General features: G+C 64.1%; 53 protein-coding genes (2 of these 53 only partly in view). 19 read left to right on the top strand and 34 right to left on the bottom strand.

What is annotated here, in order from left to right; all coding sequences use genetic code 11:
• The 3 genes in view from lgt to pgeF are tightly spaced (each overlapping or abutting the next) and all read left to right on the top strand, a layout consistent with a single transcriptional unit that may run on beyond the window.
• On the top strand, positions 1 to 239 hold the 3' end of the coding sequence (gene lgt, locus FNJ84_RS05940; RefSeq protein WP_143792093.1) for a prolipoprotein diacylglyceryl transferase. 598 nt of this gene lie to the left of the window's left edge; 239 of the gene's 837 nt are visible here — the last part of the coding sequence; the start codon falls outside the window, past its left edge; its stop codon occupies positions 237 to 239.
• Positions 236 to 1,294, top strand: a complete 1,059-nt coding sequence (locus FNJ84_RS05945; protein WP_143792094.1) for a class I SAM-dependent methyltransferase — start codon at positions 236 to 238, stop codon at positions 1,292 to 1,294. Before lgt ends, FNJ84_RS05945 begins: the two co-directional genes overlap by 4 nt.
• The gene (gene pgeF / locus FNJ84_RS05950; RefSeq protein ID WP_143792233.1) at positions 1,287 to 2,042 is read left to right on the top strand and encodes a peptidoglycan editing factor PgeF; all 756 of its coding nucleotides are present in this window, start codon (positions 1,287 to 1,289) and stop codon (positions 2,040 to 2,042) included. The genes FNJ84_RS05945 and pgeF overlap by 8 nt, the downstream gene beginning before the upstream one ends.
• Here pgeF and FNJ84_RS05955 read toward each other — a convergent pair.
• Positions 2,039 to 2,605, bottom strand: a complete 567-nt coding sequence (locus FNJ84_RS05955) for a sugar O-acetyltransferase (RefSeq protein ID WP_143792095.1) — start codon at positions 2,603 to 2,605, stop codon at positions 2,039 to 2,041. The two genes, pgeF and FNJ84_RS05955, sit on opposite strands and share 4 nt — an antisense overlap.
• Before the next feature lie 60 nt (positions 2,606 to 2,665).
• Complete coding sequence (locus FNJ84_RS05960; RefSeq protein ID WP_143792096.1) at positions 2,666 to 3,166, bottom strand: Lrp/AsnC family transcriptional regulator; 501 nt, start codon at positions 3,164 to 3,166, stop codon at positions 2,666 to 2,668.
• A gap of 136 nt (positions 3,167 to 3,302) precedes the next feature.
• Here FNJ84_RS05960 and trxB point away from each other — a divergent pair, with 136 nt between their 5' ends.
• Positions 3,303 to 4,301: a thioredoxin-disulfide reductase gene (gene trxB / locus FNJ84_RS05965; RefSeq protein ID WP_143792097.1), complete on the top strand. Its 999-nt coding sequence runs from the start codon at positions 3,303 to 3,305 to the stop codon at positions 4,299 to 4,301.
• A gap of 324 nt (positions 4,302 to 4,625) precedes the next feature.
• Entirely contained in the window at positions 4,626 to 4,814 is a 189-nt protein-coding gene (locus tag FNJ84_RS05970; RefSeq protein ID WP_143792098.1) for a hypothetical protein, read from the top strand.
• Between the two features lie 330 nt (positions 4,815 to 5,144).
• On the opposite strand, the gene FNJ84_RS05975 is transcribed toward FNJ84_RS05970, so the two are convergent.
• The 3 genes from FNJ84_RS05975 to groES form a co-directional block, all read right to left on the bottom strand.
• The gene (locus FNJ84_RS05975; protein WP_143792099.1) at positions 5,145 to 6,104 is read right to left on the bottom strand and encodes a cation transporter; all 960 of its coding nucleotides are present in this window, start codon (positions 6,102 to 6,104) and stop codon (positions 5,145 to 5,147) included.
• A gap of 176 nt (positions 6,105 to 6,280) precedes the next feature.
• On the bottom strand, positions 6,281 to 7,927 hold the full coding sequence (gene groL / locus FNJ84_RS05980; RefSeq protein ID WP_143792100.1) for a chaperonin GroEL: 1,647 nt from the start codon (positions 7,925 to 7,927) through the stop codon (positions 6,281 to 6,283).
• A 57-nt stretch (positions 7,928 to 7,984) separates the two neighbouring features.
• Positions 7,985 to 8,272, bottom strand: coding sequence for a co-chaperone GroES (gene groES / locus FNJ84_RS05985; protein WP_143792101.1), 288 nt, complete (start codon positions 8,270 to 8,272; stop codon positions 7,985 to 7,987).
• Between the two features lie 194 nt (positions 8,273 to 8,466).
• Between groES and FNJ84_RS05990 the strand changes: the two genes are divergently transcribed.
• A complete protein-coding gene (locus tag FNJ84_RS05990; protein ID WP_143792102.1) occupies positions 8,467 to 9,816 on the top strand; it encodes a glycosyltransferase family 4 protein in 1,350 nt (449 codons plus the stop codon).
• Between the two features lie 65 nt (positions 9,817 to 9,881).
• Positions 9,882 to 10,898, top strand: a complete 1,017-nt coding sequence (locus tag FNJ84_RS05995; RefSeq protein WP_143792103.1) for a TraB/GumN family protein — start codon at positions 9,882 to 9,884, stop codon at positions 10,896 to 10,898.
• Between the two features lie 8 nt (positions 10,899 to 10,906).
• On the opposite strand, the gene FNJ84_RS06000 is transcribed toward FNJ84_RS05995, so the two are convergent.
• From FNJ84_RS06000 to FNJ84_RS06010, 3 genes are all read right to left on the bottom strand, one after another.
• A complete protein-coding gene (locus FNJ84_RS06000) occupies positions 10,907 to 11,209 on the bottom strand; it encodes a hypothetical protein (RefSeq protein ID WP_143792104.1) in 303 nt (100 codons plus the stop codon).
• Between the two features lie 228 nt (positions 11,210 to 11,437).
• Entirely contained in the window at positions 11,438 to 13,405 is a 1,968-nt protein-coding gene (locus FNJ84_RS06005; protein WP_143792105.1) for a monovalent cation:proton antiporter-2 (CPA2) family protein, read from the bottom strand.
• Complete coding sequence (locus tag FNJ84_RS06010; protein ID WP_185968438.1) at positions 13,405 to 16,383, bottom strand: hypothetical protein; 2,979 nt, start codon at positions 16,381 to 16,383, stop codon at positions 13,405 to 13,407. Before FNJ84_RS06010 ends, FNJ84_RS06005 begins: the two co-directional genes overlap by 1 nt.
• 208 nt (positions 16,384 to 16,591) lie before the next feature.
• On the opposite strand from FNJ84_RS06010, the gene FNJ84_RS06015 reads away from it, so the two are divergent.
• Positions 16,592 to 17,524 carry an SIMPL domain-containing protein gene (locus tag FNJ84_RS06015; RefSeq protein WP_143792107.1) on the top strand — a complete coding sequence of 311 codons (933 nt, stop codon included), beginning with the start codon at positions 16,592 to 16,594 and terminating at the stop codon, positions 17,522 to 17,524.
• Positions 17,525 to 17,590: 66 nt separating this feature from the next.
• Here the strand turns inward: FNJ84_RS06015 and FNJ84_RS06020 are convergent, their stop codons facing one another.
• The 3 genes from FNJ84_RS06020 to dksA all read right to left on the bottom strand — a co-directional run bounded on the left by FNJ84_RS06020 (position 17,591) and on the right by dksA (position 20,718).
• Entirely contained in the window at positions 17,591 to 18,877 is a 1,287-nt protein-coding gene (locus FNJ84_RS06020) for an O-acetylhomoserine aminocarboxypropyltransferase/cysteine synthase family protein (RefSeq protein ID WP_143792108.1), read from the bottom strand.
• A gap of 102 nt (positions 18,878 to 18,979) precedes the next feature.
• Positions 18,980 to 20,206 carry an FAD-dependent oxidoreductase gene (locus tag FNJ84_RS06025; RefSeq protein WP_255471064.1) on the bottom strand — a complete coding sequence of 409 codons (1,227 nt, stop codon included), beginning with the start codon at positions 20,204 to 20,206 and terminating at the stop codon, positions 18,980 to 18,982.
• A gap of 89 nt (positions 20,207 to 20,295) precedes the next feature.
• Entirely contained in the window at positions 20,296 to 20,718 is a 423-nt protein-coding gene (dksA, locus tag FNJ84_RS06030) for an RNA polymerase-binding protein DksA (protein ID WP_143792109.1), read from the bottom strand.
• 186 nt (positions 20,719 to 20,904) lie between these two features.
• On the opposite strand from dksA, the gene FNJ84_RS06035 reads away from it, so the two are divergent.
• The 3 genes from FNJ84_RS06035 (at position 20,905) to FNJ84_RS06045 (ending at position 23,301) form a co-directional block, all read left to right on the top strand.
• Positions 20,905 to 21,747 carry a MoxR family ATPase gene (locus tag FNJ84_RS06035; protein WP_143792110.1) on the top strand — a complete coding sequence of 281 codons (843 nt, stop codon included), beginning with the start codon at positions 20,905 to 20,907 and terminating at the stop codon, positions 21,745 to 21,747.
• Positions 21,748 to 21,901: 154 nt separating this feature from the next.
• Complete coding sequence (locus FNJ84_RS06040; protein WP_185968439.1) at positions 21,902 to 22,786, top strand: HNH endonuclease; 885 nt, start codon at positions 21,902 to 21,904, stop codon at positions 22,784 to 22,786.
• Between the two features lie 62 nt (positions 22,787 to 22,848).
• The gene (locus tag FNJ84_RS06045) at positions 22,849 to 23,301 is read left to right on the top strand and encodes a GNAT family N-acetyltransferase (RefSeq protein WP_143792112.1); all 453 of its coding nucleotides are present in this window, start codon (positions 22,849 to 22,851) and stop codon (positions 23,299 to 23,301) included.
• Here the strand turns inward: FNJ84_RS06045 and glmM are convergent.
• From glmM to FNJ84_RS06080, 7 genes are all read right to left on the bottom strand, one after another.
• The gene (glmM, locus tag FNJ84_RS06050; protein ID WP_143792113.1) at positions 23,298 to 24,641 is read right to left on the bottom strand and encodes a phosphoglucosamine mutase; all 1,344 of its coding nucleotides are present in this window, start codon (positions 24,639 to 24,641) and stop codon (positions 23,298 to 23,300) included. The two genes, FNJ84_RS06045 and glmM, sit on opposite strands and share 4 nt — an antisense overlap.
• On the bottom strand, positions 24,638 to 25,627 hold the full coding sequence (gene folP / locus FNJ84_RS06055; protein WP_143792114.1) for a dihydropteroate synthase: 990 nt from the start codon (positions 25,625 to 25,627) through the stop codon (positions 24,638 to 24,640). Before folP ends, glmM begins: the two co-directional genes overlap by 4 nt.
• The gene (locus FNJ84_RS06060) at positions 25,624 to 26,409 is read right to left on the bottom strand and encodes a dihydroneopterin aldolase (RefSeq protein ID WP_143792115.1); all 786 of its coding nucleotides are present in this window, start codon (positions 26,407 to 26,409) and stop codon (positions 25,624 to 25,626) included. The genes folP and FNJ84_RS06060 overlap by 4 nt, the downstream gene beginning before the upstream one ends.
• Before the next feature lie 132 nt (positions 26,410 to 26,541).
• Positions 26,542 to 27,177, bottom strand: coding sequence for a cell wall hydrolase (locus FNJ84_RS06065; protein ID WP_255471065.1), 636 nt, complete (start codon positions 27,175 to 27,177; stop codon positions 26,542 to 26,544).
• A 244-nt stretch (positions 27,178 to 27,421) separates the two neighbouring features.
• Entirely contained in the window at positions 27,422 to 30,010 is a 2,589-nt protein-coding gene (locus FNJ84_RS06070) for a putative PEP-binding protein (protein ID WP_143792116.1), read from the bottom strand.
• A gap of 186 nt (positions 30,011 to 30,196) precedes the next feature.
• The gene (locus tag FNJ84_RS06075) at positions 30,197 to 30,799 is read right to left on the bottom strand and encodes a peptidylprolyl isomerase (protein WP_143792117.1); all 603 of its coding nucleotides are present in this window, start codon (positions 30,797 to 30,799) and stop codon (positions 30,197 to 30,199) included.
• Positions 30,792 to 31,298: a peptidylprolyl isomerase gene (locus tag FNJ84_RS06080; RefSeq protein ID WP_143792118.1), complete on the bottom strand. Its 507-nt coding sequence runs from the start codon at positions 31,296 to 31,298 to the stop codon at positions 30,792 to 30,794. Before FNJ84_RS06080 ends, FNJ84_RS06075 begins: the two co-directional genes overlap by 8 nt.
• 171 nt (positions 31,299 to 31,469) lie before the next feature.
• On the opposite strand from FNJ84_RS06080, the gene pgk reads away from it, so the two are divergent.
• Entirely contained in the window at positions 31,470 to 32,672 is a 1,203-nt protein-coding gene (pgk, locus tag FNJ84_RS06085) for a phosphoglycerate kinase (protein ID WP_143792119.1), read from the top strand.
• Between the two features lie 142 nt (positions 32,673 to 32,814).
• On the opposite strand, the gene FNJ84_RS06090 is transcribed toward pgk, so the two are convergent.
• Positions 32,815 to 33,402, bottom strand: coding sequence for a hypothetical protein (locus FNJ84_RS06090; protein WP_143792120.1), 588 nt, complete (start codon positions 33,400 to 33,402; stop codon positions 32,815 to 32,817).
• A gap of 187 nt (positions 33,403 to 33,589) precedes the next feature.
• Between FNJ84_RS06090 and FNJ84_RS06095 the strand changes: the two genes are divergently transcribed.
• Both FNJ84_RS06095 and FNJ84_RS06100 read left to right on the top strand, forming a co-directional pair.
• Positions 33,590 to 34,516, top strand: coding sequence for a class I fructose-bisphosphate aldolase (locus FNJ84_RS06095; protein WP_143792121.1), 927 nt, complete (start codon positions 33,590 to 33,592; stop codon positions 34,514 to 34,516).
• Positions 34,517 to 34,709: 193 nt separating this feature from the next.
• Positions 34,710 to 36,734 carry an ASKHA domain-containing protein gene (locus FNJ84_RS06100; protein WP_143792122.1) on the top strand — a complete coding sequence of 675 codons (2,025 nt, stop codon included), beginning with the start codon at positions 34,710 to 34,712 and terminating at the stop codon, positions 36,732 to 36,734.
• Here FNJ84_RS06100 and FNJ84_RS06105 read toward each other — a convergent pair.
• The 13 genes from FNJ84_RS06105 to sucC form a co-directional block, all read right to left on the bottom strand.
• A complete protein-coding gene (locus FNJ84_RS06105; protein ID WP_185968440.1) occupies positions 36,731 to 37,255 on the bottom strand; it encodes a lytic transglycosylase domain-containing protein in 525 nt (174 codons plus the stop codon). The genes FNJ84_RS06100 and FNJ84_RS06105 overlap by 4 nt on opposite strands.
• Positions 37,248 to 38,636, bottom strand: a complete 1,389-nt coding sequence (gene lpdA, locus FNJ84_RS06110; protein ID WP_143792123.1) for a dihydrolipoyl dehydrogenase — start codon at positions 38,634 to 38,636, stop codon at positions 37,248 to 37,250. Before lpdA ends, FNJ84_RS06105 begins: the two co-directional genes overlap by 8 nt.
• An 85-nt stretch (positions 38,637 to 38,721) precedes the next feature.
• On the bottom strand, positions 38,722 to 39,111 hold the full coding sequence (locus FNJ84_RS06115; RefSeq protein ID WP_143792124.1) for an MAPEG family protein: 390 nt from the start codon (positions 39,109 to 39,111) through the stop codon (positions 38,722 to 38,724).
• A gap of 3 nt (positions 39,112 to 39,114) precedes the next feature.
• Positions 39,115 to 39,369 (bottom strand): hypothetical protein, encoded by a 255-nt coding sequence (locus tag FNJ84_RS06120; protein WP_143792125.1) that lies wholly within the window; start codon positions 39,367 to 39,369, stop codon positions 39,115 to 39,117.
• Positions 39,370 to 39,372: 3 nt separating this feature from the next.
• Entirely contained in the window at positions 39,373 to 39,786 is a 414-nt protein-coding gene (locus tag FNJ84_RS06125) for an EVE domain-containing protein (RefSeq protein ID WP_143792237.1), read from the bottom strand.
• A 238-nt stretch (positions 39,787 to 40,024) separates the two neighbouring features.
• On the bottom strand, positions 40,025 to 40,486 hold the full coding sequence (locus FNJ84_RS06130; RefSeq protein ID WP_143792126.1) for a hypothetical protein: 462 nt from the start codon (positions 40,484 to 40,486) through the stop codon (positions 40,025 to 40,027).
• Between the two features lie 2 nt (positions 40,487 to 40,488).
• Entirely contained in the window at positions 40,489 to 42,090 is a 1,602-nt protein-coding gene (gene odhB / locus FNJ84_RS06135) for a 2-oxoglutarate dehydrogenase complex dihydrolipoyllysine-residue succinyltransferase (RefSeq protein ID WP_143792127.1), read from the bottom strand.
• A 4-nt stretch (positions 42,091 to 42,094) separates the two neighbouring features.
• Entirely contained in the window at positions 42,095 to 45,079 is a 2,985-nt protein-coding gene (locus FNJ84_RS06140; protein ID WP_143792128.1) for a 2-oxoglutarate dehydrogenase E1 component, read from the bottom strand.
• Between the two features lie 49 nt (positions 45,080 to 45,128).
• Positions 45,129 to 45,707 (bottom strand): hypothetical protein, encoded by a 579-nt coding sequence (locus tag FNJ84_RS06145; RefSeq protein WP_143792129.1) that lies wholly within the window; start codon positions 45,705 to 45,707, stop codon positions 45,129 to 45,131.
• 7 nt (positions 45,708 to 45,714) lie between these two features.
• The gene (locus FNJ84_RS06150) at positions 45,715 to 46,086 is read right to left on the bottom strand and encodes a hypothetical protein (protein ID WP_143792130.1); all 372 of its coding nucleotides are present in this window, start codon (positions 46,084 to 46,086) and stop codon (positions 45,715 to 45,717) included.
• Between the two features lie 167 nt (positions 46,087 to 46,253).
• On the bottom strand, positions 46,254 to 47,138 hold the full coding sequence (gene sucD, locus FNJ84_RS06155) for a succinate--CoA ligase subunit alpha (protein ID WP_143792131.1): 885 nt from the start codon (positions 47,136 to 47,138) through the stop codon (positions 46,254 to 46,256).
• A 32-nt stretch (positions 47,139 to 47,170) separates the two neighbouring features.
• Positions 47,171 to 47,731 carry a hypothetical protein gene (locus FNJ84_RS06160; RefSeq protein ID WP_185968441.1) on the bottom strand — a complete coding sequence of 187 codons (561 nt, stop codon included), beginning with the start codon at positions 47,729 to 47,731 and terminating at the stop codon, positions 47,171 to 47,173.
• Positions 47,728 to 48,921 (bottom strand): ADP-forming succinate--CoA ligase subunit beta, encoded by a 1,194-nt coding sequence (sucC, locus tag FNJ84_RS06165; protein ID WP_143792133.1) that lies wholly within the window; start codon positions 48,919 to 48,921, stop codon positions 47,728 to 47,730. Before sucC ends, FNJ84_RS06160 begins: the two co-directional genes overlap by 4 nt.
• A 286-nt stretch (positions 48,922 to 49,207) precedes the next feature.
• On the opposite strand from sucC, the gene FNJ84_RS06170 reads away from it, so the two are divergent.
• Positions 49,208 to 51,685: a calcium-binding protein gene (locus FNJ84_RS06170; protein WP_143792134.1), complete on the top strand. Its 2,478-nt coding sequence runs from the start codon at positions 49,208 to 49,210 to the stop codon at positions 51,683 to 51,685.
• A 67-nt stretch (positions 51,686 to 51,752) separates the two neighbouring features.
• Here the strand turns inward: FNJ84_RS06170 and FNJ84_RS06175 are convergent, their stop codons facing one another.
• Complete coding sequence (locus FNJ84_RS06175; RefSeq protein WP_143792135.1) at positions 51,753 to 52,964, bottom strand: hypothetical protein; 1,212 nt, start codon at positions 52,962 to 52,964, stop codon at positions 51,753 to 51,755.
• A gap of 76 nt (positions 52,965 to 53,040) precedes the next feature.
• Positions 53,041 to 54,003 carry a malate dehydrogenase gene (mdh, locus tag FNJ84_RS06180; RefSeq protein ID WP_143792136.1) on the bottom strand — a complete coding sequence of 321 codons (963 nt, stop codon included), beginning with the start codon at positions 54,001 to 54,003 and terminating at the stop codon, positions 53,041 to 53,043.
• A 150-nt stretch (positions 54,004 to 54,153) separates the two neighbouring features.
• On the opposite strand from mdh, the gene FNJ84_RS06185 reads away from it, so the two are divergent.
• The 4 genes from FNJ84_RS06185 to FNJ84_RS06200 form a co-directional block, all read left to right on the top strand.
• Positions 54,154 to 54,912 (top strand): sulfite exporter TauE/SafE family protein, encoded by a 759-nt coding sequence (locus FNJ84_RS06185; RefSeq protein WP_185968442.1) that lies wholly within the window; start codon positions 54,154 to 54,156, stop codon positions 54,910 to 54,912.
• A gap of 3 nt (positions 54,913 to 54,915) precedes the next feature.
• Positions 54,916 to 55,341 carry a DUF3667 domain-containing protein gene (locus tag FNJ84_RS06190; RefSeq protein WP_143792137.1) on the top strand — a complete coding sequence of 142 codons (426 nt, stop codon included), beginning with the start codon at positions 54,916 to 54,918 and terminating at the stop codon, positions 55,339 to 55,341.
• A gap of 24 nt (positions 55,342 to 55,365) precedes the next feature.
• A complete protein-coding gene (locus tag FNJ84_RS06195; protein ID WP_143792138.1) occupies positions 55,366 to 55,635 on the top strand; it encodes a hypothetical protein in 270 nt (89 codons plus the stop codon).
• An 83-nt stretch (positions 55,636 to 55,718) separates the two neighbouring features.
• Positions 55,719 to 55,891, top strand: the start of a protein-coding gene (locus FNJ84_RS06200; RefSeq protein ID WP_143792139.1) for a CoA ester lyase. Its footprint extends 670 nt past the window's final position; only the first 173 of its 843 coding nucleotides appear in the window; its start codon is at positions 55,719 to 55,721; its stop codon lies off the right edge, out of view.

Consider the following 55,891-nt stretch of genomic DNA (forward strand, 5'->3'; position numbering starts at 1 on the left):
TCCGTGCAGGCGGTCTGGCGCGGCCTGGTCTGGCATTCGGCGTGTTTCTGCTGGGCTATGGCCTGTCGCGCATGTTCGTCGAACTGTTCCGCGTGGCCGATGCGCAGTTCATCACGCCCGACAACCCGCTTGGTCATGTGATCGGCGGGCCGGTCTGGGGGTTGTCGATGGGGCAGTTGCTGTCGCTGCCGATGGTTCTGCTGGGGCTGTTCTTCATTTTGCGCGCCCGCCGCGGATGACGCCGCTGGCTGATATTCTTGCGGCCCGCATTCGCGGCGGCGGGCCGATCTCGCTGGCGGAATATATGGAAGTCTGCCTGCTGCATCCGGCCCATGGCTATTATGCGACGCGCGATCCGTTCGGTGCGGCAGGCGATTTCACCACGGCGCCCGAAATCAGCCAGATGTTCGGCGAGCTTTGCGGTCTGGCGTTGGCGCAGGCCTGGCTGGATCAGGGGGCGCCTGCGCCCTTTACACTGGCCGAGCCGGGGCCGGGGCGGGGCACGCTGATGGCCGATATGCTGCGCGCGATTCGGGTCGCACCCCGGATGGCGGATGCCGCCGAGGTCACACTGATCGAGGCATCGCCGCATCTGCGGGCCTTGCAGCGGGATCGCTTGGGCCAGGTCCGGCATGTCGAGACCATCGAGGAATTGTCGCACAGGCCATTGTTCCTGATGGCAAACGAATTCTTCGACGCCTTGCCCATCCGTCAGTTTCAGCGCGTCTCGGATGGCTGGGCCGAACGGGTGGTCGGCCTTGAGGGCGACCGGCTGGTGATGGGCCTTGCGCCGCCTGTGGGCCTGCCGCGCGCCGGCAGCGAGGGCGAGATCTACGAGGTTTGCCCCTCGGCCCCTGCCATCATCGAGGTGATCGCGGGCCGGATCGCAGCCCATGGCGGCGCTGCGATCATCGCCGATTACGGCGGCTGGAACGGCACGGGCGACACGTTTCAGGCGCTGCGGGGGCATGCCTTTGACGACCCGCTGGCGCATCCGGGCGAGGCGGATCTGACCGCGCATGTCGATTTCGCGCCACTGGCCGCGGCGGCGCTGCGGGCGGGGGCGGTCGCCTCGTGTCCGGTGCATCAGGGCGACTGGCTGCGGGCCATGGGGATCGAGACACGGGCAAGCCGGCTGGCCGCAGCGGGCGATCACGGGGCGATGGCTGCGCTTCACCGCTTGACCCATGCCGATGAAATGGGTCACCTGTTCAAGATGCTGGCCATCTGGCCGCGCGACACCCCCGCTGTGCCCGGATTTACCGCGCTGAATGACGATGCAAACCATGCTTGAGATCCTGACACATCCATTGCTGGGCGAGGTCCGGCACGGCTTTTTCACGCGCAAGGGCGGGGCGAGTTCGGGGCTTTTCGCGGGGCTGAATTGCGGTCGTGGGTCATCTGATCAGGCCGAGGCGGTGGCCATCAACCGCGCCCGCGTGGCCGAGGCGATGGGCGTTGCCGCCGACGCGCTGGTGACGGTCCATCAGGTGCATTCGCCCGATGTCGTGGTGTTGACCGAGGGCATGACGGCCGAGGATTGCCAGGGGGTCCGGGCCGACGCGCTGGTGACGGCGCGACCGGGCGTGGCGCTGGCGGTGCTGACGGCGGATTGCCAGCCGGTGCTGTTCGCCGACCCGGATGCGGGCGTGATCGGCGCGGCCCATGCCGGCTGGAAGGGCGCGCTGAACGGCGTGCTTGAGGCGACCGTTGCGGCCATGCGCGAGGCGGGGGCCGAAAATATCCGTGCGGTGATCGGCCCGACGATCAGCCAGCGCGCCTATGAGGTCGGCCACGACTTCATGGAGGATTTCATCGCCGAGGATATGGACTACACGCGGTTTTTCGCGGGCGGCCCGAACGGGCGGCCGATGTTCGACCTGCCGGGCTATGGGCTGATGCGCCTGCGCGCGGCGGGGGTCGAGGCCGTCTGGTCGGGGCATTGCACCTATTCCGACGCTGATCGGTTCTTCAGCTATCGCCGCTCGACCCATGAGGGGAAGGCGGATTACGGGCGGCTGATTTCGGCGATTGCGCTTTAATAGCGCGAAGCAGCAGAAATCGGACGGGCGGGGTTGCCGACCACTGTTTCCCCCGCAGGAACGTTCTTGGTCACGACACTGCCAGCCCCGATGATGGCGCCATCGCCGATGGTTACACCGCCAAGGATGATCGCACCGCCACCGATCCAGACCATGTCGCCGATTTCGACAGGACGCGCGATTTCCAGGCCCTTGGCGCGCAGTCCGGGGTCCTTGTGGTGCTGCGGGCAATAGATCTGCACGTTCGGGCCGATAAGTGTCTGCGCACCGATGCGGATCGGCGCGCTGTCCAGAAAGACGGCGCCAAGATTGATAAAGACATTGTCGCCAAGACAGATATTGAACCCGTAAGAACAGTGGAACGGCGCCTCGATCAGCACGTTCTGCCCGACCTTGCCCAGCAGCGACCGCAGCAGCGGGGAAATTGCATCACGCTGCCCCGGATGGGTGCTGTTATGCTGGTAGGTGGCCGCATGGGCGATCTTGCGTTGCTGCTCAAGTTCAGAATCGAGGCAACTGTACCACTCGCCCGCGTCCATTTTCTGACGCTGTGTCTGGCCCAATCTTCCGGTGCCTCCGCTATGTGCAGTAACAGCGCCATGATCGCGCCGGATGGCGATGCCTTACCCCGCCTCGCGCACCCTTTCCTCGACAATCTCGAACGGCACGCCCGGCTCGTCCTTGGCACCCCGGATCACCAGCGAGGTCTTTACGCTGGCCACATTCGGCGCGGCCGTCAGGCTGTCCGTCAGGAACCGCTGGAAGGTCGACAGATCCGGCGAGACGCATTTCAGGATAAAGTCGATCTCGCCGTTCAGCATGTGGCATTCGCGGACCAGCGGCCAGCCTTTGACCAGCGCTTCAAACGCTGACAGGTCACGCTCGGATTGCGACGCAAGCCGCACCATGGCAAAAACCTGCACTTCGAATCCCAGTTCTCGCGGGTCGATATTGGCGTGATAGCCGCGGATATAGCCCAATTCCTCCAGCGCGCGGACCCGGCGCAGGCAGGGGGGGGCGGAAATGCCCACCCGACGGGCCAGTTCCACATTCGTCATCCGGCCATCAGCCTGCAACTCGGCCAGGATGTGACGGTCGATTTCATCCAGCTTTGCGCCTGCCATGCTGCCCTCTTGTCCTTGAAGCTTGCGGGAAACTACCCTGCGGGCCGGTCTTGCGCAATATTCTTTCTCGAATTTCGATGCATTGCGGAAGCGCCCTGCGAGCATTACCTATGCCCAAAGCGAGACGAGGCGAGACATGTCTGACACCACTCATACGCAGCTTTTGATCATCGGATCCGGCCCGGCGGGCTATACCGCCGCCGTTTATGGCGCGCGCGCGATGCTGAAGCCGATGCTGATTCAGGGGATGCAGCCGGGCGGCCAGCTGACAATCACCACCGAGGTCGAAAACTGGCCCAGCCTGTTGGAAATCCAGGGCCCCGAGTTGATGGTCAAGATGGAAGAGCATGCCCGCGCCATGGGAACCGAGATCGTCAACGACGTGGTGACCAGGCTGGATTTGTCACATCGGCCGTTCCGTGCGGAATGTGACAGCGGGCGGGTCGTGACCGCGGATGCGGTCATTCTGGCGACGGGCGCGCAGGCCCGCTGGCTGGGGTTGGATACGGAAGAGAAATTCAAGGGTTTTGGCGTTTCCGCCTGTGCGACCTGCGACGGGTTTTTCTATCGCGGCAAGCCGGTGCTGGTGATCGGCGGCGGCAATACCGCCGTGGAAGAGGCGCTGTTTCTGACCAAGTTCGCCAGCAAGGTGACGCTGGTGCATCGCCGCGACAGCCTGCGGTCTGAAAAGATCCTGCAAGACCGGCTGTTCAAGAACCCCAAGGTCGAGGTGATCTGGAACCACGAGCTTGTCGAGGTCGAGGGCGAGGACAGCCCCCTTGGCGTGACCGGGGCGGTGCTGCGGTCGACCAAGGACGGTTCGACCATGAAGATCGGGGGCGATGGCATTTTCATCGCCATCGGCCATGCGCCGGCCAGTGAATTGGTCAAGGACCAGCTGGAGCTGCATAATGGCGGTTATGTGAAGGTGCAGCCGGGCTCTACCCGGACCTCGATCCCCGGCGTCTTTGCCGCGGGCGACCTGACCGACCACATCTATCGCCAGGCCGTGACCAGCGCCGGGATGGGCTGCATGGCCGCATTGGATGCCGAGGCTTTTCTGGCCGAGCATGGCCAGGCGGGGCTGCCCGATCCGCAGCATGGCGAACTGGCCGAGACGGTCTCGGCGGAATAGCCAAGGCCAGCTGAAAACGAATCTGCCTGCCTCGCTGCGGCTGGATGGCTGGCGGTTTTCCCTTTGCAAGACGACCTTATCGCACCCGTCTGAACCGGCAGGTGCGTTTTGGTGCGATGCCGAGCTGTCTTTTTGGTCAGAATTTGGCAGGCGGGTGGGTAAAACTTTTGGTGCAGGCGGATTCTTGCCGCAAACTGAATCCAGTGACGGTGCTTCGTTCCCAGTGTGGGTTTTGTGGGTTCGCCCGGACAGAGGACTGCGAGCGTGTGGGCAGTCTTGTATCCGGGGATGGTCAGGCATCGGTTATCAGGTTGGAGGTTTACAATGGCGATGCTCGACAGGGATGACAATCGGCGCGGGGCGAAAGACGTGGCAGAGAGGCCGCCGTTTTTCCTTCGCTATCCGGAAGATCAGATCGACTTTGGGTATGAGATCGCGGGATCGGCGTTTGATGGTATGGGCCGGCGGCCCGGCCCGGAAGGGTTGTCGCTGGCGGCTCGGGTTTACGAGTGATTTACAGACCGGGCGGGTCGTTGGTGGCCCGCCCGGCCGACTTTTCAGGATTGGCCCCCCATGTCCTGCAAAGGCGGCAATTGGCTGCGGCGCGCCGGTAAATGCGGTTTGCGGTTAGCCGGAAAAATGGCGGCGGATGGTCTCCGCCGCCTTATAGTGTGGGGGTTTGGGGTCGTGGCGCGCAGCGCAGACAGGCTCAGGCCGGTCAGACAGCTGGCCTTGTCGCTGCACAGAAACCGGATCACCTCGCCAATCTCGGATGCGCGGCCATAGCGGTTCAGCGGGATCGCGTCGTGATCGGCGCGAGCGTTGCGGGATGGCCCTGCGCGGTCAAGCCGGGCGCAGGTCTTCGGGCCAGCGGCGGGGATGTTCGGTGACCAGCAACAACACATCGCTGCCGGGCAGGGCGTCACGCATGTCGCGGATCAGCCGCAGGTTCAACTCGTCCATCTCGGCCGCCGTGACCGGTCGGCCCGGATCGTAATAGGCGGTGACCTGATAGCTGCGCCCCAGTTTCATCACCGACATATCCAGCAGGCGGCCGCCATCCTTGGCCAGCGCGGGCCGCAAGGTGCGGCGGGCAAGGATGATACAGTCGGGCGGCGCAGTCACGCCGGCCAATTCGCCCAGGCCGGCGCGGAAACCTCCGTAATACTGGCCGATCACCGTCAGACACAGCAACAGCACGATCAGGGAATCCCCCACCGGCGCGATGACGGCCAAAGGCCCCTCGCGCATCAGATAGATGGCCCCCAGACCCACGCCGGCCGCAGCCGTGATCAGCCCGTCAAAGGCCGAGGCCCGCGCTTCAAGCCGCAGGATCTCGCTTTGCCGGCCGGTCTTTCGCCAGGCATTGTGATGCATGGCCCAGATGGCGAAACACGTCCCGCCGATGATGACGAAATATCCGATCATCGGCCCGAAGATCAGCGGCTCGGGCGGCTGACCGGTGGCATAGTCATAGATGTTCTTCAGCGCCGAGGTGACCGCGAACAGCACCAGTCCCAGCAGCGACAAGGACCGGAAGGTGATGAAAATCGCCTCGTCGGCGGCATAGCCATAGGGGCGCAGCAGGTCCGGGCCGGCTTCGACCTTGCGGCTGATCCGCCGGCCCAGCAAGGCCGAGACAAAGCCGATCAGCGAAAACAGCCCGTCCATGACGATCGCGTTCGAATTCGACAGAAAGCCGGCCAGAACCCCGGCGACGGCCATGAACAGATTGCCCCACATCGCCACTGTCAGCGCGCGCGCCTCTAACTGGCGGGTATCGGTTGTCGTTGTCGCGGTCATCCTGCCATCCCGAATTGCTGCGAAAGGCCGCGCGGGGGCGCGACCCTTGGGTTGGGCTTAGCCCTGTGGCGCCGGGCCGGCAATGATGATGGCGGTGAAGGATGTCCGCATCGGAAACAAAAAAGGGCGCCCGGATGGGGCGCCCTTTTCCGTATCTGCCTGGGGCAGGGGGGTGATTACATCATCCCGCCCATGCCGCCCATGCCGCCCATGTCGGGCATGCCGCCAGCGGCACCCTTGGGTTCCGGCTTTTCGGCAACCATGGCTTCCGTGGTGATCAGCAGGCCAGCAACCGAGGCTGCGTCTTCCAGCGCGGTGCGCACGACCTTGGCCGGGTCGATGACGCCGAACTTGAACATGTCGCCATATTCTTCGGTCTGGGCGTTGAAGCCAAAGGCCTTGTCGGCCGATTCACGGATCTTGCCAGCCACGACGGCGCCGTCGACGCCAGCGTTTTCGGCGATCTGGCGCATCGGCGCTTCCAGCGCGCGGCGAACCAGCGCAACACCGGCATCCTGATCGGCGTTCGAGCCTTTCAGACCGTCCAGCGCCTTGCCACCCTGAACCAGAGCCACGCCGCCACCGACGACAACGCCTTCCTGAACGGCCGCGCGGGTCGCGTTCAGCGCATCATCAACACGGTCCTTACGCTCTTTCACTTCGATTTCGGTCATGCCGCCGACGCGGATGACGGCGACGCCGCCAGCCAGCTTGGCCACACGTTCCTGAAGCTTCTCGCGATCGTAATCCGAGGTGGTTTCTTCGATCTGCTGACGGATCTGGGCGACGCGCGCCTCGATCTCGGCCTTTTCGCCAGCGCCATCAACGATGGTGGTGTTGTCTTTGTTGATGGTGATCTTCTTGGCGCGGCCCAGCATGTCGATGCCGACATTTTCCAGCTTCATGCCCAGATCTTCGCTGATCACCTGGCCGCCGGTCAGGATCGAGATGTCCTGCAACATGGCCTTGCGGCGATCGCCGAAGCCCGGCGCCTTGACGGCGGCGATTTTCAGACCGCCACGCAGCTTGTTGACGACCAGCGTGGCCAGAGCCTCGCCTTCCACGTCCTCGGCGATGATCAGCAGGGGCTTGCCCGACTGGATTACGGCTTCCAGCAGCGGAACCATCGGTTGCAGCGACGACAGTTTCTTTTCGTGCAGCAGGATATAGGCGTCTTCCAGATCCGCGATCATCTTGTCGGGGTTGGTGACGAAATAGGGCGACAGGTAGCCACGGTCGAACTGCATGCCTTCGACGACTTCGACGTCGGTTTCCATGCCCTTGTTCTCTTCGACGGTGATGACACCCTCGTTGCCGACCTTCTGCATGGCCTCGGCGATCATCGTGCCGATGGCGGCTTCGCCATTGGCCGAGATGGTGCCGACCTGGGCCACTTCGGCGCTGTCATTCACCGGGCGGGCGGCGGCCTTGATGGCGTCCACGACCTTGGCGGTGGCCATGTCGATGCCGCGCTTCAGATCCATCGGGTTCATGCCGGCGGCAACCGCCTTCATGCCCTCGCGGACGATGGCTTGCGCCAGAACCGTCGCGGTGGTGGTGCCGTCGCCGGCCTCGTCATTGGTGCGCGAAGCGACTTCGCGGACCATCTGGGCGCCCATGTTTTCGAACTTGTCCGACAGTTCGATTTCCTTGGCGACGGTGACGCCGTCCTTGGTGATGCGGGGCGCGCCAAAGGATTTGTCGATGACCACGTTGCGGCCTTTCGGGCCAAGCGTCACCTTGACCGCATCGGCCAGGATGTTCACGCCCTTCAGCATGCGGTCGCGGGCGTCGGTGCTGAACTTAACGTCCTTACCAGCCATGTTATCTCTCCTAAAATATCGTTTGAAATGAAGCGTTTGTCAGGGAAGTTCGGCGGATCAGCCGATGATGCCCATGATGTCGCTTTCCTTCATGATCAGCAGCTCTTCGCCGTCCAGCGTGACCTCGGTGCCCGACCATTTGCCGAACAGGACACGATCGCCCGCCTTGACCGAAGGTGCGATCAGTTCGCCCGAATCCTTGCGTGCGCCTTCGCCAACGGCGACAATCTCGCCTTCGGCCGGTTTTTCCTTGGCGCTGTCGGGGATGATCAGCCCGCCCTTGGTTTTCTCGTCCGACTGGACGCGCTTGACCAGAACGCGGTCGTGCAGCGGTTTGAATGCCATTGTAGAACACTCCTGTGTTTCAGGTTGCAGTGCCGAGTGTTGGCACTCACCTCGTATGAGTGCCAATGATGGGTGATCTAGGGCGCATGGGCATAGGTGTCAACGGGCGCGCGTGAAAAAGCCGGGCCGGGCTTGACCCCTGCGAAAGCATGCCGGTAACTCGGGATCGGACCAGCCCCGAGGGAGGCATTTGCATGACCGGCACACAGGCGCGATACGGGAAACGGCGTGACGGAAGGCCGTCGGTCCTGCTGCTGGCCGATGACTGCAACCCTGAATGGCCGTCGCTGCCCATCGTCGGCTATAAATATGCGCTGGCCCTGTCGCGTCTGGCTGATGTCACTGTGGCCACGCATGTCCGCAACCGCGAGAATATCCAGAAGGCCGCACCGGACGGGATCAGCTTCGTCTATGTCGACAATGAATATGTCGCGGCGCCGCTGTACCGCTTGGCCACCTGGTTGCGCGGCGGGTCCGATGTTGCCTGGTCGACCAACATGATCATGCAATATCTGCCCTACCTCGCCTTTGAACGCGAAGCGTGGAAGCGGTTTCGTCCCGATCTGCGCGCAGGGCGTTTCGACCTGGTCCAGCGGATCACACCGATGACGCCGACGCTGCCCAGCTATATCGCGGGCAAGCTGGACGTGCCCTTCGTCATCGGCCCGCTGAACGGCAATCTGCCCTGGCCGGGGGCCTTCCGGGGCGAACAGAAGCGTGAACGTGAAAGGCTGCGGGCGCTGCGCAAGGTTGCGCGTCATCTGCCCTATGCCCGCACCACCTTCAGAAAGGCCGCGCTGGTTCTGGCGGGATTCGAACATACCATGTCCGAACTGCGCCCCGCAGCGCCCGGCAAGGTGGTGAACTTCCCCGAGATCGGCTTTGACCCCGAGATCTTTCACGCCCATGGCCGTGCGCATCCGGCCTTTGGCGGGCCGGGGCCGTATCGGTTCATCTTCGCCGGCCGTCTGGTGCCCTATAAGCTGCCCGAGGTGGCGATCCGTGCCTTTGTGGCGGCGGGGGCGGGGGCAGGCGTGGACCCCCGGCTTGCCGGGCACCGGCTGCATGTGGTTGGCGACGGCCCCGAGATGCAGCGCCTGGAACAGATCGTGGCCGATCATGGATTGCAGCAGGTCGTGCGGTTCGAAGGCCGCAAAACCCAGGCCGAGTTGGCCGGGATGATGCGCGATTGTGACGGCTTCATATTCCCCTCGATCCGGGAGCTTGGCGCCGGTGTGGTGATCGAGGCGATGGCCTGCGGCATGTGCCCCGTGGTCACGGGTTATGGCGCACCAGGTCATCTGGCCGGTGCCGGCCGCGGGCATGTCGTGCCCCTGCAACAGATCGAGCCGCTGATCGAGGGTTATCGCCAGGCATTGATCGCCTGTGTCCAGCAGCCCGATAACGCCACCCGCCGCGCCACCGCTGCACAGGCATATGCCAGCCAGCATTACACCTGGGATCACAAGGCCCGCGCGACACTTAGCTATTGGCAGGACGTTCTGGCGGGCATTGCCCCGCGCGACCGCGGCGAGTTCGACTGACTGCCGCACTGGCACCCCGGCGCATGCTGTGCCATCCTGCCCAGGCAATCAAAGACGGAGTTCCGATGCGCCTTTTCGCCACCGCCCTTCTTGCGAACCTGGCTTTGGCGGTTCCGGCCGTCGCGCAGGAATGCGTGGGGAAAAACCTGATCGAGGCGATGGCGCCCGAAACACGCGAAGAACTGGATCGGGCCGTGGCTGGTACCCCCTATCATCGCGGCTTGCTGTGGCGCGCGACAAAGGGCGATCAGCGCATCACCATGGTCGGCACCTATCACTTTCAGGACCCGCGCCATGATGCCACCATGGCCCGGCTGGAGGGCGCCTTTGCCGATGCCGGCGTCGTGATGGTCGAAGCTGGCCCCGAGGAAGAGACGCAACTGGCCGCCGCGCTGGCCCGCGACCCCTCGCTGACGGTCACCACCGAGGGGCCGACCCTGCCCGAACGGCTAAGCGCAGATGAATGGCAAATGTTGTCGCAGGCCATGGCCGAGCGGGGGACGCCGGCGATCATCACCGCCAAGCTGCGGCCCTGGTATGTCTCGATGATGCTGGGGATCTCGCCCTGTATGCTGCGCGGCGTCGCCAATGACGGCGAGGTGCGCGGGCTGGATCACATGCTGGTGGAACGGGCCGAGGCGCTTGACCTGCCGGTCCGCTCGCTGGAGCCGTGGGACACCGTGTTCAGCCTGTTTGCCGACCTGACCCCGCAGCAGGAAGAGGACATGATTCGCGCCACGCTGCCGACCGCCCAATATGCCGACGATTACGCCGTCACCATGACCGAGGCCTATTTCGATGCCGATGTCTGGTCGATCTGGGAATTTGGCCGTCTGGATGCCTATGAAAATTCGGGCCTCAGCCGTGCGGAGGTTGACCAACAGACCGCGCTGGCCAAATCAAAGCTGATGGATGCCCGAAATGCCAGCTGGGTCGCCCCGCTGGAACAGGCCGCGGCCGAGGCCGCGACCCAGGGCAAGGGCGTGATCGCCGGTTTCGGTGCCCTGCATCTGCCAGGCGATCAAGGGGTGCTGCGACTGCTTGAACAGGGCGGCTGGACCATTGAACGCCTGGACGGGTAGCCCCCCGATCAAAAGATCGCGGCGTTACTGCTGAAGATCGCTTCCCAATCTTCGCCCTGACTGATCTGTATGATCCGCGCATGGGACATGAAATCGTCATAGATCCCATCGGCAATGCCCTGATTAACCGATACCGAGAGCGTTTCGTTGAATGCCTCTTCAAGCGCGGGCGAGGGATTGTCGAACTGGACATACCATTCGATCAGTTCCTGGGTATCGGGATCGTTTGCGAGTGCTGCGTTAAGGGAGTCGATCAGCGTTTCCGCCCAGGCCGGTACTTCGGTCAGCGGTGGCGTGTTGAGATCTTCCAAAGTCCAGCCGCCGCCGCCCGTCCAGTTGGGATCCAGCGACGAACCGCCACCAGAAAGGCCTCTGCCCCTTGGATCGCCGCTGATGCCCAGAGGGGTAGATTCGTCGATAAATTAGAAGGTGTCAGATTGAATGGGGATAGGCATGAAAAACATTCCTTATGCAGGTCGTGATCAACGGTTCTGATCGGGTGGTTTTGCTGTCAAGCTTCGGGCCAGGCAGCTGCGCGGCTATCTACCGACGGGATGATCGGTGACCGGCTGGACCTTTTGATCACGGCCGCGCGGCGGCATGGTCAGGCCGTGTTCGGGTTCCTCATCGCCGGAATGATCCTCGGGGTCGATCGGGGCAGCCGAGGGACCATGCGAAAACCGATCCATCAGCGCATTTTCCAGCACCTTGTTCAGATCCTGCGACTTTTTCAGATAATCGGGATTCTGTTCCAGCGGGACATCGGGCTTCCAGACATCGGCAAGTTCGCGCAGATTGGCGCGGTCGAGGCGATAGAAGATCTTTTCCAGCTCTGCTGCTTCATATTCGGAAAGACCAGCATTTTCTAACACATAACGGCCAGCCCTTAGACTGGAATCGAACATTTCGCGGACGATGTGATCGGCCCCCGCATCGTAAAGCTGATAGACCGAAACCCGGTCGCGGGCGCGCGAGATGATGCAGAGGTCCGGCCGCCGGTCGCGGGCATAGCGGACCAGTTTCTGATTGGCCGCCGGATCGTCCAACGCGGCAACAAGGATCTGCGCCTTGTCCAGCCCGGCGGCGGCCAGAATCTCGGGGCGGGTCGGATCGCCGAAATAGCCGTGAAAGCCAAAGCGCCGCATCACCTGGATCACCTTCAGATCGTGATCCAGAACCGTTGTCTGAAAGCCGGACATGGTGACCAGACGGTTGATCACCTGCCCAAACCGGCCGACGCCGGCGATGATGATGGGCTGCTGTTCGTCGATTTCGTCGGGGTCCAGATCGTCGCCGCCATCGCCCATGCGCTTGGCGACCTGATCATAGATGATGAACAGCAGCGGCGTGGCCAGCATCGACAGCGCGATGACCAGAAGAAAGCTTTCGGCCTTGGCGCGCGGCAGGATATACAGCGACGCCGCATAGGAAATCAGGACAAAGCCGAACTCGCCGGCCTGGGCCAGGGACAGCGTGAACAGCGGCCTGTCACGATCGGCCATGCCAGTGACGCGCGCGATCACGAACAGAACGCCGGCCTTGGCCGCAATCAGCGCCGCGGTGATCGACAGGATCTGGATCGGATCGGCGGCCAGCATGTCGAAATTCATTCCCGCGCCGACGGTGATGAAGAACAGGCCCAGCAGCAGGCCCTTGAAGGGCTCTATCTGGCTTTCCAACTCGTGCCGGAACTCGGACCCGGCCAGCATCACGCCGGCCAGAAAGGTGCCAAGCGCTGGTGACAGGCCAACGAATGTCATCAACGAGGCGATGCCCACCACGATCAGCAGGGCAAGCGCCGTGTCCATCTCGCGCAGGCGGGCCGAATGGACATAGCGAAAGATCGGCCGGATCAGGAACTGCCCGATCAGGATGACCGCCGCCACGGCCGCCAGCGTGACCAATGTGGCGGCCCAGCCCGGCAGGCTGGCCATGATCACGGCGCCGATGAACTCATCTTCGCCATGCCCGGCGCTGATCCGTTCGCCGACCGGATAGGTCGCCAAAAGCGGCATCAGCGCCAGCATCGGGATAACCGCGATATCCTGCGTCAGCAGCACCGAAAAGGCCGAGCGCCCGCCCGCCGTCTGCATCAGCCGCTTTTCAGACAGGGTTTGCAGCACGATTGCGGTCGAACTAAGCGACAGGATCATGCCAAGGGCCAACGATACCTGCCAGCTTTGACCCGTCATCAGCCCGATCACGAAGATCAGCCCGATGGTTCCGGCGATCTGTGCGCCGCCCAGCCCCATCAGCTTGCGCCGCATGTTCCACAGGTTGCGCGGTTCCAGCTCTAGTCCGATGAGAAACAGCATCATCACCACGCCAAATTCGGCAAAATGCTGCAACTCGGACATTTCACTGCCAGCCAGCCCCAGCACCGGGCCGATCAGGATGCCGGCGATCAGATAACCCAGAACCGAACCCAGACCCAACCGTGCAGACAGGGGCACGGCGATCACCATGGTGATCAGAAAAATCGTTGAAACAAAAAGGAAATTTTCCATTAACGTCCGTCTAGCACCGCCAGGTCGCTGCTGCGCCCGCCTTTGACATAGGTGATCCGGCTATTGCCGATTGCAGTGATGGTTCCGCCATTGATCCGGTCGCCAAGGCGGAGGGTGATGATCCGGCCATTGGACAGGCGGACCAGCGCGCGGCTGCCCTTGCCGGCCCCGATCGTCCCGATGATCTGGGTGCGGTTGACCGTGATCCCGTCCTTGACCGTGGCGGCGGCGGCCACCGATGCGGCAGTGGTGCCCCTTGGAATATTCACCGCGACCTCTGGCTCGTTTTCGGCCTCGGGAGGGGTATAGTTCTGATTTCGGGCGGCGGCGGCCTGGGCTTCGGCCTGGGCCTGGGCGCGGGCGCGGGCCTCGGCGGCAGCGCGGGCCTGTGCTTCGGCGCGGGCGTCGGCGGCGGCGCGCTCGCGGGCGCGGGCCTCGGCCTGGGCCTGCAATTCCGCATCCTCGCGGCGCTGTTCAGCCGCCGCTGCCTCATTTGCTGCGTCGGGCTGGGGCGCCGCGGCCGCGATTTGCTGCGTGGCTGCTGCTGCCAGCGCGGCGACGCGATTGCCGCTGCGCCGGGGCGGCAGCGGGGATGAGGAGAGGGCCGTCAGCGCCATCGCTCCGGGGGCCAGCGGGCCGTCCGAGATCGCCGCCGCCAGGGCCTTTTGCACGGCACCGTCATCTGCGGGGGCCGGGGCGGGGACGGACCGCGTTCCGGGGCGGCGCTGTGGGCGGTTCGAATGTGAAAGACCGCCGGTCGCGGTGGGCGACGCGGCGGTGCGCTGCGGTTCGGACTGTGCCCGGCGGCCGGGCGGTGGCGCGGCCGACATGGCTGCCGCGACGGCATTGTCGACCGCCCGCTGCGAACTGGCACCGACATCAACGGGGCGCCGCTGCGGCCTTGCCTGGGCCAGCAGGATGACGGCGCCACGCTCGGCCTGGCTCAGCCCGCTATTTCCCAGCTCGGCGGTGCGCAGATCGCGCAGCATCTGTTCCAGAAAGCGCCGTTCATCGGCGGTCAATGCTGCCTGCATCGTGCCATCATCGCTGCCTTCGGGCAGGGTCATCGACAAGCTGGCAGGACGCGAGGGCGGCCGGATCGAGCGTTGTAACCCGCTTGCCGGGGCCGTGGTGGCTGCCGCAGGTGCGGCGGCCGGCGCTGCGGTGGCAGGGGCCGCCGGACCTGACGCCGCGGCGGTCGGGCGTGCGGGACGCGAGGGCGGGCGGATGGCGGTGACGCGCACCGGGGCGGGCTCGGCCCGTTCGGCAAAGGGGCGGGGGTTCAGCGGCACCTGCGGCGAGGCATCTGTCGGCTCGGGCGCTGCCGTGCGGTTTGGCGATGAAACCGGCCGGGTCGAGCGGGTCAATGCCAGCGTGCGCAGCGGGGCCGGGCTGGGGGCTGCCTCGGCCGGGGGGGCGGTGACAGGTGCAGCAGGGGGCGCTGCTGCCGTCGTTGCGGCCACGTCGGTCGCCGCCTGCGGCACCGAAGCGGCGACAGGGGCAGTTTCGCCGGCCTCCTGGTCTGCGGCAACAGTCTGGTCTGCGGCCCCGGTCGGCGGGGTTTCGGGGACCGGCGTGTCGGCTGTTGCAACGGTTTCGGCCGGTGGTGTCGGCTCTTCCGCGACCCGCGCCGGGGGCACGGCATCGGTTTCGGGTTGCTGGCCATCGGTCTGGGCGGGCGCGGCGGTAAGACGCTGCGGATCCGCAGGCAAGCTGGCCGGTTCGGCGGGCGCGGCCTGTTCAACCGGATCCGCCGCTGCCGGCGCATCCTCGGCCAAAGCCGTTTCCTCGGCCGGCTCGGTCGTGTCCTCGATCACAGGCTGATCGCTGACGGCATCTTGCGGAAGGGCATCGGCTGCGGCGGCTTGCTCGTTCACCGGGGCGGGGTCTGCAACGGCGACTCGGTCGGTTTCCGGCGTGCTGTCTGCGCCGCCAAAGAACAGCAGCGTCAGCAGCAATGCCGTGACCAGCAGACCCATCATCACCGCGAAGGTGCTGGGCATCCGATCGTTCAGCGTCTGCGTTGCCTTGATCAGCGCCGCCAGCCGTTTGGGCTGCTGATCGGTCGCAGCTTCGGGCTCGCGCAGGGCGCGGGCCTCGGCGGCGCGGCTGTGAATGGCCTGCGCCCGCGGCGGCAGCACCCGCGAGCGTCCGTCGTCGCGGGCTGCGGGGGCTTGCTGGCGGGCTGCCGGGCCTTCGACACGCGGTTCGCGGACCCGATCACTGCCGGCCGTGTTGGCGATCCGTGCCGGCCGGCTGTTCGGCTCGACCATGTGCTGACGCGGGGCGGGCGGGATGAACTCGGATATGACCTGACGTGGCGGAAGGCTGGCTTCGGGGGCCGCCGCATAGCGATGCGGGATCACAGGCGACACGATGGGGCCAGTGACCACGGCGATGTCGGGCATATCCGCGATGCCGGCCGAGGTAATCCCGGCCCGACGCAGATCGGGGACGGTGACGGTAGTTGTGCGGCGCCCCAACTGGCGGGCGGTTTCGCTCGGGCCGAAATCGGGTTGGCCGGGAAAAAGGTCATCGCCGGGACGCGCGATGAAGCCGGTCGGCCGGAAGCCCTGTTCCAGCGCAAATGTTTCAGCCTCTTCCAGGGTCCGCAACGCGACGGCCGCAACGCGCAGGCTGTCGGCCTGACCATCGGCGGCCGGCACCCAGTCAAAGGCCAGATCAGAGACGTCGTATGGGGTCAGCCCCTCCAGCGCGCGGGCCACCGCCAGCGCCGGCTCGGGTCCGGGTGGCACGGTCAGCGTGGTATAAAGGATCTGGTCGTCGGGGATCACCAGCAGCGTATCAGGCCCGTCCTGCATGGCCGCTGTCCCGGCCCCGTCCGCCGTCGATTCGGCGTTGCGCATGACGCTGAGCTGCTGGCCCAGGTCGCCGCGCGTGAAGCGCGCCGCGCCAAGCTTGCGCCATCCGCCGGAGTCGCGCTTTTCCAGCACGACTTCCTCATGGGTGAAACTCATCGCGAACGCGGCTGTAAAATGTTTGGTCATGACTGTCTGCAATGCCTCGGCGTGCGGGTTTGTCCCGATCTGGTGTTATGCCCTATGGTCTACCTCAATTTGTTGTGTGGGGAAAGTGAAACTGGCGCAGCTGTGAACGCAATTCGTTGAACAAATCAGCTAGAACTGCGTTCAGAAGCACCAATTTCCACGATAAGGAGAAACCAACATGAGACGAGCGCAAAACCGGGCCGCCGGCATCGGGTCTGACAGGGGGCGCAAGCGGTTTGCCGCGCTGCTGACCGGGGCTGCCCTGATGGCCTCGACGCCGGCCCTGGCGCAGACGGCAGATATGCCCGCCGCCAATGGGCGCGATGCCCATCACGCCTGCGATGCCGGCGGCAAGGGAATGCGCGGCCATGGCGCGCGCATCATCGTGACCGGCGAGGGCGAGGCGGCAACCCAGCCCGACATGGCCACCATCAACCTTGGCGTGACGACTCAGGCCGAGACCGCTGCTGCGGCGATGCAGGCGAACTCGGCCCAGCAGACCTCGGTGATTGATGCGCTGACCGCAGCCGGGATCGAGGCGCGCGACATCCAGACATCGGGCCTGAACCTGAACCCGATGATGGATTATTCCAGCGAGGGCCAGCCGCCCCGTGTCACCGGCTATCAGGCGCAGAACATGGTGACGGTGCGGGTGCGCGATCTGGACGGTCTGGGCGTGACGCTGGATGCGATCGTGGGTGCCGGCGCGAATGAGATCAACGGCATCACCTTCGGACGCGACGATTCCGATCAGGTGCAGGACGATGCCCGCCGCGATGCCGTCGCCGATGCCCGCCACCGCGCCGAGGTCATGGCCGAGGCGGCCGGGCTGACGCTTGGTCCGGTGCTGACCATCCGCGATGCGGTCCTGCCGTCTGGCGGGCCGCAGCCGATGATGATGCGGCAGGCGATGGTTGCCTCTGATGGTGGTGCGGTGCCGGTGCAGGGCGGCGAATTGACCATGACCGCGCAGGTCGAGGTTCAGTTCGCATTGATCGGTGCGGGCGGCATGGGCGACTGCGGCGCCATGGCACCGGATGCCGACGCCGCCCCTGATGCGGCAACCGATGAGCCGGCAGGTGATGACGCCGGGACCGCGCCGTCGAACTGACGATCCGCCAAACTGCCGGGCGGCCGTTCCATAGCGGCCGTCCGGCTTGTCGTTGCGTTGACGTGGTCAGGCGGTGGCTTTGGTCAGCGCCTGATCCAGATCAGCGATCATGTCGGCCACGTCCTCCAGCCCGATGGACAGGCGAACGACCTCGGGGCCTGCGCCTGCGGCGCGCTGTTGTGCCTCGGTCAGCTGTCGGTGGGTGGTCGAGGCCGAATGGATCACCAGCGAGCGCGCATCGCCAAGGTTGGCCACATGGCTGAACAGTTGCAGCGCGTCGACCAGCCTGACGGCGGCATCATATCCACCCTTGATCTCGAAGGTGAACAGCGCCCCCGCGCCCTTGGGATAGACACGCCGCGCCGTCGCGTTCCACGGGGAAGAGGCCAGACCGGCATAGGTCACGGCGGCGACGCGCGGGTCTTTTTCCAGCCATTCGGCGACTTTCTGGGCGTTTTCCACATGGCGCGGCATGCGCAGGCCAAGTGTCTCGATCCCCATCAGCGTGTAATGGGCGCCCTGCGGGTTCATGGTCATGCCCAGATCGCGCAGCCCGATGGCGATGCCGTGGAAGGTAAAGGCCAGATTGCCGAAGGTTTCGTGGAATTTCAGCCCGTGATAGGCGGGTTCGGGTTCCGACAGTGACGGGAACTTGCCGCTGGCAGACCAGTCGAAGGTGCCGCTGTCCACCACGACCCCGCCGGTGACGGTGCCATTGCCCGTCATGTATTTGGTCAGGCTGTGGACAACCAGCGTCGCGCCCATTTCGATCGGGCGGCACAGATAGGGGGTGGCCAGCGTGTTGTCGACGATCAGCGGAATGCCGGCATCATTGGCGACGCCCGCCACCGCCGGAATATCGGTGACATAGCCGCCCGGATTGCTGATGGATTCACAGAAGATCGCGCGGGTGTTGTCGTCGATGGCGGCGCGCAGCGCATCCAGATCGTCCAGATCGACGAATTTGCACGACCAGCCAAAGCGTTTGATGGTCTGGCTGAACTGGGTGACGGTGCCACCGTAAAGCCGGGTCGAGGCGATGATGTTCAGCCCCGGCCCCATCAGCGGGAACAGCGCCATGATCTGCGCCGCATGGCCCGAGGAACAGCAGACCGCGCCGGCCCCGCCTTCCAGCGCGGCGATGCGGCTTTGCAGCGCCGCGACGGTCGGGTTGGTCAGCCGGGAGTAGATATAGCCGACCTCTTGCAGGTTGAACAAACGGGCGGCGTGATCGGCATCGCGGAAGGCATAGGCCGTGGTCTGATAGATCGGCACCTGCCGCGCGCCGGTCGCCGGATCGGCTGCCGCGCCGGCATGGATGGCCAATGTGTCAAAGCCCTGTGGCTGGGTCATGTCGTCCTCCGAAAGGTGTTTCGGCCGCAGGTTATGCCTCGCCGGCCTTGATCCGCAATGGAAATCGGCGAGGCGGCAGGCAACGGGCCTTTGCCTGTCGGCCTAAGCACCAAGCCGTGTCGGGTCGTAGTCATAGATCCAGTCGAACCGGGCCGTCAGCCGGGCCGGCGCCACGGCTGCGATGGCCCGCAATCCGGCATGGGCAGCCAGCCGCGCCGGTCCCGACAGGTGATAGGCGCGGGCATTGCGATCGGCCAGCGCCACGATGGCGGTGGCGCGGTCGGCGCGCAGCGACTGGAACCGCTCGAACGCCGCCGGCTGGTCGGGCAGGGCGTCCAGGCAGGCGGCCAACTGCCAGGCATCCTCGATGGCCAGGGAGGCGCCTTGCGCCATGAAGGGCAGCGTCGGATGGGCCGCATCCCCGATCAGCACCCGGCTGTCATCATGCCAGCGCCGGGCGACCTGATGGCGGAACAGCCCCCAGATTCCGGTTTCCCGAACCGCCGCCAGCCAGCCGGGCACCGGGCCGCCAAAGGCTGCAAAGGCTGCGCGCAGATGTGCCGGATCGTCGTGATGCGACCAGCCCTCGGCCTGCCAGTCCGGCCGCTGCCGCACGGCCACGATATTGCGCAGCCCCCCGGCCAGCGGATAGCTGACCAGATGGCGCTTCGGCCCAAGAAACAGATCGGCCCAGCCCGTGCCATCCGTCGGCGGTTCCGGGTCGGTGATCAGCGCGCGCCAGGCCGTCTGGCCGGTGAAGAATGGCGCCTCGGTTCCGTTCAGCACCTGCCGCACGCGGCTGTGCAGCCCGTCCGCGCCGATGACCAGAGGTTCGCGAGGCAGGGCCTCGATAGCATGGCCAAGGCGCAGGGTGATGCGGGCCGCGTCGGCGGCCGCGGCCAGAACCTCGATCAGGCGGGCGCGGTGGATCATCCGAAACCGCGCCTGCGGACGATGTGCCAGAAAATCCAGCGTGGCGATGCGCCGGCCAGCGGAATCCCACATCCGAACGCCGCGCCCTCGGATCGAGACCGCATCCAGCGCTGGTCCCAGCCCAAGCGCCTCTAGCGCGCGGCCGGCATTGGGGGAAATCTGCAATCCGGCGCCGATCTCGGTCAGTTCGGGCGCGCGTTCGGTTACCGTAACCGAAGCCCCGCGTGCCGCCAGGGCCAGCGCGGCGGTCAGCCCGGCAATGCCGCCACCGATGATCCTGGCCGAACGATCATGCAAGCCCGCAGTCAATGCCACCTTTTCGATGCGATGAACGCCGGTCCCCGGCAGGCCGGTCGGATCAGGCAGGTTGGTCGACATCGGGGCAATCCAATTCATGTCGGCCGGGATGATTCCCGGCCCGGCTGTGATCGGCTGGCTGACCGGGGCAATCCTGCCCCGTCAGCCGGCGCAATCAGCCGGCGCAATCAGTCGTCGCGATGCACACGCTCGCGGCGTTCGTGCTTTTCCTGCGCTTCCAGCGTCATCGTGGCGATGGGGCGCGCATCCAGCCGCTTCAGGCTGATCGGCTCGCCCGTAACCTCGCAATAGCCGTATTCGCCCGTCTCGATCCGGCGCAATGCGCTGTCGATCTTGGCGACCAGCTTGCGCTGACGATCGCGGGTGCGCAGTTCCAGCGCCCGGTCGGTTTCCTCGCTGGCGCGATCGGCAATGTCGGGCACACTGCGGCCGCTGTCTTGCAGGCCTTCAAGGGTCTCGGCAGACTGTTCAAGCAACTCGTGTTTCCAGGCTTCCAGCTTGCGACGGAAATACTCGAGATGACGTTCATTCATGAAAGGTTCGTCCTCTGCGGGACGATAATCCTGCGGCAGGAAGGTCTGTGCTTTCATTTTTCCTCCGGCTCGGCCAGGTTTGTGGGGGGTTCCCGGCACCTCGGGCGGAGCCTTAAAGGATGCATCCTGTCTTGTCGATGGATGTTAGTGCTAACATCGCGGACGTGCTTGCAGCTTCTGTAATCCGATCCTACGGTCCGCCGGAAATCGAGGCAAAACACCAGCAAAGCCAGAGAAGAGCCCATGCAGTTCACAGGAACCAAAGACTATGTCGCCCCGCCAGAGTTGGCCGTGGCCGTGAACGCGGCCGTGACATTGGAACGGCCCTTGCTGGTGAAGGGCGAGCCGGGGACCGGCAAGACCGAGCTGGCGCGCCAGATGGCGGCCGGGCTGGGGCTGCCGATTATCGAATGGAACGTGAAATCAACGACAAAGGCGCAGCAGGGTCTTTATGAATATGACGCCGTCAGCCGGTTGCGCGACAGCCAGCTGGGTGATGCGCGGGTCCATGATGTCGGCAATTACATCCGCAAGGGCAAGCTGTGGCAGGCCTTTGAGGCCGAGGGCAAGGTGGTGTTGCTGATCGACGAGATCGACAAGGCCGATATCGAATTTCCCAATGACCTGTTGCAGGAATTGGACCGGATGGAGTTTCACGTTTACGAGACCGGTGAAACGATCCGTGCAAAATATCGCCCTGTGGTTGTAATTACCTCGAATAATGAAAAAGAGCTGCCCGATGCATTTTTGCGGCGCTGCTTTTTTCATTACATTCGCTTTCCCGATGCCCAAACACTGAAGCAGATCGTTTCGGTTCATTATCCGGGCCTGAAGCCGCGCCTGCTGGACGTGGCACTGACGCAATTCTTCGAACTGCGCGAGGCTCCTGGGTTGAAGAAAAAGCCGTCGACCAGCGAGTTTCTGGATTGGTTGAAGCTGATCCTGGCCGAGGATCTGGCGCCCGAGGATCTGCAACGTGAGCCGGGCCAGGTCCTGCCGCGGCTGCATGGGGCGCTGGTCAAGAACGAGCAGGACGTAGCTCTGTTCGAAAAGCTGGCCTTCATGGCCCGGCGGCAGGGGCGATAGGGCCGGCGGGCAGGGGGCATTCTGCCCCCTCGCCGCGATGCGGCTCACCCCCGAGGATATTTGGACACGGCTGATGGGCAGCGGTTTGCCTGTCGTTAACTATTTGTCAGGATATGTGCCGCTATGCTGCGCCGGTAGTGAGCGCGGAGCGGGCATGAAAATCGCCGAATATGTCAGGGGCAGCCTGCCGGGAATCGTGGCGTTCTGCGAAGCAGAGGATGCGGCCGAATTTGGGCGGCTGTGTGATCGGGCCTGGTCGAAAGAGGTTTTCGATCTTGGCCATCCATTCTGGTCGAGGGTCGAGACCATCGCGCCAGACCAGTCGCGCCGCTATTGGCGCGAGATCCGGCATGTGAATGGGATTGCGGTGCGGGTGACAAGCCAGTGGTTCAATCCGCCGGCCAGCCGCAGTCTGTTCTTGCTGAAGCAATATCTGACGGCGCGAGGATTGCCCTTGCCGGATTGTGCGCTGCCGTCCGAGGAACCGTCTGCCGGGAAAGTGGTGCGGGCTGGTGCCTCTGGCGGTCGCGGACGATATCGCAGTCCCGCGATCGGAAACGCCCAGAACGGCTTGATCCGCAGCATTCTGGCCCGAATTGGCGAGGAGAGTTTTGGCCTGGCGGATTGGCAGGCTGTGGTTGCCGCCTTTGGTCATCGCTGCGCCTATTGCGGTGAACCAGGGGTGCTTGAGATGGATCATGTCATTCCGATCAATCGCAAATCGCTTGGCGAGCATCGTCTGGGAAATCTGGTGCCAAGTTGTGCGCGTTGCAATGCCAGCAAGGGTAATCGCGATTTTCGGGAATTTCTTGCAGATCGACCGCAGCGGATCCAGGCGATCACGACCCATATGGAGCGGTTCGGCTATCGCCCCATAGGCGCGGACCCGCGGCTTCAGCTGGTGTTTCAACAGGCCCATGACGAACTGCGGCAGCTGGCGGATCGCTATGCCGTTATCATCGAGACGGTTCTGTCCGGCGAAGCAGGTGACGCCCGGAGAATGCTGCCCGAGGAGAGGTTCGCCGCTCCGCTGCCTTGACCAGGGATGGATGCTGCGCATTCTGGGCTGATGATCATTCACTGGCACTGAACGGAGATGTCATGACCGCGCCGTCCATTCGACCCCTTGCCCTGTCTGATCGCGATCAATGGCAGGCGCTTTATGAGGGTTATCAGGCCTTTTATGACAGGAGAGGACTGCAACAGGGCTTCTATGACACGGCATTCGCGCGATTGCTTTCAGGCAATCCGGCCGATTTTCACGGGCTGGTCGCCGAAGAAAAGGGGCAATTGCTGGGCCTGACCCACTATGTCTTTCATCCGAACCTGTGGCGGACCGAAGGCGTCTGCTATTTGCAGGATCTGTTCACGACTGCCGAGGCGCGTGGCCGGGGCGTGGCACGCGGGCTGATCCAGGCGGTCTATGCCGCAGCCGATGCGCGGGGCGTTCCGGCCGTCTATTGGCTGACGGCCGAGAATAATTATCCGGGGCGCATGCTTTACGACAAGGTCGCGGTGAAATCGCCCTTCATCCGCTATAACCGGGCGCTTTAGGCCGCGCGTTCGACGGCGGCGACGATGCCGTCGACGACTTCGCGCAGAATTGCCTCGTCCTCTGCCTCGGCCATGACCCGGATCAGCGGCTCGGTCCCCGATTTGCGGATCAGCACGCGGCCAGAGCCGCTGAGCCGGCGTTCGGCCTCGGCGATCACCGCCTTGACGGCTTCGGCTGACAGCGGGTCCGCACCGGCCGCATAGCGGACATTCTTCAGCATTTGCGGGACCGGGTCGAACTGGCTGATCAGCCGACTGGCCGGTTGGCCGCTATCGGCCATGGCGGCAAGAAATTGCAGGCCCGCGATCAGGCCGTCGCCGGTCGTCGCGTAATCGGTCATCACGATATGGCCCGATTGTTCGCCACCCAGATTGAAGCCCTGACCGCGCATCCGTTCCACCACATAGCGATCGCCGACCTTGGTGCGTTCCAGCCGCAGGCCGCGCCCCTGAAGATAGCGTTCCAGCCCCAGATTGGACATCACGGTCGCGACCAGCGCCCCGCCTTTCAGCCGGCCCTCATCGGCCCAACGACCGGCCAGCAGGGCCATGATCTGATCGCCATCGGCCAGACGGCCGGTTTCGTCGATGATCGCCACGCGGTCGGCATCGCCGTCCAGCGAGATGCCCAGATCGGCGCCATGTTTCAGCACAGCCGCGGCGCAGGCCTCGGGGTGGGTGCTGCCGACGCCGGCATTGATATTGGTGCCATCGGGTTCGACGCCCACCGGGATCACCTCGGCGCCCAACTCCCACAGCACATCGGGCGCGGCGCGATAGGCGGCGCCATTGGCGCAATCGACCACGACCTTCAGCCCGTCAAGCCGCTGCCCCGTCGGGAATGTGGTCTTTGCATATTCGACATAGCGCCCGCGCCCGTCGTCGATGCGCTTGGCGCGGCCGATGTTTTCGGGCTGGGCGGGGGTGATTTCGCCGGTGGCGATGCGCTCGATCTCGGCCTCGGCCTCATCGGACAGCTTGAAGCCGTCAGGGCCGAAGAACTTGATGCCGTTATCGGCGGCCGGGTTGTGGCTGGCCGAGATCATGATGCCGACATCGGCCCGCATGGAACGTGTCAGAAAGCCCACAGCAGGGGTTGGCACCGGCCCCAGCAGCAGCACGTTCATGCCGGTGCTGGTCAGCCCGGCGGTCAGCGCGTTTTCCAGCATATAGCCCGACAGGCGGGTATCCTTGCCGATCACGACGCGATGCCCGTTGCGGCCGTCACGGCGGAAATAGCGGCCGGCGGCGGCGCCAAGGCGCAGCGCCATCTCGGCGGTCATCGGATAGGTATTGGCACGGCCCCTGACGCCGTCGGTTCCGAAAAGCTTTCTGCTCATTCTTGTTTTGCCCCGTTTTCCTGCAATGCGCCCCACATGCGCAGTCCCTGTCTTATCATGGCCGCGTCGTGGACGCGGTGGATCTGTATGCCCTGCGCGACGGCCTCGATGGTCAGCGCCAATGTGCCCGGTCCGCGATCTGCGGCGATTTCTGCCCCGCCGATCGTGCCGATGAACCGCTTGCGCGATACGCCCAGCAGAACCGGGCAGCCAAGCCCGTGAAACAGCGAGATTCGCCGCAGGATCGCCAAATTATGCGCGCTTGTCTTGCCAAAACCAATGCCGGGGTCGATCACGATCCTGTCGCGGGCGATCCCGGCTGCGACGGCCCTGTCAACGCGCGCAGCCAGCGCGTCATAGACATCCAGCAGCACATCGCCATAGCGCGGATCGTCCTGCATGGTTTCCGGCAGGCCCTGCGCATGCATCAGGCAGACCGGAACGCCGGCCTTGGCCACCAGCGGGGGCAAATCGGGATCGAAATCGAAGCCCGAGACATCATTGATCATCCCCGCACCCGCCGACAGGGCCGCCCGCGCCACGCCCGCCTTGCGCGTATCGGCCGAGATTGGCGCTTGCGCCGCCATGGCGCTGATCACCGGAAGGATGCGGGCGATTTCCTCGGCCTGGGACAGCTCGGCCGCGCCTGGTCGGGTGGACTCGCCGCCAATGTCCAGAATCTCGGCCCCCTGATCCAGCAGCGCCCGCGCCTGATTCAGCGGCTGATAGGCGCCGCCATCGGAAAAACTGTCGGGCGTGGCATTCACGATCCCCATCAGGCGGGGCTGGTCCATGGACAGGCCCAGCACGGGCGCGCGCGGGGCCGTCAGGGCGTGCATCACCTCGTCGGGGGCGGTGTCGACGATGCGCGGGGGCCTGCCGCGCGCCAGCAGTTCGAATTGCGAAAACCGCGTCCAGCCGCCGGCCAGTTGCCAGCGCCCCGTCAGCGGGGAGGGAACAGGGCGGTAATAGGCCGCGTCGGTCATGGCAGGCGCGTGATCGGCAGGTTGAAGCCGGGCGGCGCTGGCGGCAGGTCGGCACCGCCGGGCAGCGCGAAATCCAGCCGCGCCGCGTTCAGCCGATGGGCCAGCCAGAAAGCCAGCGCATGCGGATCGGCGGGCAGATCGGTTTCATCCGCCGTCATCCGGTATGGCGCCCAGACCAGAGAGCGGCCGGCCGCGATGGACCAGTCGATCTCGGTCCGCGTGTCGGCGATGTCCAGCCCAAGGCGTCCGGCCATCGCCCAGGCCGCCTGATCCAGCGCCAGCAGGGCGATCCGCCGCTGATCGCCGTCCGAGGGCAGGGGCAGCGCCGGCGCGTCGGGCAGGATCACCACAGGCGCATCCGGCAGCGTCACAGGGCGACCCATGAACAACAGCGCGGGCCGTGCAACCGATGCCGGGGCAGCAGCCCGTCCGGCGTTGCGGATGATGGTGATGCCAAGCGCGCCGGGCACGCGATCCAGCTTTTCTATGCCCACCTCGATCCGCGCTGCGGCCGGGTGGGACAGAACCTCATCGGCGATCTTTTCAGCCAGTGTTTCCAGCAGGTTATAGCGCTGATCGGCCAATCCGGCGGTGATGGCCTGGGTCAGGACGTCATAGGACAGAATATCGTCGACATGATCCTGGGCGCCGCTGGCCGGGCGCGCCAGATCGACGGTCAGGTTAAAGCGCAGCCGCTGCGGGTGACCCCGTTCGGACTGGAAGGCGCCGATATCGGCACTGACCAGATAATCGCGCAGATGGATTCGGTCGGCTTGGGTCATGGCACCCTTTCCCAGCATTGCGGCCATCGCGCAAGAGGCAGGGCCAGCCGACAGAAAGAAACCGCCCGACATCTCTGCCGGGCGGCCTGTTTTCTTATGCGCGTCCGGGCCATTGGCCTGGCCTTTGCCGGATCAGTTCGAGGCGACCCGCTGGCCGGTGCGATAGAAGATGTGGCGACCGATCTGGACCGTGCGCTGGAAGCGACGTGACCAGGCCGGGCGAACAGCCGGCGTGTGGAAATAGGTCGCGCCGCCAGTCAGGTTCCCGGTTCCGCCCGACAGGGCGTTCTCGGCCACCTGACGAACCCGCAGATAGGTCCCGCGATTGCGGATCGTCTTGCGCCCGCCGATGGTATAGCTGAACTGGCTGCGCTGGTTGATCACGCCGCAGACGCTGTTCGGGAAGCGGCCGCTTTTCACGCGGTTCAGGATCACTTCGGCCACGGCCGCCTGACCCTGACGACCCTCGCCGCGGGCTTCGAAATACAGCGCCTCGGCAAGGCAATCCAGATCGTTGGCCGTATAGCCACCGGCGGCGGCGTTGGTCAGATAGATCTGTTCGGGGCCGCCCTCGATCTTGACGGGGGCGGCATCGGCATAAAGCAGCGGCTTGGGCCGCGGCATGTCCATGGGGGCCGAAATGGCATGCATGGAGGCATCGGTATAGACGGTGCTGGAACCCGTGGCATGGGCCGCACCCGAGGCAGTAGCGGAAACAACCGCAACAGAGAGACAATTACGCATCAGCTTTGGCAGCAGCGTTTGCATATTCGGACCTGTATCGTCGTTGACGTTAGATGACCCCGAAAAGGGCCGAACCAGTCCGAGCAGTAGACCGGCACGTTCATCGACGATGTGGATAGGATTATCGGCGGCAGGCTTTCCACCACACAGGCGCGTGAGTTTCCGAATCGCTATGCTGCGGCGCAGAATTGGCGGTATCTTGCCGATGATCACGGTAATAAACGGCAGAAATCAGCAATTTGCGCCGATTTTTAGGTCCGTATCGGAACTAATCCGGGAACTGTCTGGGCGGGCGAATGCCCGAATCATCGTAATTGGCCCGAATCGATTCCTGCGCCCCGGCCAGCCTCGCGACGGGTACACGAAACGGAGAGCAGGAAACATAGGAAAACGCTGCGCGGTGACAAAAGGCGATGGATTCCGGGTTGCCGCCATGTTCGCCGCAAACCGACAAGGTGATGTCCGGCATCACCTTGCGCGCACGCTCGGCCCCGATCATCAAAAGCTCGCCCACGCCGTCCTGATCGAGGATGTGGAACGGATCCTCGTCATAGACGCCCTGACCGACATAAGTGCCCATGAAGCGCCCGGCATCGTCGCGCGACAGGCCATAGGTCATCTGTGTCAGGTCATTGGTGCCGAAGGACAGGAAGGCCGCATGGGCGGCAATGTCGCCCGCACGCAGCGCTGCGCGCGGGGTTTCGACCATCACCCCCAGGCGATAGGTGAAATCGGTATGCATCTTGTTTCTGACCTCGGCCGCGACGGCATCGACGCGGTTCTTGACCAGTTCGACCTCGCGCATGGCCGAGACCAGCGGGATCATGATTTCGGGCACCACCGCCGCACCGTCGCGGCCGGCCAGTGCCGTGGCCTCGAAAATGGCGCGGGCCTGCATGTCATAGATCTCGGGCATGACGATACCCAGACGCACCCCGCGCATGCCCAGCATCGGGTTGAACTCGGACAATGCATCGACGCGACGCATGACGTCCGGCAGCGGCAGGTCCAGCGATTCGGCCAGTTCGCGCATGCCGTCGCGGTCATGGGGCAGAAATTCGTGCAGCGGCGGGTCGAACAACCGGATCGTGACCGGCAGCCCGGCCATGATCTGAAACAGCGCCGCGAAATCGTCGCGCTGCATCGGCAGGATGCGTTCCAGCGCCAGGCGGCGATCCTCGGCCTTGTCGGCAAAGATCATCTCTCGCATGGCAGGCAGGCGCTCGGCGTCAAAGAACATGTGCTCGGTCCGGCACAGCCCGATGCCCTGCGCGTTGAACATCCGCGCCGTGCGGGCATCCTCGGGCGTGTCGGCATTGGCGCGCACGTCGATCTGGCGGAACTGGTCGGCCCATTCCAGCAATTGCGTGAAACTGTCGTCCAGCGCCGGTTCCAGCATCTCGGCGGCGCCGGCCAGAACCTCGCCGGTGGTGCCGTCGATGGTGATGACCTCGCCCTCGCGGAAGCTGCGGTTGCCCGCGCGCAACAGCCGGGTGCGGGTGTCGATGCTGATGCCGGATGCGCCCACGATGCAGGGCAGGCCCAGCCCGCGCGCGATCACCGCCGCATGGCTGGTGGTGCCGCCGCGTTCGGTCAGAACCGCGACGGATGCATGCATGCCCCGGATATCCTCGGGCACGGTTTCGCGGCGCACCAGAACGCAGGGCTCGCCCCGCGCGGCGCTGGCCTGTGCGGCGGTGGCCGAAAAGACGATCTTGCCGGTGGCGGCACCGGGGCTGGCATTGATGCCGCGCGCGACCAGGTCGCGCGGCGCGCGCGGATCGACCTGGTGATGCAGCAGATCCGACAGGGCGCGCGGTTCCACCCGCATCACCGCCTCGGCGGGGGGGATGATGCCGTCATTGGCCAGTGCCACCGCGATGCGGACCGAGGCGCGGCTGCTGCGTTGCAGGCGAACCGCGTCGATGATCCAGACCCGCCCGTCATTCACGACGAACTCGATCTGCATTTCCTCGCGCAGCCTTTCGCGGGCGGCCACGCCAAAGCGGACCAGATCGGCAAAGACCTCGGGCGCGACCTCTTCCAGCGAGGGGCCGCGTTCATCCTTTGTCAGATACAGGGTCTGGGCATCAGAGGCGCGGACGCTGCCCTGCATCTGGCCGCGAAACCGCCCGGTGATGCGCGGCGTGCCGGTCACGCTGTCGACGAACTGGATCGTGCCCGAGCCGCAAAACCCCGGCCCCATGCCAAGCGCCATGCCCTGAACAACCAGCCCCAGTGGTGCCTCGGCCGGCGCGCCCTTGGCCTGCCGCAGCAGTCGGGCCGTCGGCCCGTCCCAGGCCCGCGCCATCGACCGCAACACCTCGGCCAACTGGACGGCGGGATCCTGCGGGAAGGGCTCGTCCATCTCGTCGGCATAGGTGCGCAGCGCATCGTGCAGCGCGCCTTCGCCATCCTGGGTGAACATGTCGGGATCCAGCCGGGCGATATGGGTGGCATAGGATTGCACGAAATGCAGATAGATCGCATCGGCGGCCTGTTGCCCGATGCGACTGGCCAGCGCGGCATGGCGGGCATCGTTGATGCCCACGTTCAGAACCGTTCCCGGCCCGCCCCATTCCGGATTCAGCGCCGAGGGCCGCACGCTGATCAGCCCGCTTGCCGGCAGGTCCGTATCCTCGCGGTCGCCCATCAGCCCCGCCAGCATCGTCAGATCAGGCGGGTTTCCGGTTGCAATCCGCTGGACGCATTCCGCCGAGATCGCATGGCTGCGCGGCACCGGCAGGTCCATGCGCACCAGCCGTTGCAGGCATTTCGCCCGCCAGCCGTGACGTGCGCGGTCGATCCCCGCCGAAGGGGTGATCCTGATTGCGTCGATGCTGGCCGCATGTGTCATAACGCCTTAGAAATAGCGCGTTACTGCAATGCCGCAAGTGCGAAAAGCGCGGTTTTCTGCGCCGGTGGCGACAGTTGGGGCGCATCTGGGCGGTGGCCCAGGGGCGATTGCGCAAGACGGTATGATGGAAAAGGCCCGCTCACAGAACATCTGGGCGGGCCTTTCCGGGTCGCTGGCAGGGCCAGATCAGCTGGCGCCGTCGGTGATCGTGACCTTGGCCATGTAATCGGGCGTCGCCACCGCGCCATTGGCATTGGCGTCGCCCTTGGTGATGGCGTTCAGCACGTCCCAGCCATCGACCAGCTGGCCCACGACCGTATACTGACCGTCCAGGAAGGTCGCCGGGGCCAGGTCGATGAAGAACTGGCTGTTGGCGCTATTGGGGTCCTGGCTGCGGGCCATGCCGACGGTGCCGGCCTGGAACGAGGCGTCGTTGAACTCGGCCGGCAGATCGGGCAGGTCAGAGCCGCCCATGCCTGCCATGGCGGTATCGCCGCCCTGGCGGCCATGCTGCACATCGCCGGTCTGGGCCATGAAGCCGTCGATCACCCGATGGAACACCACGCCGTCATATTTCCCGTCACGTGCCAGCGTCACCAGACGTTCGACATGCTGGGGTGCCTTGTCGGCGAACAGGTCCAGCACGATCGTGCCCTTGGCGCTGCCATCGGCGGCGGCGACCTCGATCACCATGTTGGGGCCGGGACCATCGGTGACGCCCGGCAACCCCTCGGCCAGCACGGGGCCGGCCATCACCAGCATGGCCGGGATCAGGGTCAGCTTACGCATCGGCGGCAACCTTGACCGAGATCATCCGGTCGGGATTCGCAGGCGGCTCGCCACGGGCGATCTTGTCGACATGCTCCATCCCTTCGATGACGCGGCCGTAGACCGTGTATTGACCGTTCAGGAAGTCGTTATCATTGAAGTTGATGAAGAACTGGCTGTTGGCGCTGTTCGGATTGGCCGAACGGGCTGCGCCCAGGGTGCCGCGCGCATGCGGCAGGCGCGAGAACTCGGCCGGCAGATCGGGCAGATCGGAACCGCCGGTGCCGGAACGGCCGGGGTTGTAGTTCTTTTCCATATTCGCGTGCTGCACGTCGCCGGTCTGCGCCATGAAGCCCTCGATCACCCGATGAAAGGCCACATTGTCATAGGCACCGGCGCGGGCCAGTTCCTTCATCCGCTCGGCATGCTTGGGCGCGACATCGGGCAGCAGCTCGATGGTCACGGGACCGTCCTTCAGCGTGATGATGATGGTGTTCTCGGGGTCCTTGATCTCGGCCATGGGGCCCTCCTTCAGGTTGGACATGGGAACGCAGATAGGCGTCACCGGATCAATAAGCAACGCGGAACCGCCATGCTGCGTTCAATGTGGGGTTGCGGTTGACGGGATTGTCAACTTGCGTGACAAGCCAAGGCAAGAACACACCCGAAACAGGCGTGAAAGGATCGCACCATGGCTGATTTCAACACCATCGACGACCTGGACATGGACGGCAAGGTCGTGCTGACCCGCGTTGATATCAACGTGCCGGTCGAGAACGGCCAGGTCACCGATACCACCCGCATCGACCGGATCGTGCCGACGATCAAGGATATTCAGGCCAAGGGCGGCATTCCCGTGCTGCTGGCCCATTTCGACCGCCCCAAGGGCCAGCGCGTCGACAGCATGTCGCTGCGCCAGGTGGTTCCCGCGCTGGAGGCTGCCTTGGGGCAGCCCGTGGTCTTTGCCGATGACTGCATCGGCGGCCCGGCCAAGCGCGTGGTCGCGGCGCTGAAGCCGGGCGATGTGGCGTTGCTGGAAAACACCCGATTCCACGAGGGCGAGGAAAAGAACGACGCGACCTTTGCGGCCTCGCTGGCCGCCTTGGGGCAGGTCTATGTCAACGATGCCTTCTCGGCGGCGCATCGCGCCCATGCCTCGACCGAGGGCCTTGCGAAACTGATGGAGGCCGGCGCCGGCCGGCTGATGCAGGCTGAACTGACGGCGCTGGATGCCGCGCTTGGCAAGCCCGAGCGGCCGGTGGTGGCTGTGGTGGGCGGGGCCAAGGTCTCGACCAAGCTGGACCTGCTGGGCAACCTGATCGAAAAGGTGGACCACCTGATCATCGGCGGCGGCATGGCCAACACGTTCCTGGTCGCCAAGGGCGTCGAGGTCGGCAAGTCGCTGGCCGAACGCGACATGGCCGATACCGCGCGCGAAATCATGGCCAAGGCCGAAACGGCAGGCTGCACCATTCATTTGCCGGTGGATATCGTGGTTGCGCGAGAGTTCCGCGAAGGTGCCGCCAGCGAGGTTCTGCCCGTCGACCAATGCCCGCCCGATGCCATGATCCTGGATGCCGGGCCGGACACGGTGGCCGCGATCAGCGACCTGTTCGCGCGCTGCAAGACGCTGATCTGGAACGGCCCGCTTGGCGCCTTCGAGATCGCCCCCTTCGACCGCGCCACCAATGCGGCAGCCCAGGCCGCGGCCGAGGCCACGCGGGCCGGCACGCTGGTTTCAGTGGCGGGCGGCGGCGATACGGTTGCGGCCCTGAACCGCGCCGGAGTGGCCGATGACTTTACCTTCATTTCGACGGCAGGCGGCGCTTTCCTGGAATGGATGGAAGGCAAGGAACTGCCCGGTGTCGCGGCGCTTAAGGCCAAACGGCCCTGAAAACAGCACTTCCGCGCGCCTGACGTGTCATGAAGCGGCCGGTATTCTGATTCCTGCTGATCCATCAGATCGGATTTGATGGCGGCAGGTGAACGCCGCCGCCTTCAGTGTCATCCCGGGCTGAAGCCGGCCGGGGCCGAGATCAGCGACGCCCGAACAGCCAACCTAACAACCCGCCCGAGGAATTGCCGTTGCTGCGGCCATTGGCGTAGGCGTTGCCATTGCCATTGCCATTGCCATTGCCATTGCCATTGCCGTTACTGGTGCTTGCGGCTTCCTGCTGTTCGGGCTGGGCAGCTTCTGTGCCCGCGGACGTATCGCCGCTTGCGACCGCCTCGGTATCGGCGGCGGCGTTGGCCTGCGGGGCGGCGGCTTCGGCTGCCGCGCTCTCGACAGGTGCGGCCTGCTGCGGGGCGGCGGCTTCGGCTGCCGCGCCCTCGACAGGTGCGGCCTGCTGCGGGGCGGCCGGTTGCTGGTTGGCGGCGGCGGCCCTGCGGAAGGCGATCATCTGATCGACCCAGTCGTAATAGCCGTCCTGCGCCTTTTCGGCGGGCCCCAGCAGCGGATTGGCGGGGCTTTCGACCGGGGCCTGAAGGTTGGCGGCACTGATGGGACGGTTGAACACGTCCAGCGATTCAAGGCCCCAGGTCAGTTTTTCATTGCTTGCTGACGGTGCAGCACCGCCCAAAAGGGGCAGATAGATGCTGACCGGACTCGTACTTACATACATCGTTGACTCCTGTCTGGTTTGACAGGTCCACAATATCAGTTTTTAAATATCGGGCATTTCAAGACTAATTAAGATTCTATTTACCTTTCTGTGCTAGCCCGCCCCTCCGCGTCCCCGTTAGCGCGATCAGCGTTGCCCTTGCCGGGTGGTCTGCTAGGAAACGGCCAAAGCGAAAGGGGACCGCAAGATGAAGATGACGCGCACCGTCAAGACTATCCTGTCGAATTATGAGGGCGAGACGCCCGGCGTTAAGGCCCAGCTTGGCCGGATGCTGATGACCGGCCGCCTTGCAGGGACGGGCAAGATGATCATCCTGCCGGTGGACCAGGGCTTCGAGCATGGTCCCGCGCGGTCCTTTGCGGCGAATCCGGCCGCCTATGATCCGCATTACCATTACAAGCTGGCCATCGATGCCGGGCTGAACGCCTATGCGGCGCCCCTGGGCATGATCGAGGCTGGCGCCGACACCTTTGCGGGCCAGATCCCGACCATCCTGAAGGTCAACAGCGCCAACAGCCTGATGTCCGAAACCGCCGGCAAGAATCAGGCGATCACCGCCAGCGTCGACGACGCGCTGCGTCTTGGCTGCGCGGCCATCGGCTTTACCATCTATCCGGGGTCGGACATGGCGCTGGACATGTTCGAGGAAATCAGCGCCATGCGCGAAGAAGCCGCGCGCAAGGGTGTGGCCACGGTGATCTGGTCCTATCCGCGCGGCGAGGCCATCACCAAGGACGGCGAGACCGCCATCGACATCGCCGCCTATGCGGCCCAGATTGCGGCGCTGCTGGGTGCTCATATCATCAAGATCAAGCTTTCGACCGATCATCTGATGCTGCCCGAGGCAAAGAAAGTCTATCAGGACAAGAAGATCGAGATCGCTACCCAGGCTGCGCGGGTTGCGCATTGCATGCAGGCTTCGTTCAACGGGCGGCGCATCGTGGTCTTTTCAGGCGGCGCGGCAAAGGGTGCCGACGCGGTCTATGACGATGCCCGCGCGATCCGCGACGGCGGCGGCAATGGCAGCATCATCGGCAGGAACAGCTTCCAGCGCTCGCGCGAGGATGCGCTGGCCATGCTGGGCAAGCTGGTGGACATCTACAAGGGCGCCTGATTTCGGCTCGTCTTGTGACGGATTGAGGGGGCGCTCGCGCCCCCTCTTGCGTTCGGGTCCGAACGCAATTCACCCCCCGAGGATATTTCGGCACGGCTGATGGTCGCATTCAGGCGCCAAGCTGGCGGCTTCGCGCCTTGCGGGCGGTGGCCCGCGCGATTAACTCGGTGGCGAACAGCGAGGTGCCCCAGCCATGGCCGACGATCCCCTTGTCATCTTCACGCCCTCGGGCAAGCGCGGGCGCGTTCCGGCCGGAACCCCAGTGCTGGAGGCCGCGCGGCGCTTGGGCGTGGATCTGGATTCGGTTTGCGGCGGGCGGGGCATCTGTTCCAAATGCCAGGTGGCGCCGGGCAAGGGGGCGTTTCCGAAGCATGGCGTGACCGTGGCCGAGGACGCGCTGACCCCGATCAACGCGGTCGAGGAACGCTATGACCGCATTCGCGGCTTGAAGCCGGGGCGGCGCTTGGGCTGTCAGGCCTGCATCCAGTCGGATGTGGTGATTGACGTGCCGCCGGAAAGCCAGTTGCACCGGCAGGTGATCCGCAAATCCGCGACCGAGCGGGTGATGGCGATGGACCCGGCTGTGCGGCCCTTCTATGTCGAAGTTGTCGAACCTGATCTGGATGACCCGACCGGTGATTTTCAGCGCCTGTCAGCTGCGCTGGAAGAACAGTGGAATATCAAAAGACTGCAAGCTGATCTTGAGGTTCTTTCGCGCATTCAAAAAGTGCTGCGCAAGGGCGATTGGAAGGTCACGGCGGTGGTCTGGGACGATGGCCGCCAGCCGCCGCAACTGATCGACCTGCTGCCCGGCCTGCTGGACGGGCCGCTTTACGGGCTGGCCATCGACCTTGGCTCGACCACGATTGCCGGGCATCTGGTGGCGATGGATGATGGGCGTGTGCTGGCCTCCTCGGGCCTGATGAACCCGCAGATCCGCTTCGGCGAGGATCTGATGAGCCGGGTCAGCTATGCGATGATGAACCCCGGCGGCGATGTTGAAATGACCCGCGCGGTGCGGGACGGGCTGGGGCGGCTGGCCGAGGCTTTGGCCAGCGAGGCGCAGGTGGAACCGGCGCGGATCGTCGAGGCGGTGCTGGTCTGCAACCCGGTCATGCATCACCTGATGCTGGGGATCGACCCGGTGGAACTGGGGCAAGCGCCCTTTGCGCCCGCGACCAGTGATGCCATGACGCTGAAAGCCAACGAGCTTGGCCTTGGCATCGCCCCCGCCGCCCGTGCCTATGTCCTGCCGATCATCGCCGGCCATGTGGGCGCCGATTGCGCAGCCGTGGTGCTGTCGGAACAGCCGCAGAAATCCGACAGCCCGGTGCTGATTGTCGATGTGGGAACGAATGCGGAAATCGTGCTGGGCGACAAGACGCGGGTTCTGGCCTGTTCCTCGCCCACCGGCCCGGCCTTCGAGGGTGCGCAAATCAGTTCCGGCCAGCGCGCCGCCCCCGGCGCCATCGAGCGTGTCCGCATCGACCCGCTGACCAAAGAGCCGCGCTTCCGCATCATCGGGGTGGAAGAATGGTCCGACGAGCAGGGCTTTGCCGAGGCCGCCAAGGCGACCGGCATCACCGGCATCTGCGGCTCCGGCATCATCGAGGCCGTGGCCGAAATGCGCATCGCCGGTCTGGTCGATCCCTCGGGCCTGATCGGCTCGGCCGAGCAGGTGGGCAGCGCGCGATCCGTGCCGCAGGGGCGGACGCATTCTTATGTGCTGCATGATGGCACCGCTGATGGCGGGCCGCTGATCATGGTGACGCAGGGCGATATCCGCGCGATCCAACTGGCGAAATCGGCGCTTTATGCGGGCGCGCGGCTGCTGATGGATGAGTTCGGCATCGAGACGCTGGACCGGGTGACGCTGGCCGGTGCCTTTGGTGCGCATATCTCGCCGCTGCATGCGCTTGTTCTGGGGATGATCCCCGATTGCGCGCCGGATCGCGTGACCAGCGCGGGCAATGCGGCGGGAACGGGGGCGCGGATTGCGCTGTGCTCGCGTGCCGCACGGGCCGAGATCGAGGCTGAGGTGCAGAATATTACCCGTATCGAGACCGCCATCGCGCCGCGTTTTCAGGAACATTTCGTCGCAGCCAATGCGATCCCGCATGCGACCGATCCGTTCCCTGGTCTGGCGGGGCAGGTCGATCTGCCCGATGTCAGCTATAACACCGCAGGCGACGACCGCCCGCGGCGCAGAAGACGCTAGCCGCGCAACCCGGTCTCTTTCAGCAGACCCTTGCGCTTGGCCTCGTAATAATAGCCGCGCGCATACCACATGACGGCCTTGTCATGGTCGCCATCCGCGACCAGATAAGCGCCGCGCAGGTATTTGACGGCATATTGCAGGTTGGTATCGGCATCCAGCAGCCCCGAATCCGGGCCGCGATAACCCATCGTCCGCGCCGTCTGCGGCACGATCTGCATCAGCCCGTAATAGGGGCCATTGCGCGCCTCGGGCCGGTGCCTCGATTCGCGGATGATCACCCGATGAACCAGCGGCACCGGCACGCCGTAATGGCGCGACCAGTAATTGATGCGCGAGCGTAGCTGTGGCGTTTCGTTGGGATAAAGGCCAGCAGAGGACCCACCCTCAGGCATCTTGCCGCCACCATTGCCGCAAGCGGCCAGTGCCAGCGCCCCCAGAAGAAACCCCCTCCTGCCTGCTTTGGTCGTCAAATATCCCGCGGGGGTGCGGGGGCGCGAAGCCCCCGCCGCGACGTCAGACATGAATCGCCCCGCCGCCCAATGCCAGCGCCGCCTCGCGCACCGCTTCCGAGGTGGTCGGATGGGCATGGCAGGTCAGCGCGATATCTTCGGCCGAGGCGCCGAATTCCATCGCTACGCAGATCTCGTGAATCATCTCGCCCGCATTGGGGCCGATAATATGGGCACCCAGAACGCGGTCGGTATCGGCATCGGCAATGATCTTGACGAAGCCGTCGCCCATGAACATGGCCTTGGCGCGGGCATTGCCCATGAAGGGGAATTTGCCGACCTTGATCTTGCGGCCGGTGGCTTTCGCGGCTTCCTCGGTCAGACCGACATTGGCGACCTCGGGGCTGGTATAAATCACGCCGGGGATCACGTCATAGTTCACGTGACCCGCGCGGCCGGCGATGACCTCGGCCACGGCCATGCCCTCATCCTCGGCCTTATGGGCCAGCATCGGGCCGGGGACGCAATCGCCGATGGCATAGATGCCGGGCACATTGGTCTGCCAATGCTTGTCGACCTGCACGACGCCACGATCCGAGACCGCCACGCCGGCCTTGTCCAGACCCAGCCCATTGGTAAATGCACGCCGACCGGTGGCGACGAGGACGCAGTCGGCCTCGATGGTCTGCGCGTCACCACCAGCCTTGGGCGCATAGGTCACAACGGCCTTGCCCTTCTTGACCTCGGCGCCCTGAACGGCAGCGCCCATGATGAACTTGAAGCCCTGCTTTTGCAGGGTCTTCTGAAACTGCTTCTGGATCTCGGCATCCATGCCAGGGGTGATAGCGTCGAGATATTCAATAACCGTGATCTCTGCCCCAAGGCGGGCATAGACGGACCCAAGCTCCAGCCCGATGACACCGGCGCCAATGACGACCATGGATTTCGGAATCTTCGGCAGGGTCAGCGCGCCGGTGGAATCGACGATGACGCCGCCAGCGTTATCGACCTCGACGCCCTTCAGCGGGCTGACTTCGGAACCGGTGGCGATGACGATATTCTTGGTTTCGTGGACGGTATCGCCGACCTTGACCTTGCCGGCGGCCTCGATCGTGGCCCAGCCCTTCAGCCAGTCGATCTTGTTCTTCTTGAACAGGAACTCGATGCCCTTGGTATTGGTGGTGACGGTATCGGCCTTGTAGCCCTGCATCTTGGTCCAATCGACCTTCACCTTGGCGCCGGTCAGGCCCATCTTGTCAAAGTTTTCATGGGTTTCATGCAGCATGTGGCTGGCATGCAGCAGCGCCTTGGAGGGGATGCAGCCCACGTTCAGGCAGGTCCCGCCCAGGGTCTCGCGGCCTTCGACGCAGGCGACTTTCAGGCCCAGCTGGGCCGCGCGGATGGCGCAGACATAGCCGCCGGGGCCGGCGCCGATTACGATCAGATCATACATCTTCTGTCCCTCTCAGGTGTCAGGCGCAGGACCGGGGATTTCGCATCCCCGGACCCCTGCGGGATATTTATGGACCCAAGCAGCATCAGAAAAGTGCTGCAAGGATCATCAGCATGGTGGCAGCGAAGCCAACGCTCCAGATGACCGAGCGCCAGGGCGTCAGGCCAAAGGCATAGGCCGGGATATAAAGCACCCGCGCGACGAGATAAATCCAGGCGCAGGCGGCGGTGAAGCCCGTCGACTGGCCGCCAAGCGAGACCACGACAACGGCGAGGGTGAACAGGATCAGCCCCTCGAAATGGTTGTTCAGCGCCCGTTGCAGACGGCCGGTGCGGCCCGACACCGTGATCGGTTTGTCGCGCGGGCCCATGGTGACACGGGTGCCCAATTCGCGGTTCGCAGCAATGGCGAACAGCGCGAACTGGACCGCTTGCAGCAGGCCGGCCAGCGCCAGAACGGTCAGTTCGGGTGTCATGGGTCAGGCAGTCTCGACCATGTGGAATTCGGTTCCGGTGACGCCGGCCTGGCTGTCGAAGACGCCCGCCGCGCCGTCCAGATAATCGCGGGCGGCCTTGGGGTTGTTCACCTGGAACAGCGCCCAGGCATTGCTGTTATCGCCGCGCCACAGTTGCAACAGCGACAGTCCGTTATTGCCGCGATCCTCGGCGTCATTGTCGAAGGCGGTTTTGAAGGTGTTGAAATCATTGATCTTGTAATGGGCGATCATCTGCATTTGTTACGCTCCTGTCATGGCGGCGCGGATGGTCTGGAAATCCGCGTCAGAGATGTCGAACAGCCCGCGACGGGCCAGCATGCCCCAATTGCCGCGGGTAAATTCCAGCCTGTCGGTCAACGAGGCGATGGGCGTTTCGGTTGCCTCGCGCCAGTCGATATCAAGGCGGTAGCCCGTCATGCCGGGGCGCATTTCCGCCTGATAGGGCGGGGTATTGCGGACGGTGCCGATGGCGGTGAAGGCCTTGAGCGGTTGGCCGTCTGGATAGGCGGTTTTGGGCGAGTAATAGATCAGGTCGTCGCCGGGGCTGAGGCGTTTCAGCGGCGCAAGCTTGCCGTGGTTCATCATCGCAAAGCCGCCCGCCACGCCGATCTGGACATGTTCGCGGGAGACGGTGCTGATCCAGTGGCGGGTCATCATCAGGTCCGGGCGTTGCGCAACGGCTGCGGGCGTTGCGTTTTGTGGCGGCGGGCCGGACGGGCGGCGAAGGGCCTGCAAATGCTGGGAATCGGGGCGCACAGGGCGTGCACAGGGGATGCACAGGACGTGCACAGGGCGTACACAGCCTGCGGGCGTTGCTTGAGTACTGACGGAATCGAACAACGGCTTGGGGGACGAAAGTGCAATGTCGTCGCAGTTTCGAAGCAGTCTTGCATCAGTTGGGGCTTTCGTCGGCGTCAAGAAAGTCCGCGACTAGCTTCCAGTTATCTCTATATGAGGCCAATCGCTCGATCCTTCTCATCTGGACCTTCTTCCAGTCGTCTTCGCGCCTAGCCGCGAGCACGATCGGGGTGGGGAAAACATAAAATTCTGGGACGCCTTTCCGAGCGTCAGATGATTGGCTTTTGTTCCGTGTTCCACGGTTCAACGCCACGAAAACGACAAAGTCGGAATCGGCGTTCTTTAGCGGAAAGCCGAAACCATGATTGGACGCCCAACGACTTTTAACCTGAATTCTTGCGACACGCCCGCGGGTTGGGTGGCTCGCCAAGATGTCGTATCCGGCTGTATTCGTGTAGGCCTTGTAACTGGGTATGCCTTCAATCATCAGAAGACCGCAGACCAGAAACTCTGCGCCCTCGGATTCGAGGTGAGTATCAAGTCTGCGATCCGCCATTCTTACAGATCCATCAGCAGCCGGCGCGGGTCTTCCAGCGCCTCTTTCACGCGGACGAGGAACGTCACCGCCCCTTTGCCGTCCACGATCCGGTGGTCATAGCTGAGCGCCAGATACATCATCGGGCGGATGACGATCTGGCCGCCGACGACGACCGGGCGGTCCTGGATCTTGTGCATCCCCAGAATCCCCGATTGCGGCGGGTTCAGGATCGGCGAGGACATCAGCGAGCCATAGACGCCGCCGTTCGAGATGGTGAAGGTGCCGCCCTGCATTTCCGCAAGGGTCAGCTTGCCGTCCCGGCCCTTGGCGCCCAGTTCGCCGATTTCTTTCTCGATCTCGGCAAAGCTTTTCTGGTCGGCGTCGCGCACCACCGGAACCACCAGACCCGAGGGCGTGCCGACGGCGATGCCCATGTTCACGTAGTTCTTGTAGACGACGGTGTCGCCGTCGATTTCGGCATTGACCTCGGGCACCTCGTGCAGGGCGTGGACGCAGGCCTTCACGAAGAAGGACATGAAGCCCAGCTTGACCTTGTGCTTCTTCTCGAAGGCGTCCTTGTATTCATTGCGCAGACCCATGATGCCGGACATGTCGGCCTCGTTATAGGTCGTGAGCATGGCGGCGGTGTTCTGCGCGTCCTTCAGGCGGCGGGCGATGGTCTGGCGCAACCGGGTCATCTTGACCCGTTCCTCGCGGTCGGCCTGAGCGGCGGCGCGGGGGGCGGCCGGCGCGGCAGCGGGGGCTGGTGCGGGGGCAGTCGCGGCGCGGGCCACGTCTTCCTTCATCACCCGGCCATCACGACCCGAGCCGGTCACGGCGTTGCGGTCGATGCCCGCCTCGGCCATGGCCTTCTTGGCCGAGGGGGCATCCTCGACATCGGTGCGGCCCGCGCCTTCGCGCGGCTTCACATCCTCGGGGCCGGCGCCGGGGGAACCCACATCGCTGGCGGTGTCGCTGTCCTTGTCACCCGCAGCCTCGGGTTCTTTGGCGGGCGCCGGGGCACCGGCGCTGGCGCCCTCGGTGATGATCGCCAGACGGGCCTTGGCGTCGACGGTCGCGCCTTCCTCGGCCAGAATCTCGGCCAGAACGCCGGCGACCGGGCTGGGCACCTCGACCGAGACCTTGTCCGTCTCCAGCTCGCACAGCATTTCATCGACGGCGACGGCATCGCCGACCTTCTTGAACCAGGTGGCCACGGTGGCTTCGGTCACGCTTTCACCCAGGGAGGGCACCATCACGTCAACGGATTTTCCGCTCATTGTCTTCTGCCCCTCCTTGGGCGCTGCGGCAGGTCGTTCTGCCGGTTCCTCAATCGGTGTGGCGGGCGCCGGTGTGGTGGCAGCCGCCGTGGCGCTGGCCGCGCCGGTTTCGTCGATCTGGGCCAGCAGCGCATCGGGGGCGACGGTCTCGCCCTCGGCCGCGATGATGGCCGACAGGATGCCGGCGGTCGGGCTGGGGACCTCGACCGTGACCTTGTCGGTTTCCAGTTCGCACAACATTTCGTCGACCTCGACCCGGTCGCCGACCTTCTTGAACCAGGTGGCGATCGTGGCCTCGGTGACGGATTCCCCAAGTGCGGGCACGCGGACGTCGGTGGTCATGGGGTCATCCTTCGATTGCCAGGGCTTCGTTGATCGACAGCGCATCGTTCACCAGCGCCTCTTGCTCGGCCTTGTGGCGCGATGCGAGGCCGGTAGCGACCGATGCGGCGGCGTTGCGGCCGACATAGCGCGGCCGGCCATGCTTGGCGCCGATGCGATCCAGAACCCATTCCAGGTTCGGTTCGACAAAGCTCCATGCACCCTGGTTCTTGGGTTCCTCCTGGCACCAGACGACCTCGGCCTGCTTGAAACGCGACAGCTCATGCTGCATCGCCTGCGCAGGGAAGGGATAGAACTGTTCCAGCCGCAGCAGATAGATGTCGCGGATACCGGCCTCGTCGCGGGCCTTCAGCAGATCGTAATAGACCTTGCCCGAACAGATGACGACGCGGCGGATATCCTTGTCCTCGACCAGCTCGGTCAGTGAATTGCCGCGTTCGGCATCGTCCCACAAAACCCGGTGGAAGCTGCTGCCGGTCTGGAAATCCTCGGCGCGGCTGACGGCCATCGGGTGACGCAGCAGCGATTTCGGCGTCATCAGGACCAAGGGCTTGCGGAAGCCGCGATGGATCTGCCGGCGCAGGATGTGGAAATAGTTGGCCGGCGTGGTGCAGTTGGCGACGATCCAGTTATCCTCGGCGCACATTTGCAGGAAGCGTTCCAGACGGGCGGACGAATGTTCCGGCCCCTGACCCTCGAAGCCGTGGGGCAGCAGCATCACCAGACCTGACATGCGCAGCCATTTCTTCTCGCCGGACGAGATGAACTGGTCGAACATGATCTGCGCGCCATTTGCGAAGTCGCCGAACTGCGCCTCCCACATGGTCAGGGCATTGGGTTCGGCCAGCGAATAGCCGTATTCAAAGCCCAGCACCGCATATTCAGACAGCATCGAGTCGATGACCTCGTATTGCGCCTGATCCTTCTGGATGTGGTTCAGCGGGTAATAGCGTTCCTCGTCTGCCTGATTGATAAAGGCCGAGTGGCGCTGGCTGAAGGTGCCGCGCGTGCTGTCCTGGCCCGACAGGCGGACGGGGCTGCCCTCGACCAGCAGGCTGCCAAAGGCCAATGCCTCGCCCGTGGCCCAGTCAAAGCCGGTCCCGGTTTCGAACATCTGCTTCTTGGCCTCGATCAGGCGGCCAACGGTCTTGTGCAGGTCGAACCCTTCGGGTGCGGTGGTCAGGGCATGGCCGATGCGGGTCATCACCTCGGGCGAGATGCCGGTATTGCCGGCGTGATATTCCGCGCCCTCGCGTTCGAAACCGGACCATTTGCCATCCAGCCAGTCGGCCTTGTTCGGCTTGTAGTTCTTGCCGATGTCGAATTCCTGGTTCAGATGCGCCTGGAAGGCGGCCTTCATGTCCTCGATCTCGCCCTCGGGGATCAGCCCGTCGGCGACAAGGCGGTCGGTATAAAGCTGAAGGGTCGTCTTGTGGCCCTTGATCTGCTTGTACATGACCGGGTTGGTGAACATCGGCTCGTCGCCTTCGTTGTGACCGAAGCGGCGATAGCAGAAGATGTCGATGACCACGTCCTTGTGGAAACGCTGGCGGAACTCGGTCGCGACCTTGGCGGCGTGGACCACGGCCTCGGGATCGTCGCCATTGACGTGGAAGATCGGCGCCTCGACCATCAGGGCGATGTCGGTCGGATAGGGCGAGGTGCGGCTGAAATGTGGCGCCGTGGTGAAACCGATCTGGTTGTTCACGATGATGTGGATCGTGCCGCCGGTGCGGTGGCCACGGATGCCCGAGAGTTGCAGACATTCCGCCACGATGCCCTGGCCGGCAAAGGCCGCGTCGCCATGCAGCAGGATCGGCAGCACGGCCGTGCGGGCCGAGCGGTCGTCATACTGGTCCTGCTTGGCGCGGACCTTGCCCAGCACGACCGGGTTCACGGCCTCAAGGTGGCTTGGGTTCGCCGTCAGCGACAGGTGGACATTGTTGCCGTCAAATTCGCGATCGGATGATGCGCCCAGATGGTATTTCACGTCGCCCGAGCCGTCCACATCCTCGGGCTTGTAGCTGCCGCCCTGGAATTCGTGGAAGATGGCGCGATAGGGTTTCTCCATCACGTTGGCCAGAACCGACAGGCGGCCCCGGTGCGGCATGCCGATGACGATTTCCTTCACGCCCAGCTGACCGCCGCGCTTGATGATCTGTTCCATCGCCGGGATCAGCGATTCACCACCATCCAGACCGAAGCGCTTGGTGCCCATGTATTTGACATGCAGGAACTTCTCGAAGCCCTCGGCCTCGACCAGGCTGTTCAGGATGGCGCGGCGGCCCTCGCGGGTGAACGCGATTTCCTTGCCATAGCCCTCGATCCGCTCTTTCAGCCAGGCGGCTTCCTCGGGGTCGCTGATATGCATGTATTGCAGCGCAAAGGTGCCGCAATAGGTGCGCCACATCAGTTCCGTGATCTGACGGATGGTGGCAACTTCCAGACCCAGCACGTTGTCGATGAAGATCGGCCGGTCCAGATCGCCCGAGTTGAAACCATAGGTTTCGGGCTTCAATTCGCCATGGTCGGGATACATGCGCATGCCAAGCGGGTCCAGATTGGCATGCAGATGGCCGCGGATCCGATAGGCGCGGATCAGCATCAGCGCGCGAATGCTGTCAAGCGTGGCCTGGCGCATCTGCGTCTCGGTCAGGGCGACGCCCTTTTCCTCGGCCTTGGCGGCGATTTTCTTCATCGCGGCATCGGCCTCGGCCTTGGTCGATTGCGGCCATTCGCCGGTCAGCGCCGAGGTGCGCTCATCCGCCGGCGCGGGCGGCCAGTCGGCGCGCTTCCAGCTGGCGCCAGAGGCCTCGCGCGTGACGTCGGCCTCGGCATCGCCAAGGCCGCGAAAGAACTCGGCCCAGGCCGCGTCGACCGCCTGCGGGTCGCGGGCCCATTGGCCGTAAAGCTGTTCCACATAGGCCGCGTTATGGCCTTGCAGGAAGGACGAGTCGTGAAAATCGGCGTTCTTGGGTTGGTCGGTCATTGGTTCTCGCGTCCCTGACGCTGTGGCTTGGGATGGGGCTGTCGGCGCGTTAGGCTGCGCCGCATGTGACGATCATGATCTGAACGCCGGGCATGGCGCTGCTTGATCCGGGTGAATTGGTGCGGCTGCTGGCCAGCGCCCGCCCGGCCTCGTCGCACAGGCGGGCAGGGGCGTTCTCGATATGCGTCTGATCGGTGGCCGAGGGCCGGAACAGCACCGTATACTGGCTGTCGGCGCTGCCCGAGATCGAAACCAGCGCCGCCTGATGCAGCCCGGTCCGGCCGTCTATCGGGCCGGTGGGACCACTGCGCGCAGGCACGGCCGAGGCGACCGGCGAGCCGACTTCCGGCGCAGGCTCGATGTCGCGTGCGGTCAGCCGGTCGCGCGCGCGGTTGGGGACGGCCGATTGCACCGGTGGCTGGATCTGCGGCTGCGTGCCGGGGCCGGCCCCGAAGGGCTGGGCACAGCCCGCCAGTGTCAGCGTCGTCAGCAAAAGCGCGATGCCCGCGCGCGAAGCGGCAAGGCTGCGGGGCAGGGTGGTCTGTTGCGTCATGTGGGTGACCTCTTGGCGAAAGGGGGGCTGCACGGCTTTGGGAAAGGCGCGGCGACGGGATCTGGTCAGGTTCATGCCGGCCTCATGCACAATAGATGTCTATGATACGCGCGCCCGGATCGGCCAGCGGGTCGATCCGGGGAAGATGTTCGATGCGGGCGGGACGGCGGCGTTCCAGCCCGCACAATGCGGCGGCGGCGCCCTGTTCGGCATTCGCCGGCGCGCGGGCAGGGTGATAGATCAGCCGCCAGCCATAGTCGCGCCGGGCCACGGTCCTGACCGATTCCGGCGGCAGGCTGCTGGCCTGATGCAGATTTGTCATCGCAGGGACGCCGCCGCGAAGGATGTCGTCGGTGGGCGCGCGCCCGCAGGCCGACAGCGCCAGCAGGCCAATTGCCAAGGCGATCACGGACCGGCGTGGGCAGGGGCGGGTGGGATAAGTCAGAAAATTCATGGTGCAGCCTTTCGGAAAGCCGCCACGGACCGGGCAAAGGCACGGATCTGCGCCTTTGAAAATCCGGGCTTTTCGCCGATTTCTGCACCCTGTCCCTGGCTCATGGCTAACCTGTCAACGCGCGTCACGGCCCCAACGTTCCGGCGGGGCCGCGCCTTGTCAAATCATCAACCCTTGATCGCCGCCAGGACCGCCTCGCCCAGGCCGGCCGGGCTGTCGGCGACGATGATGCCGGCCTTTTTCATGGCCTCGATCTTGCTTTCCGCGTCACCCTTGCCGCCCGAGACGATGGCGCCGGCATGGCCCATGCGCCGGCCCGGAGGCGCGGTGCGGCCTGCGATGAAACCGGCGGTGGGCTTCCATTTGCCCTTGCGCTTCTGTTCGGCCAGGAACTCGGCGGCTTCTTCCTCGGCGGAACCGCCGATTTCGCCGATCATGATGATCGAGGTGGTCTCGTCATCGTCCAGGAACATGCGCAGCACGTCGATATGTTCCATCCCCTTGATCGGGTCGCCGCCGATGCCGACGGCCGAGGACTGGCCCAGGCCCACATCGGTGGTCTGCTTGACGGCCTCATAGGTCAGGGTGCCGGACCGGCTGACGACGCCGACCGAGCCGCGCTTGAAGATGTTGCCGGGCATGATGCCGATCTTGCATTCGTCGGGGGTCATGATGCCGGGGCAGTTCGGCCCGATCAGCTTCGAGCTGCTGCCTTCCAGCGCGCGCTTGACCCGCATCATGTCCAGCACCGGGATGCCCTCGGTGATGGCGACGATCAGCGGAATCTCGGCGTCGATGGCTTCCAGGATCGAATCCGCCGCGAAGGGGGGCGGCACATAGATCGCGGTCGCATTGGCGCCCGTCTTCGCCACGGCCTCATGGACCGAGTTGAAAACCGGCAGGCCAAGATGTTCGGATCCGCCCTTGCCGGGCGTCACGCCGCCGACCATCTGCGTGCCATAAGCAATCGCCTGTTCGGTGTGGAAGGTCCCCTGCGAGCCGGTGATGCCCTGGGTGATGACTTTGGTGTTCTTGTCTACGAGAATGGCCATGATTTGGTCCGTCCGTCTGAACTGTGATTAGATTATTTGCGCGGCTTGGTGCGGTAGAGCGAGATATCCGCCAATGCGCTGTAACTCGAGCTACTGCCGTTCAGCAGCAGCGTGTCTGGCCCCTTGGACCAGAAAGTTCTACCCAAGCGCTCGTCAGTTTTGCGCCAGCCCTGCGCTGTCAACTCACCGGCAATCGCTGCGATCGCCGTGTACCCTTTGTTTCGCATGACGTTGATCGTACATGGGGAACCACCTGCATCATAGACGCGCAGCATACCCGCATTCCTGTCGAAAAGCCCCTTGGATGGTTCCATCCGCGTGTAGCCGTCCGGACCTCCGATTTCGTTGGTTACGACATAGCCTTGACTCAAAAGCGCTTGCAGCCTGGCAGGTCCATGCAACTCGCTGTCAATGCAAGCTCTCGTCGCCACGCGAAGCTGTTCGGTCAGGTCGAAGGGCGCGCGCTGAGCCTCAGGGACGAGTTCCGGTGCCTTGTCGGTGCCGGCCGGCATCCCCTCATAGGTTGTGGTGCAACCTGCGAGCAACGCCAAAGCTGCCAATGTCGCCGCTATAGCTGGTATAGCTGGCTTCATCCCTTCACCGCCTTCACGATCTTCTCGGCGGCGTCAGACAGGTCATCAGCGGCGATCACGTTCAGACCGCTTTCGGCGATGATCTTCTTGCCCTGCTCGACATTGGTGCCCTCAAGCCGCACGACCAGCGGGACTTGCAGGCCGACCTCTTTCACCGCGGCGACGATGCCCTCGGCGATGATGTCGTTGCGCATGATGCCGCCAAAGATGTTGACCAGGATCCCTTTGACGTTCGGGTCCGAGGTGATGATCTTGAACGCCTCGGTGACCTTTTCCTTGGTCGCACCGCCGCCCACGTCAAGGAAGTTGGCCGGTTCCGCACCGTAAAGCTTGATGATGTCCATGGTGGCCATCGCAAGGCCCGCACCGTTCACCATGCAGCCGATTTCGCCATCCAGCGCGATATAGTTCAGGTCGAACTTGCTGGCGGCCAGCTCCTTCGGATCTTCCTCGGTCTCGTCGCGCAGCGCCATGATGTCGGGCTGGCGATAGAGGGCATTGTTGTCAAAACCCATCTTCGCATCGAGGCATTTCAGATCGCCCTTTTCGGTGACGATCAGCGGGTTGATCTCCAGCATCTCCATGTCCTTTTCGATGAACATGCGATACAGCGTCTTGATCAGGGCCACGCATTGCTTGACCTGCGCGCCTTCCAGCCCAAGGGCAAAGGCCACGCGGCGGCCGTGGAAATCCGACAGGCCCGAGGCCGGATCGACGCTGAAGCTGACGATCTTTTCCGGGGTCTTGGCGGCGACTTCCTCGATATCCATGCCGCCCTCGGTCGAGGCGACAAAGCTGACGCGCGAGGTGCCGCGATCGACCAGCAGTGCCAGATACAGTTCGCGCGCGATGTCGCTGCCGTCTTCGATATAGATGCGGTTGACCTGCTTGCCGACCGGGCCGGTCTGATGTGTGACCAGGGTGCGGCCCAGCATCTGCCGGGTCAGTTCCTCGGCCTCGCTGACTGATTTCGCCAGCCGGACGCCGCCTTTTTCACCGGCTTCCTTTTCCTTGAAATGGCCCTTGCCGCGACCGCCAGCATGGATCTGGGCCTTGACCACCCACAACGGGCCGTCCAACTCGCCGGCAGCGGATTTCGCCTGATCGGCGGCGGTCACGACGCGGCCGTCGCTGACCGGCGCACCGAATTGACGCAGCAGCGCCTTGGCCTGATATTCGTGGATGTTCATCGCGGGTCCCCTTGATCGGTTCTGCAGATTTGCGGCGTGTCTGGCACAGGATGAATCGGCGATGAACCGTTATTCAAGCACATGACAGGATTTTGCGGGGAAAGCCCGGATGCGTGATCACATGCCGAAATCATGTGATCACAAACCGCCTGCCGCGCCGCCTCCTCGAACGATTCGAGAAGTTTCGGCAAAAACTGACCGACCGATCCAATTCCTGCTTTGCGACTATACCAATTGGTCTTAAACAGGGGCGATTTTGACGATCTGTTTAGGGAACGAGGAACCCATGGCCACTTATATTGGAACCGCTGGCGCGGATACATTGCCTCTCGGTCTGCCCAATGGCAACGACGATGACGACCTGATCCAGGGCCTTGCCGGTAACGACACGATCACCGGCGGCAATGGCAATGACACGTTGGAAGGCGGCAGCGGCGACGATGTGTTCTTCATCAGAGGTTCGACATTCGGCACCGATATCTTCAACGGTGGCACGGGTTCGGACGTAATCCGGCTGAACGGCCATGTCACGGTTTCGAACCTGCAACTGACGGCGGCCAATGTCATCGACATCGAGCAGCTGTTTTTCAGCTCCTATAACATCTATGGCACGGGCGGGAACGACACGTTCAACGTCAGCGGGATCGCGTCGTTCGGCAGTGCCTCTTTAATCGGCTTGTATGATGGCAATGACAGCTATGTCGGTCATATCGGCGCGGATTCCGTCGATGGCGGCACCGGAAACGATACGCTGGACGGCGGTGCCGGAAATGATGAGCTTACCGGCGGTGGCGGCAACGACCGGCTGATCGGCGGTTCGGGCGATGATAGGTTCTACATCGCGGGCAATGATGTCGGCACGGATTATTTCAATGGCGGGACCGGTTCGGACGTGATCCGGCTGTACGGCCACGTCACCGCGTCGAACCTGCAACTGACGGCGGCCAATGTCGTCGACGTCGAGCAGCTGTTTTTCAGCTCCTACAACTTCTATGGAACCGGCGGGAACGACACGTTCAACTTCAGCGGGATCGCGGCGTTCGGCAGCGCCTCTGTCATCGGAATGTATGATGGCGATGACAGCTATGTCGGTCATATCGGCGCGGATTCCGTCGATGGCGGCACCGGAAACGATACGCTGGACGGCGGCGCCGGAAATGATGAGCTGACCGGCGGTGGCGGCGATGACCGGCTGATCGGCGGTTCGGGCGATGATAGATTCTACATCGCGGGCAACGATATCGGCACGGATTATTTCAATGGCGGGACCGGTTCGGACGTGATCCGGCTGTATGGCCACGTCACCGCGTCGAACCTGCAACTGACAGCGGCCAATGTCGTCGGCATCGAGCAACTGTTTTTCGGTTCCTATAACATTTATGGAACCGGCGCGAACGACACGTTCGACTTCAGCGGGATCGCGGCTTTCGGCAGCGCCAGCACGATCCAGATGTTTGATGGCAACGATAATTACCTGGGTCATGCAGGCACCGATTCAGTCGATGGCGGCACCGGCAATGATCGGTTGAATGGCGGGGCTGGCAACGATGTGCTGACCGGCGGCAACGGCAGCGACCGGCTGTATGGTAGCACCGGCGATGATACCTTCCTGATCGGCGGCAGAGATTTCGGCCAGGACGCCTTTTTTGGCGGTTTGGGTGCCGACCAGATCCGGCTGACCTCGAACGTGGTGGTATCGGTGTTGAACCTTTCCTCGAACCGCGTGGTGGGGACCGAGACGCTGAACATGTCCTATTACAGCATCTCGGGCACTGGCGGGGCGGACAGTTTCAACCTCGACGGGATCCGCCGGATCGAGAACGCGCGCTGGATCGAGATGCTGGACGGCAATGACCGCTTTACTGGCCATTCCGGCAATGATTTCGTCGATGGCGGTGCGGGTAATGACCGGCTGATCGGCGGGGCCGGCAATGACGGGCTGCGTGGCGGCACCGGCAATGACACGGTCGATTATTCGGCGGCCACCAGCGGTATCCGCGTCAATCTGGGCCTGACCACGCAGCAAGGCATCGGCGGCGGGCAGGGCAGCGATACGTTGCAGGATATCGAGAATGTCGTCGGCTCGTCCCGTGGCGACCAACTGACCGGCAGCAACGTCGCCAATATCCTGCTGGGCGGCGGTGGCGCCGATCTGCTGAATGGCGGTGGCGGCGGCGACCTGTTGCAGGGCGGGCTGGGGTCGGACACGGCCACCTATATCAATGCCACCGGCGGCGTGACTGTGCGGCTGGCTGTCACCGGCGCGCAGAATGTTGGCGGCGGGCAGGGTTCGGACCGGCTGGTTTCGATCGAGAACCTGACCGGCTCGTCCTATGGCGACCGGCTGGAGGGCAACAACCAGGCCAACACGCTGAGCGGTCTGGGCGGTGCTGACCGTCTGGTCGGCGGGGGCGGCAATGACCGGCTGAACGGCGGCAATGGCAATGACGTGCTTGACGGCGGCACCGGCAATGACCTGTTGCGCGGCCAGGGCGGCAGCGACCGGCTGGTGGGCGGCGGCGGGGCCGACAGGTTCGAGTTCGACCTGCGCAGTGGTGTCGACCGGATTATGGACTGGCAGGATGGTCTGGACACGATCCTGCTGCGTTCGGGCAGCTATCGGGGCGAGCGCTATGACGATTTCAGCGATCTGACGATCACGCAATCGGGCGCCAATGCGGTTGTCAGCTTTGGCGGCGCGACGATCATCGTCAACAACACTCAGGCCAGCAGCCTGACCGCGGCGGATTTCGACTTTATCTGACGCCAATCATGAAAAGGGGGCGGCTTTTGCCGCCCTCGCAATTTGGGTCCGAACCGCAAGGTGGCGATCAGTTCAGTAGCACCATGTACAGACCTGCACTGCCGCCGAACATCTGGTTGAATTGACGCCAGGCGGTGCCATCCAGTACCTCGCCCTCGCGGGCATAAGTCATGGCCTGACTGCCTTGCATCCAGGCCAGCAGGTCGACAGGGACGGGCGCATCAAGCCATTTGCCAAGATCAATTCCATAGCCCGGCCCAAATCGCCAATGCGGGATCAGCCTTTCGCCGGTCAGTATCATATCGGCCTGATCCAGCACGGCCAACCAGGTCGTGCCGGTGCCCGGCGGCAGTTCGAACCCCAGCACGGCCTTTTGCGTGTCATTCGGGATCCATTCCCTGTCATTGTCGGTCTCGGTCGCGACAGCCTGCCAGAAATCGCGATTGGCGGCGATCATTGCGCGGAAATTGGCCCGTGCGGCGTCGATCAGCGCAGCGTCGGGCTGATGGCGCAGCGTCTGCAAGATGATCCAGGCGGTATCAACGGGACGCTCGAACATATCCTTTTGCATCAGGGCGTCGAAATCCTCGGGCGATTCTGGTGCTTGTGTTTCCTGCTGATCGGCCAGTGCCCGCCGCAGCTGCATTACGGCTGCGACTTCCGGTTGCGGGTCAAAGGCCAGCACGGCCTGCGCCATCCCTTCGACCATATGGGTATAGGCACGCAGCCAATACAGATCGGCCGCGTCAAAGCGGATTTCGCCCGGCGTCCCGTCTGGAAGGGGCAAGAACAGCAGATCTCGCAGGTCTTCGCCCGGATCGCGCTCGCCGTTCAGGGTGCCATCGAACCACAGATCGTCCAGCCGCAGCACCAATGCGCCGTCGCCAGCGTCCTGCGGCATCTCGTCCCGGATTCCTGGCATCGCGCCGGCCAGATAGCCCATGATGCCGTTGATCAGCGTATCGGGCATTGGCTGCGGATCGGGGTTCGGCGGCAAGGTCGTGTCTATGACCGGCAGAGAAAACAACATGCTGCCGCCGGCCGGTGATGTATTGCCGTATTGCCAGCGCGACTGATAGCCAGACTGGATCGCCGTCAGAAAGCCGGTGGCGGCCAGCGCCATATCGCGGTCTGGGCCGGGTGGCCGAGCCCGCAAATGCTGAAGTGTTGCGGTCAGCCCCTGCCGGGCGATCATGCCCGAGGTGACAGTATCATCGGCCCACAAGGGCGATCCGCTGAGTGCCGTGGTCGCAGCGGCTGCAATCAGAAAACGATACATGACCGGCTGGCTGCACAAACTGAAACGGCGCGTCAAGAATGACGCGCCGTTTCGTAAGCAGAGCTTGTATCTGCGATCAGGCCAGCGAGGGGTCGATGGCCTTGCAGGCCGCGACCAGACCTTTCACCGCATCGACCGACTTGTCGAACATGGCCTGTTCGGCCTTGTCCAGCTTGATGTCGATGACTTTCTCGATCCCGGCCGCGCCGATCACGGTCGGCACGCCGACATACAGCCCGTCCAGGCCATAGGCGCCCTTCACATAGGCGGCGCAGGGCAGGACACGCTTCTGGTCCTTCAGATAGGCCTCGGCCATCTCGATGGCGCTGGTCGCGGGGGCATAGAATGCGCTGCCGGTTTTCAGCAGGCCAACGATTTCGGCGCCGCCGTCACGGGTGCGCTGGACGATGGCGTCCAGATTTTCCTGGCTGGTCCAGCCCATCTTGACCAGATCGGGCAGCGGAATGCCGGCAACGGTTGAATAGCGCGCCAGCGGCACCATGGTGTCGCCATGGCCACCCAGTACGAAGGCGGTGACATCGCGCATCGAGACGCCGAATTCCAGCGACAGGAAGTGGCGGAAGCGCGCCGAATCCAGCACGCCCGCCATGCCGACGACCTTCTCGACCGGCAGGCCGCTGAACTGTTGCAGCGCCCAGACCATCGCGTCCAGCGGGTTGGTGATGCAGATGACGAATGCGTTCGGGGCATGGGCCTTGATGCCCTCACCCACGGATTTCATGACCTTCAGGTTGATGCCCAGCAGGTCGTCGCGGCTCATCCCCGGCTTGCGCGGCACGCCTGCGGTGACGATGCAGACATCGGCACCGGCGATATCGGCATAATCATTGGCGCCCTTCATGACGGCGTCAAAGCCTTCGGACGGGCCGGATTGTGCGATGTCCAGCGCCTTGCCCTGCGGCGTGCCCTCGGCAATGTCGAACAGGACGACATCGCCCAGTTCCTTCATTGCGGCCAGATGCGCCAGCGTGCCGCCGATCTGCCCTGCACCGATAAGTGCAATCTTGGGTCGGGCCATGAAAAACCTCCGGTATGGCTGTGTCAGTCGCGGGTTGCCTATTCCTTCGGGACCGAAACCGCAAGAGCGACAGGCAGGGGGCTTGCGCTAACAGGACAAAACAGGAAAGTTGACGCAAGAATATTGCCGTCGGGGGGCGGAAGCGTTGCGATGATCGAGTTGTCCGTGGCGGGCTGGGTGCTTGCCGTGATCGCGGCCATGGCGGTGGGGCTGGCCAAGGGCGGGCTGTCGATGGTGGCGGTTCTGTCCGTGCCGCTTCTGTCCCTGGTCATGTCTCCGGTGCAGGCGGCGGGGCTGCTGCTGCCGGTCTATATCGTGTCCGATATCGGCGGGTTGGTGGCTTATTGGCGCGATGCTGACTGGCATGTGCTGTGCAGGCTGTGGCCGGGGGCGTTGGTCGGGATCTGGTTCGGCTGGCTGACGGCCAGCATCGTGCCGGTGGCAGGGGTGGAGATGATCGTCGGGCTGATCGGCCTGGCATTCGCCCTGAACGCATTGCTGCGCCGTGCCGCCGAGGGGCCGCCACGGCCCGCCGATTGGGCCAAGGGCAGTTTCTGGGGCACGATCGCAGGCTATACCAGTTTCGTCAGCCATTCGGGGGCGGCGCCGTTTCAGGTCTATGTCCAGCCGCTGCGGCTGTCCTCGATGGGATATGCCGGGACGGCGACGGTGTTCTTTGCCGTGGTGAACGCCATCAAGCTGGTCCCCTATGCTGCCCTGGGTCAGTTGTCGCCGCAGAACCTGGGTGCGGCGGCGGTGCTGATGCCGGTGGCGCTGGCCTCGGTCTGGTTGGGGGTGCGGCTGGTCAGGATCATGCCGGCGAAGGCATTCTATCTGTTCATCACCTGGGCCTTGCTGCTGGTCTCGATCAAGCTGATCTGGGATGGCGGCAGCGGCTTGTGGGGCTAGTCGATGGCGTTGCTGGATACCGTTCTGGGCCGCGATGCGCCCTGCCGGCACCGCCGCATCGGCAAATACTGCCCCGATTGCGGCATGCTGCAGGAACTGCCGCGCTATTCCTTTGGCGAGATGACCAAGGGGCCGGCGGTCTTTTGGATGGAAAAGGGCTTTCGCCGCACGCTGGTGGGGCTGTTTCACCATCCCGGCCGCGCAATCAGGACCTTTCTGTTCGAGGATCGCAATCATCTGATCAAGCCGATGGCCTATCTGCTGCTGGCCATCGCCTTCAATCTGGGTGTTCAGGGTCTGCTGTCCGAACCCGCAGCCTGTGCCGCCGATGACGGGCTGTGCCTGATGTTCAAAGAGGACCCGGTTACGCCCAAACTGGTCGAGATCGGGATTTTTGCCCTCATCTATCGGCTGGCCTTCCGGCGATAGGGGCTGAACCTGTGGGAATATGGCGTGGGCTTCGGCTATATCGTGGCGCAAAGCTTTATCCTGGGCGCGCTGCTGAGCCTGGCTTTCGTGTTCCTGCCCCAGCTTCTGCGCGACACCATCGCCTTTTTCGGCTCCACCTTCTACATCATCAGCGCGACCATCATGCTGCTGAACATCCGAGGGGTATGGCGGCGCGCAGGGGCGGTGGCTTTGGGCGTTTTCGGGCTGATGCTGTTCATCATGATCCTGATCGGCATGGGCGAAATCTGGGTTCTGGAACCGCCAGCGGCCTGATTTTCTGCGCTGCGGCAAATCGTCTCTTGCCAATTCTGACGCGGCGCGGCAGTTTCGCGCAAGATTATTGCTGCGAGGAATTCATGTCACGACCCTATCGTTCGGTTCTTTATATTCCGGCCGCCAATGCGCGTGCCTTGGATAAGGCACAGGGACTGGCTGCGGATGCGATCATCTTTGACCTTGAAGATGCGGTGGCGCCCTCGGAAAAGCAGGCGGCGCGTGACCAGTTGGGCGCGGCGTTGCAGAATGACTA

This window comes from Paracoccus sp. M683 (genome assembly GCF_007096355.1).
Classification (GTDB): Bacteria; Pseudomonadota; Alphaproteobacteria; order Rhodobacterales; family Rhodobacteraceae; genus Paracoccus.

What these genes read in the sequence shown, in the direction of transcription:
- FNJ84_RS05945 (WP_143792094.1), top strand. Translation starts at nt 236, where the DNA reads ATGACGCCGCTGGCTGATATTCTTGCGGCCCGCATTCGCGGCGGCGGG.
- pgeF (WP_143792233.1), top strand. Translation starts at nt 1,287, where the DNA reads ATGCTTGAGATCCTGACACATCCATTGCTGGGCGAGGTCCGGCACGGC.
- FNJ84_RS05960 (WP_143792096.1), bottom strand. Translation starts at nt 3,166, where the DNA reads ATGGCAGGCGCAAAGCTGGATGAAATCGACCGTCACATCCTGGCCGAG.
- trxB (WP_143792097.1), top strand. Translation starts at nt 3,303, where the DNA reads ATGTCTGACACCACTCATACGCAGCTTTTGATCATCGGATCCGGCCCG.
- FNJ84_RS05970 (WP_143792098.1), top strand. Translation starts at nt 4,626, where the DNA reads ATGGCGATGCTCGACAGGGATGACAATCGGCGCGGGGCGAAAGACGTG.
- FNJ84_RS05975 (WP_143792099.1), bottom strand. Translation starts at nt 6,104, where the DNA reads ATGACCGCGACAACGACAACCGATACCCGCCAGTTAGAGGCGCGCGCG.
- groL (WP_143792100.1), bottom strand. Translation starts at nt 7,927, where the DNA reads ATGGCTGGTAAGGACGTTAAGTTCAGCACCGACGCCCGCGACCGCATG.
- groES (WP_143792101.1), bottom strand. Translation starts at nt 8,272, where the DNA reads ATGGCATTCAAACCGCTGCACGACCGCGTTCTGGTCAAGCGCGTCCAG.
- FNJ84_RS05990 (WP_143792102.1), top strand. Translation starts at nt 8,467, where the DNA reads ATGACCGGCACACAGGCGCGATACGGGAAACGGCGTGACGGAAGGCCG.
- FNJ84_RS05995 (WP_143792103.1), top strand. Translation starts at nt 9,882, where the DNA reads ATGCGCCTTTTCGCCACCGCCCTTCTTGCGAACCTGGCTTTGGCGGTT.
- FNJ84_RS06005 (WP_143792105.1), bottom strand. Translation starts at nt 13,405, where the DNA reads ATGGAAAATTTCCTTTTTGTTTCAACGATTTTTCTGATCACCATGGTG.
- FNJ84_RS06010 (WP_185968438.1), bottom strand. Translation starts at nt 16,383, where the DNA reads ATGAGTTTCACCCATGAGGAAGTCGTGCTGGAAAAGCGCGACTCCGGC.
- FNJ84_RS06015 (WP_143792107.1), top strand. Translation starts at nt 16,592, where the DNA reads ATGAGACGAGCGCAAAACCGGGCCGCCGGCATCGGGTCTGACAGGGGG.
- FNJ84_RS06020 (WP_143792108.1), bottom strand. Translation starts at nt 18,877, where the DNA reads ATGACCCAGCCACAGGGCTTTGACACATTGGCCATCCATGCCGGCGCG.
- FNJ84_RS06025 (WP_255471064.1), bottom strand. Translation starts at nt 20,206, where the DNA reads ATGAATTGGATTGCCCCGATGTCGACCAACCTGCCTGATCCGACCGGC.
- dksA (WP_143792109.1), bottom strand. Translation starts at nt 20,718, where the DNA reads ATGAAAGCACAGACCTTCCTGCCGCAGGATTATCGTCCCGCAGAGGAC.
- FNJ84_RS06035 (WP_143792110.1), top strand. Translation starts at nt 20,905, where the DNA reads ATGCAGTTCACAGGAACCAAAGACTATGTCGCCCCGCCAGAGTTGGCC.
- FNJ84_RS06040 (WP_185968439.1), top strand. Translation starts at nt 21,902, where the DNA reads ATGAAAATCGCCGAATATGTCAGGGGCAGCCTGCCGGGAATCGTGGCG.
- FNJ84_RS06045 (WP_143792112.1), top strand. Translation starts at nt 22,849, where the DNA reads ATGACCGCGCCGTCCATTCGACCCCTTGCCCTGTCTGATCGCGATCAA.
- glmM (WP_143792113.1), bottom strand. Translation starts at nt 24,641, where the DNA reads ATGAGCAGAAAGCTTTTCGGAACCGACGGCGTCAGGGGCCGTGCCAAT.
- folP (WP_143792114.1), bottom strand. Translation starts at nt 25,627, where the DNA reads ATGACCGACGCGGCCTATTACCGCCCTGTTCCCTCCCCGCTGACGGGG.
- FNJ84_RS06060 (WP_143792115.1), bottom strand. Translation starts at nt 26,409, where the DNA reads ATGACCCAAGCCGACCGAATCCATCTGCGCGATTATCTGGTCAGTGCC.
- FNJ84_RS06065 (WP_255471065.1), bottom strand. Translation starts at nt 27,177, where the DNA reads ATGCAAACGCTGCTGCCAAAGCTGATGCGTAATTGTCTCTCTGTTGCG.
- FNJ84_RS06070 (WP_143792116.1), bottom strand. Translation starts at nt 30,010, where the DNA reads ATGACACATGCGGCCAGCATCGACGCAATCAGGATCACCCCTTCGGCG.
- FNJ84_RS06075 (WP_143792117.1), bottom strand. Translation starts at nt 30,799, where the DNA reads ATGCGTAAGCTGACCCTGATCCCGGCCATGCTGGTGATGGCCGGCCCC.
- FNJ84_RS06080 (WP_143792118.1), bottom strand. Translation starts at nt 31,298, where the DNA reads ATGGCCGAGATCAAGGACCCCGAGAACACCATCATCATCACGCTGAAG.
- pgk (WP_143792119.1), top strand. Translation starts at nt 31,470, where the DNA reads ATGGCTGATTTCAACACCATCGACGACCTGGACATGGACGGCAAGGTC.
- FNJ84_RS06090 (WP_143792120.1), bottom strand. Translation starts at nt 33,402, where the DNA reads ATGTATGTAAGTACGAGTCCGGTCAGCATCTATCTGCCCCTTTTGGGC.
- FNJ84_RS06095 (WP_143792121.1), top strand. Translation starts at nt 33,590, where the DNA reads ATGAAGATGACGCGCACCGTCAAGACTATCCTGTCGAATTATGAGGGC.
- FNJ84_RS06100 (WP_143792122.1), top strand. Translation starts at nt 34,710, where the DNA reads ATGGCCGACGATCCCCTTGTCATCTTCACGCCCTCGGGCAAGCGCGGG.
- FNJ84_RS06105 (WP_185968440.1), bottom strand. Translation starts at nt 37,255, where the DNA reads ATGTCTGACGTCGCGGCGGGGGCTTCGCGCCCCCGCACCCCCGCGGGA.
- lpdA (WP_143792123.1), bottom strand. Translation starts at nt 38,636, where the DNA reads ATGTATGATCTGATCGTAATCGGCGCCGGCCCCGGCGGCTATGTCTGC.
- FNJ84_RS06115 (WP_143792124.1), bottom strand. Translation starts at nt 39,111, where the DNA reads ATGACACCCGAACTGACCGTTCTGGCGCTGGCCGGCCTGCTGCAAGCG.
- FNJ84_RS06120 (WP_143792125.1), bottom strand. Translation starts at nt 39,369, where the DNA reads ATGCAGATGATCGCCCATTACAAGATCAATGATTTCAACACCTTCAAA.
- FNJ84_RS06125 (WP_143792237.1), bottom strand. Translation starts at nt 39,786, where the DNA reads ATGACCCGCCACTGGATCAGCACCGTCTCCCGCGAACATGTCCAGATC.
- FNJ84_RS06130 (WP_143792126.1), bottom strand. Translation starts at nt 40,486, where the DNA reads ATGGCGGATCGCAGACTTGATACTCACCTCGAATCCGAGGGCGCAGAG.
- odhB (WP_143792127.1), bottom strand. Translation starts at nt 42,090, where the DNA reads ATGACCACCGACGTCCGCGTGCCCGCACTTGGGGAATCCGTCACCGAG.
- FNJ84_RS06140 (WP_143792128.1), bottom strand. Translation starts at nt 45,079, where the DNA reads ATGACCGACCAACCCAAGAACGCCGATTTTCACGACTCGTCCTTCCTG.
- FNJ84_RS06145 (WP_143792129.1), bottom strand. Translation starts at nt 45,707, where the DNA reads ATGAACCTGACCAGATCCCGTCGCCGCGCCTTTCCCAAAGCCGTGCAG.
- FNJ84_RS06150 (WP_143792130.1), bottom strand. Translation starts at nt 46,086, where the DNA reads ATGAATTTTCTGACTTATCCCACCCGCCCCTGCCCACGCCGGTCCGTG.
- sucD (WP_143792131.1), bottom strand. Translation starts at nt 47,138, where the DNA reads ATGGCCATTCTCGTAGACAAGAACACCAAAGTCATCACCCAGGGCATC.
- FNJ84_RS06160 (WP_185968441.1), bottom strand. Translation starts at nt 47,731, where the DNA reads ATGAAGCCAGCTATACCAGCTATAGCGGCGACATTGGCAGCTTTGGCG.
- sucC (WP_143792133.1), bottom strand. Translation starts at nt 48,921, where the DNA reads ATGAACATCCACGAATATCAGGCCAAGGCGCTGCTGCGTCAATTCGGT.
- FNJ84_RS06170 (WP_143792134.1), top strand. Translation starts at nt 49,208, where the DNA reads ATGGCCACTTATATTGGAACCGCTGGCGCGGATACATTGCCTCTCGGT.
- FNJ84_RS06175 (WP_143792135.1), bottom strand. Translation starts at nt 52,964, where the DNA reads ATGTATCGTTTTCTGATTGCAGCCGCTGCGACCACGGCACTCAGCGGA.
- mdh (WP_143792136.1), bottom strand. Translation starts at nt 54,003, where the DNA reads ATGGCCCGACCCAAGATTGCACTTATCGGTGCAGGGCAGATCGGCGGC.
- FNJ84_RS06185 (WP_185968442.1), top strand. Translation starts at nt 54,154, where the DNA reads ATGATCGAGTTGTCCGTGGCGGGCTGGGTGCTTGCCGTGATCGCGGCC.
- FNJ84_RS06190 (WP_143792137.1), top strand. Translation starts at nt 54,916, where the DNA reads ATGGCGTTGCTGGATACCGTTCTGGGCCGCGATGCGCCCTGCCGGCAC.